Annotated in this window: 45 protein-coding genes (2 of these 45 cut by a window edge); 23 read left to right on the top strand and 22 right to left on the bottom strand. The window is 73.4% G+C overall.

The window, feature by feature from the left end; translation table 11 throughout:
* From ACLWS4_RS19310 to ACLWS4_RS19300, 3 genes are all read right to left on the bottom strand, one after another.
* Positions 1–159: the 5' portion of a carbohydrate ABC transporter permease gene (locus tag ACLWS4_RS19310; RefSeq protein WP_416874743.1), read on the bottom strand. The gene continues 783 nt to the left of window position 1, outside the view; 159 of the gene's 942 nt are visible here — the first part of the coding sequence; it begins with the start codon at positions 157–159; its stop codon lies beyond the left edge, outside the window.
* 6 nt (positions 160–165) lie between these two features.
* A complete protein-coding gene (locus ACLWS4_RS19305; RefSeq protein ID WP_074005259.1) occupies positions 166–1,038 on the bottom strand; it encodes a carbohydrate ABC transporter permease in 873 nt (290 codons plus the stop codon).
* 193 nt (positions 1,039–1,231) lie between these two features.
* Positions 1,232–2,521, bottom strand: a complete 1,290-nt coding sequence (locus ACLWS4_RS19300) for an ABC transporter substrate-binding protein (protein WP_416874742.1) — start codon at positions 2,519–2,521, stop codon at positions 1,232–1,234.
* A gap of 150 nt (positions 2,522–2,671) precedes the next feature.
* On the opposite strand from ACLWS4_RS19300, the gene ACLWS4_RS19295 reads away from it, so the two are divergent.
* From ACLWS4_RS19295 to ACLWS4_RS19280, 4 genes are all read left to right on the top strand, one after another.
* Positions 2,672–3,754 carry a LacI family DNA-binding transcriptional regulator gene (locus ACLWS4_RS19295; RefSeq protein ID WP_079272693.1) on the top strand — a complete coding sequence of 361 codons (1,083 nt, stop codon included), beginning with the start codon at positions 2,672–2,674 and terminating at the stop codon, positions 3,752–3,754.
* Positions 3,755–4,006: 252 nt separating this feature from the next.
* Complete coding sequence (locus ACLWS4_RS19290) at positions 4,007–6,475, top strand: endo-beta-N-acetylglucosaminidase (RefSeq protein ID WP_416874741.1); 2,469 nt, start codon at positions 4,007–4,009, stop codon at positions 6,473–6,475.
* A gap of 74 nt (positions 6,476–6,549) precedes the next feature.
* On the top strand, positions 6,550–10,755 hold the full coding sequence (locus ACLWS4_RS19285) for an NEW3 domain-containing protein (RefSeq protein WP_416874740.1): 4,206 nt from the start codon (positions 6,550–6,552) through the stop codon (positions 10,753–10,755).
* Positions 10,752–11,447, top strand: coding sequence for a hypothetical protein (locus ACLWS4_RS19280; RefSeq protein WP_416874739.1), 696 nt, complete (start codon positions 10,752–10,754; stop codon positions 11,445–11,447). The genes ACLWS4_RS19285 and ACLWS4_RS19280 overlap by 4 nt, the downstream gene beginning before the upstream one ends.
* Positions 11,448–11,645: 198 nt before the next feature.
* On the opposite strand, the gene ACLWS4_RS19275 is transcribed toward ACLWS4_RS19280, so the two are convergent.
* Entirely contained in the window at positions 11,646–11,966 is a 321-nt protein-coding gene (locus tag ACLWS4_RS19275; protein WP_416874738.1) for a putative quinol monooxygenase, read from the bottom strand.
* Between the two features lie 526 nt (positions 11,967–12,492).
* Between ACLWS4_RS19275 and ACLWS4_RS19270 the strand changes: the two genes are divergently transcribed.
* Entirely contained in the window at positions 12,493–12,783 is a 291-nt protein-coding gene (locus ACLWS4_RS19270) for a winged helix-turn-helix transcriptional regulator (RefSeq protein WP_082345916.1), read from the top strand.
* A gap of 37 nt (positions 12,784–12,820) precedes the next feature.
* Here the strand turns inward: ACLWS4_RS19270 and ACLWS4_RS19265 are convergent, their stop codons facing one another.
* Positions 12,821–14,293 (bottom strand): purine-cytosine permease family protein, encoded by a 1,473-nt coding sequence (locus tag ACLWS4_RS19265; RefSeq protein WP_074005266.1) that lies wholly within the window; start codon positions 14,291–14,293, stop codon positions 12,821–12,823.
* Between the two features lie 249 nt (positions 14,294–14,542).
* Between ACLWS4_RS19265 and ACLWS4_RS19260 the strand changes: the two genes are divergently transcribed.
* Positions 14,543–18,052 carry a hypothetical protein gene (locus ACLWS4_RS19260; RefSeq protein ID WP_416874737.1) on the top strand — a complete coding sequence of 1,170 codons (3,510 nt, stop codon included), beginning with the start codon at positions 14,543–14,545 and terminating at the stop codon, positions 18,050–18,052.
* Between the two features lie 36 nt (positions 18,053–18,088).
* Here ACLWS4_RS19260 and ACLWS4_RS19255 read toward each other — a convergent pair whose 3' ends face one another.
* Positions 18,089–18,703 carry an ArsR/SmtB family transcription factor gene (locus ACLWS4_RS19255; RefSeq protein ID WP_416874736.1) on the bottom strand — a complete coding sequence of 205 codons (615 nt, stop codon included), beginning with the start codon at positions 18,701–18,703 and terminating at the stop codon, positions 18,089–18,091.
* Positions 18,704–18,793: 90 nt separating this feature from the next.
* On the opposite strand from ACLWS4_RS19255, the gene ACLWS4_RS19250 reads away from it, so the two are divergent.
* Positions 18,794–19,795 (top strand): S41 family peptidase, encoded by a 1,002-nt coding sequence (locus tag ACLWS4_RS19250; RefSeq protein WP_416874735.1) that lies wholly within the window; start codon positions 18,794–18,796, stop codon positions 19,793–19,795.
* Positions 19,796–19,846: 51 nt separating this feature from the next.
* On the opposite strand, the gene ACLWS4_RS19245 is transcribed toward ACLWS4_RS19250, so the two are convergent.
* The gene (locus ACLWS4_RS19245; RefSeq protein ID WP_416874734.1) at positions 19,847–21,085 is read right to left on the bottom strand and encodes a serine hydrolase domain-containing protein; all 1,239 of its coding nucleotides are present in this window, start codon (positions 21,083–21,085) and stop codon (positions 19,847–19,849) included.
* A 196-nt stretch (positions 21,086–21,281) separates the two neighbouring features.
* Between ACLWS4_RS19245 and ACLWS4_RS19240 the strand changes: the two genes are divergently transcribed.
* On the top strand, positions 21,282–21,818 hold the full coding sequence (locus ACLWS4_RS19240; RefSeq protein WP_416874733.1) for a DUF1707 SHOCT-like domain-containing protein: 537 nt from the start codon (positions 21,282–21,284) through the stop codon (positions 21,816–21,818).
* On the opposite strand, the gene ACLWS4_RS19235 is transcribed toward ACLWS4_RS19240, so the two are convergent.
* Positions 21,766–23,385 carry an FAD-dependent monooxygenase gene (locus ACLWS4_RS19235; protein ID WP_416874732.1) on the bottom strand — a complete coding sequence of 540 codons (1,620 nt, stop codon included), beginning with the start codon at positions 23,383–23,385 and terminating at the stop codon, positions 21,766–21,768. The genes ACLWS4_RS19240 and ACLWS4_RS19235 overlap by 53 nt on opposite strands.
* An 88-nt stretch (positions 23,386–23,473) precedes the next feature.
* Between ACLWS4_RS19235 and ACLWS4_RS19230 the strand changes: the two genes are divergently transcribed.
* The 3 genes from ACLWS4_RS19230 to ACLWS4_RS19220 all read left to right on the top strand — a co-directional run bounded on the left by ACLWS4_RS19230 (position 23,474) and on the right by ACLWS4_RS19220 (position 25,090).
* The gene (locus tag ACLWS4_RS19230; protein WP_416874731.1) at positions 23,474–24,052 is read left to right on the top strand and encodes a CGNR zinc finger domain-containing protein; all 579 of its coding nucleotides are present in this window, start codon (positions 23,474–23,476) and stop codon (positions 24,050–24,052) included.
* An 85-nt stretch (positions 24,053–24,137) separates the two neighbouring features.
* A complete protein-coding gene (locus ACLWS4_RS19225) occupies positions 24,138–24,347 on the top strand; it encodes a hypothetical protein (RefSeq protein ID WP_117486873.1) in 210 nt (69 codons plus the stop codon).
* A 377-nt stretch (positions 24,348–24,724) separates the two neighbouring features.
* Entirely contained in the window at positions 24,725–25,090 is a 366-nt protein-coding gene (locus tag ACLWS4_RS19220) for a hypothetical protein (RefSeq protein WP_416874730.1), read from the top strand.
* A 366-nt stretch (positions 25,091–25,456) separates the two neighbouring features.
* On the opposite strand, the gene ACLWS4_RS19215 is transcribed toward ACLWS4_RS19220, so the two are convergent.
* Positions 25,457–29,392: a polymorphic toxin-type HINT domain-containing protein gene (locus ACLWS4_RS19215; RefSeq protein WP_416874729.1), complete on the bottom strand. Its 3,936-nt coding sequence runs from the start codon at positions 29,390–29,392 to the stop codon at positions 25,457–25,459.
* 617 nt (positions 29,393–30,009) lie between these two features.
* Here ACLWS4_RS19215 and ACLWS4_RS19210 point away from each other — a divergent pair.
* From ACLWS4_RS19210 to ACLWS4_RS19185, 6 genes are all read left to right on the top strand, one after another.
* Positions 30,010–30,501, top strand: a complete 492-nt coding sequence (locus ACLWS4_RS19210) for a hypothetical protein (protein WP_375877572.1) — start codon at positions 30,010–30,012, stop codon at positions 30,499–30,501.
* 50 nt (positions 30,502–30,551) lie between these two features.
* Positions 30,552–31,070, top strand: a complete 519-nt coding sequence (locus tag ACLWS4_RS19205; RefSeq protein WP_387966984.1) for a hypothetical protein — start codon at positions 30,552–30,554, stop codon at positions 31,068–31,070.
* A gap of 43 nt (positions 31,071–31,113) precedes the next feature.
* Entirely contained in the window at positions 31,114–32,727 is a 1,614-nt protein-coding gene (locus tag ACLWS4_RS19200) for a trypsin-like serine protease (protein WP_416874728.1), read from the top strand.
* Between the two features lie 101 nt (positions 32,728–32,828).
* Entirely contained in the window at positions 32,829–34,400 is a 1,572-nt protein-coding gene (locus ACLWS4_RS19195) for a trypsin-like serine protease (protein WP_416874727.1), read from the top strand.
* 92 nt (positions 34,401–34,492) lie between these two features.
* Positions 34,493–36,235, top strand: a complete 1,743-nt coding sequence (locus tag ACLWS4_RS19190; protein ID WP_416874726.1) for a trypsin-like serine protease — start codon at positions 34,493–34,495, stop codon at positions 36,233–36,235.
* A 139-nt stretch (positions 36,236–36,374) separates the two neighbouring features.
* A complete protein-coding gene (locus ACLWS4_RS19185; protein WP_416874725.1) occupies positions 36,375–38,222 on the top strand; it encodes a trypsin-like serine protease in 1,848 nt (615 codons plus the stop codon).
* Between the two features lie 90 nt (positions 38,223–38,312).
* Here ACLWS4_RS19185 and ACLWS4_RS19180 read toward each other — a convergent pair whose 3' ends face one another.
* The 7 genes from ACLWS4_RS19180 to ACLWS4_RS19150 form a co-directional block, all read right to left on the bottom strand.
* Entirely contained in the window at positions 38,313–39,656 is a 1,344-nt protein-coding gene (locus ACLWS4_RS19180; RefSeq protein WP_387830330.1) for an MFS transporter, read from the bottom strand.
* 98 nt (positions 39,657–39,754) lie between these two features.
* Positions 39,755–40,609 carry a glycerophosphodiester phosphodiesterase gene (locus tag ACLWS4_RS19175; protein ID WP_416874724.1) on the bottom strand — a complete coding sequence of 285 codons (855 nt, stop codon included), beginning with the start codon at positions 40,607–40,609 and terminating at the stop codon, positions 39,755–39,757.
* A 146-nt stretch (positions 40,610–40,755) separates the two neighbouring features.
* On the bottom strand, positions 40,756–41,151 hold the full coding sequence (locus tag ACLWS4_RS19170) for a hypothetical protein (protein ID WP_074005972.1): 396 nt from the start codon (positions 41,149–41,151) through the stop codon (positions 40,756–40,758).
* Positions 41,148–41,627 (bottom strand): protease inhibitor I42 family protein, encoded by a 480-nt coding sequence (locus ACLWS4_RS19165; protein ID WP_416874723.1) that lies wholly within the window; start codon positions 41,625–41,627, stop codon positions 41,148–41,150. The genes ACLWS4_RS19170 and ACLWS4_RS19165 overlap by 4 nt, the downstream gene beginning before the upstream one ends.
* Before the next feature lie 5 nt (positions 41,628–41,632).
* Entirely contained in the window at positions 41,633–43,210 is a 1,578-nt protein-coding gene (locus ACLWS4_RS19160; RefSeq protein WP_416874722.1) for a peptidoglycan-binding protein, read from the bottom strand.
* 168 nt (positions 43,211–43,378) lie between these two features.
* Positions 43,379–43,714 carry a hypothetical protein gene (locus ACLWS4_RS19155; RefSeq protein WP_074005969.1) on the bottom strand — a complete coding sequence of 112 codons (336 nt, stop codon included), beginning with the start codon at positions 43,712–43,714 and terminating at the stop codon, positions 43,379–43,381.
* Positions 43,715–43,940: 226 nt separating this feature from the next.
* A complete protein-coding gene (locus ACLWS4_RS19150) occupies positions 43,941–44,966 on the bottom strand; it encodes a hypothetical protein (protein WP_416874721.1) in 1,026 nt (341 codons plus the stop codon).
* Positions 44,967–45,134: 168 nt separating this feature from the next.
* Here ACLWS4_RS19150 and ACLWS4_RS19145 point away from each other — a divergent pair, with 168 nt between their 5' ends.
* Positions 45,135–46,364, top strand: a complete 1,230-nt coding sequence (locus ACLWS4_RS19145; protein ID WP_387972818.1) for an FAD-dependent monooxygenase — start codon at positions 45,135–45,137, stop codon at positions 46,362–46,364.
* 107 nt (positions 46,365–46,471) lie between these two features.
* Here ACLWS4_RS19145 and ACLWS4_RS19140 read toward each other — a convergent pair whose 3' ends face one another.
* The gene (locus ACLWS4_RS19140; RefSeq protein WP_049651410.1) at positions 46,472–47,374 is read right to left on the bottom strand and encodes a UTP--glucose-1-phosphate uridylyltransferase; all 903 of its coding nucleotides are present in this window, start codon (positions 47,372–47,374) and stop codon (positions 46,472–46,474) included.
* Between the two features lie 295 nt (positions 47,375–47,669).
* On the opposite strand from ACLWS4_RS19140, the gene ACLWS4_RS19135 reads away from it, so the two are divergent.
* Positions 47,670–48,041 carry a YciI family protein gene (locus ACLWS4_RS19135; protein WP_049651409.1) on the top strand — a complete coding sequence of 124 codons (372 nt, stop codon included), beginning with the start codon at positions 47,670–47,672 and terminating at the stop codon, positions 48,039–48,041.
* The gene (locus ACLWS4_RS19130; RefSeq protein ID WP_416874720.1) at positions 48,038–49,270 is read left to right on the top strand and encodes an RNA polymerase sigma factor; all 1,233 of its coding nucleotides are present in this window, start codon (positions 48,038–48,040) and stop codon (positions 49,268–49,270) included. Before ACLWS4_RS19135 ends, ACLWS4_RS19130 begins: the two co-directional genes overlap by 4 nt.
* Positions 49,271–49,377: 107 nt before the next feature.
* Here the strand turns inward: ACLWS4_RS19130 and ACLWS4_RS19125 are convergent, their stop codons facing one another.
* Positions 49,378–50,061, bottom strand: coding sequence for a TetR/AcrR family transcriptional regulator (locus ACLWS4_RS19125; RefSeq protein WP_074005965.1), 684 nt, complete (start codon positions 50,059–50,061; stop codon positions 49,378–49,380).
* A 146-nt stretch (positions 50,062–50,207) separates the two neighbouring features.
* On the opposite strand from ACLWS4_RS19125, the gene ACLWS4_RS19120 reads away from it, so the two are divergent.
* Together ACLWS4_RS19120 and ACLWS4_RS19115 are read left to right on the top strand one after the other, a co-directional pair.
* Positions 50,208–50,693 (top strand): nitroreductase family deazaflavin-dependent oxidoreductase, encoded by a 486-nt coding sequence (locus ACLWS4_RS19120; RefSeq protein ID WP_082345683.1) that lies wholly within the window; start codon positions 50,208–50,210, stop codon positions 50,691–50,693.
* Between the two features lie 127 nt (positions 50,694–50,820).
* Positions 50,821–51,168 carry a hypothetical protein gene (locus ACLWS4_RS19115; RefSeq protein ID WP_074005964.1) on the top strand — a complete coding sequence of 116 codons (348 nt, stop codon included), beginning with the start codon at positions 50,821–50,823 and terminating at the stop codon, positions 51,166–51,168.
* Between the two features lie 157 nt (positions 51,169–51,325).
* Here ACLWS4_RS19115 and ACLWS4_RS19110 read toward each other — a convergent pair whose 3' ends face one another.
* From ACLWS4_RS19110 to ACLWS4_RS19100, 3 genes are all read right to left on the bottom strand, one after another.
* A complete protein-coding gene (locus ACLWS4_RS19110) occupies positions 51,326–53,116 on the bottom strand; it encodes a penicillin-binding transpeptidase domain-containing protein (RefSeq protein ID WP_416874719.1) in 1,791 nt (596 codons plus the stop codon).
* A gap of 181 nt (positions 53,117–53,297) precedes the next feature.
* Positions 53,298–53,804, bottom strand: coding sequence for a carboxymuconolactone decarboxylase family protein (locus ACLWS4_RS19105; protein ID WP_380781399.1), 507 nt, complete (start codon positions 53,802–53,804; stop codon positions 53,298–53,300).
* Positions 53,805–53,887: 83 nt separating this feature from the next.
* Positions 53,888–55,129, bottom strand: coding sequence for a CynX/NimT family MFS transporter (locus tag ACLWS4_RS19100; protein WP_416874718.1), 1,242 nt, complete (start codon positions 55,127–55,129; stop codon positions 53,888–53,890).
* A 141-nt stretch (positions 55,130–55,270) separates the two neighbouring features.
* Here ACLWS4_RS19100 and ACLWS4_RS19095 point away from each other — a divergent pair, with 141 nt between their 5' ends.
* The gene (locus ACLWS4_RS19095; RefSeq protein ID WP_416874717.1) at positions 55,271–55,759 is read left to right on the top strand and encodes a MerR family transcriptional regulator; all 489 of its coding nucleotides are present in this window, start codon (positions 55,271–55,273) and stop codon (positions 55,757–55,759) included.
* A 7-nt stretch (positions 55,760–55,766) separates the two neighbouring features.
* Here the strand turns inward: ACLWS4_RS19095 and ACLWS4_RS19090 are convergent, their stop codons facing one another.
* Positions 55,767–56,573 carry the 3' portion of a cytochrome P450 gene (locus tag ACLWS4_RS19090; RefSeq protein ID WP_416874716.1) on the bottom strand. The gene runs 432 nt beyond the window's last position, so 807 of the gene's 1,239 nt are visible here — the last part of the coding sequence; the start codon falls outside the window, past its right edge; the stop codon is at positions 55,767–55,769.

Here is a 56,573-nt window from a genome sequence, read left to right as displayed (position 1 = left end):
CAGGAGCAGGTAGCGGGTGGCGGTCTGCGCGGTGGAGGGGGTGTTGAAGCTCCGGGAGCGCCCGACGGGGCCGGTGGGCCTGGCGGCCTTGGCGGCCTTGGCGGCCCTGATGGGCTCGGCGGGGGTGTCGGGGGACTGGGGCGTGCGGACGGTGGTCATGGGGGGTCAGGCCGCCTTCCGGTTCAGCCGCATCAGGAACAGCATCGGGCCGAGGGTGACGACGAACAGCAGCAGGCTGAGCGCCGAGGCGTAGCCCAGATGCCCGTTGAAGCCGCGGCTGTACATCTGGATCAGCATCACCACCGACATGTCCCGGCCGCCGGGGCCGCCGAGGCCGTTGGAGAGCACGTACAGCTCGGAGAAGACGCGCAGCGAGCTCACCGAGATCAGCGCCGAGATCAGGATCATGGTCGGGCGCACCCCGGGCAGGGTGACGTGCCAGAACCGGTGCAGCGGTCCGGCGCCGTCCACGGCCGCCGCCTCGTGCAGCTCGCGCGGGACGTTGGCGAGCGCGGACAGGTAGATGACCATGTAGTAGCCGAGGCCCTTCCAGACGGTCAGGGCGATCGCGCTGAACAGCAGCAGCCAGCGGTCGGTCAGGAAGGCGACCGGGGAGTCGGCCAGCCCGGTCTGCTGCAGCAGGCCGTTGGCCAGGCCCCGCTCGTCCAGCACCCAGCCCCAGATCAGCGCCACCACGACGGCGGAGGCGATCACCGGGGTGTAGAAGGCGGTGCGGAAGAAGGTGATGCCGGGGATCTTGCGCTGCACCAGCAGGGCGAGCAGCAGCGGCAGGACGGTCAGCAGCGGCAGGCAGACCAGCATGAACACGATGCTGTTGACCAGGGCGTCGGCGAGCTGGTCGTCGTCCAGCAGCCGGCCGTAGTTCTCCAGGCCGGTGAACTGCCCGCCGCCCAGGGGCTTGGCGTTGGTGAAGGAGAGGATCACCGTGTTGACGGCCGGCCAGAGGTTGAAGACGGCCAGCCAGACTATCGCGGGCCCGGCGAGCAGCCAGGGGGTGAACCAACGCCGGTGGGTCATGCCGTTGCCTTCCTGGGGCCTGGGGGTGGTGCGGGTGATTCCCGGGGAGCGGCGGGCGCGGGGGAGGCCCGCCGCTTCACCGGTACTTCGCCGGTACGTCTCCGGTGCCGCGCCGGTACGTCTCCGGTACGTCTCCGGTGCTTCGCCGGTGCGGGGTGGGGCACCGCGGGGCTGGTGCCGGGGCGGCGTCGGATCAGCCCTTGAGCAGCTTGTTGCACTGCTCGACGGCGGTGTCCAGCGCCTGCTTGGAGCTGGTGTCGCCGCTGATGGCCAGCGCGAACTGCTGCTTGATGATGGTGCCCATCGCGTCGTCGACCTCGACCGGCTGGATCAGCTTGGCCTTGGCGAGCGAGGCGAAGGCCGTCACCTTGGCGTCGCCCGCGTTGGTGCCGTCGCTCTTGCTGAAGAACGGGTCGTTCGCGGAGGCCTTGGTGGACGGGAACACGCTGGTCAGGTGGGCGAAGGCGGCCTGGTTCTCGGGGCTGGTCACCCAGCGGGCGAGGGCCACCGCGGCGGCCGGGTTCTTGGTGTTCTTCGGGATGGACAGGCCCTGGACGTACAGCGGCGGGGTGGCCATCGCGGGGGAGGAGACGACCTTCGGGGCGAGGGTCGGGTTGTCGGTGGCGAGGCTGGTGATGTAGTTGCCGCCGCCGGTGGTCCAGGCCACCGTGCCGGAGCTGAAGAGCTTGGAGTTGCCGGCGTAGGTGTCGGTGAGCACCCCGTTCGGCATCAGGCCCTCCTTGAAGGCGTCGCGGTACTTGTCGAGCAGCGCGGCGGCCTCGGGGGTGTTGAAGGTGAAGGACTTGCCGTCGTCGGACATGATCTTCACGCCGATGTTGTACAGGTCCCCGATGCCCGGCTTGCGGCTCATCAGGTAGGTCTGGCCGCCGGACTTCTCCTTCATCGTCCGGGCCTGGGCGATCAGCTCGTCCAGACTGGCCGGGGGCTTCTGCGGGTCCAGGCCGTTCTTCGCCAGGAGCTCGGAACTCCAGTAGTTCACATCGGTGTTGAGGTACCAGGGGTAGCCGAAGGTGCCCTGGTAGCCGTTGAACCGGTAGGCGTCCACGCCGCCGGGGACGTACTCCTCGGCGAGCTTGGGGTCGGCCTTGGCGATGTCCAGCAGGACGTCCTTCTTCGCCAGCGGGAAGGCGAAGTCCGGCGGGAGGTTGACCACGTCGGGCAGGCTGCCGGCGGCGGCCTGGCTGAGCACCTTGTCGGAGTAGCCCTCACCGGGCTGGTCGAGCCACTCGACGTCGACGCCGGGGTACTTCTTCTTGAAGCCGTCCAGCACGCCCTGCATGTAGTCGGTGAACTTCGGCTTGAGCGACCAGGTCTGGATCGAGACCTTGCCCTTGACCTCGCCGGTGGCGGCCGCACTCGCCACCGCGTCGCTGTCCTTGGTGTCGCCGGAGCCGAGTCCGCAGCCGGTGAGCGCGGCGGTGGCGAGCGCGGTCGTGGTCAGTGCCGCCCAGATTCTTCGCATGAGGGTCTCCCGGTCCTGGGGGTGGGTGGGGGATCGTGCCGAGCTCGGGGGTTGTGTCGGATTCCGCAACCTGACTAACTAAACCGGTCTAGCTATGCCAGGGACTATGCTCCCGCCTAAACTTGGATGTCAAGAGAGGAGTCGGGTTCTGTGGGCAGACCGACGATCGCCGACATCGCCCGCCAGGCCGGTGTCTCCAAGGGCGCGGTGTCCTTCGCGCTCAACGGCCGGCCGGGCGTCAGCGAGGCGACCAGGGCCCGGATCCTGCGGGTCGCCGAGGAGATGAACTGGCGCCCGCACAGCGCCGCGCGGGCCCTCGGCGGAGCCAGGTCCGACGCCGTCGGCCTGGTGATCGCCCGGCCGGCCCGGACCATCGGCGTCGAGCCGTTCTTCAGCCAACTGCTGTCCGGGCTCCAGGCGGTGCTCTCGGCCAGCTCGATCGCGCTGCACCTGATGGTGGTCGAGGACACCGCCGCCGAGATCGAGGTCTACCGGGGCTGGGCCTCCGAGCACCGGGTCGACGGCTTCATCGTGGTCGACCTCCAGGTCAGGGACCCGAGGCTGCCGGTGCTGGACGAACTCGGGCTGCCCGCCGTGGTGCTGGGCGGGCCCGGCAAGGGCGGCAACCAGCTGCGGATCTGGGCCGACGACCGGGAGGCGATGCTCTCGATCGTCGACTACCTGGCCGCCATCGGCCACCGGCGGATCGCCCACCTCGCCGGGCTGCCGCACTTCCAGCACACCCAGCGGCGGATCCGCGCGCTGCGCGACGCCTCGCGCCGGCTCGGGCTGGAGGAGGCGGTGTCGGTGCCCACCGACTTCAGCGACGCCGAGGGCGCGGCCGCCACCCGGACGCTGCTGTCCCGGGCCGGGCGGCCCACCGCGATCGTCTACGACAGCGACGTGATGGCCGTCGCCGGGCTCGGCGTGGCCGGGGAGATGGGGGTCGCGGTGCCCGGCGAGCTGTCCATCGTCTCCTTCGACGACTCGGTGCTCGCCCGGATCGTGCACCCGCCGCTGACCGCGCTCAGCCGGGACACCTTCGCGCTCGGCGAGCAGGTCGCGCGCAGCCTGCTGGAGGCGCTGGAGGGGGCCGGTGCGGGGCGGGACCTCCAGATGCCCACGCCGCGGCTGACCGTACGGGAGTCCACCTCGCCGCCCGGCGCGCCCGGGACTTCCCCCTCCGGAGTGGTTGTCGCGCGCATCGTTGACAGCGGTTCTGAACCGGTTTAGCCTCGCAGCGCCGAGCGGCAGCCGCTCGGTCCGCTCCGCCGCACCCCGTCCGGCCCCCGCTGCCCGTCCCGCCGACCGTCCCGCTCCCCGCGCCGCCGCTCCGGTGCGCCCGGGGCCCGGCGGCGGCGCGACCCCCACCCGATCCACCACCGGCACCACACGCTCCAGCACTGGCACGCCCGCATGCAGCCGGGCCCCCGTCCGCGACGGCGGGCCCGCCCCCACCCTCCTCCGCTCGATCGGAGCCACCGCATGTCACGACGCCTCCCCCTGCTGCTCAGCGCCGTCCTCGCGACGGCCGCCCTGACCGCCACCCCCGCCGCCTGGGCCGACCCGGTACCGGCCGCGCTGCCGGGCGCCGGGCCGGCCGCGGCACCCGCCGCCACCGCCGGCCAGGGCAGCCAGCCCTTCGCCTCGTACTGGTACCCCAACAGCATCCTGAACTGGGACCCGGCCACCGACCCGGACGCCCGCTTCAACCGCTCCCGCGTCCCGCTCCAGCCGCGCACCAGCGACCCGGCGCTGCGGGCCAACCCCAACGCCCGGACCGGCGAAGGGAAGATCGCTTCCCTGGTCTCCTTCGGCCCCACCTCCAACAACCCCTCGCAGGGCTCCGCCGACCCCAACTACTACGCCTTCGGCTACTGGCAGTACGTCGACAAGCTGGTGTTCTGGGGCGGCTCGGCCGGTGAGGGCCTGATCCTCGCCCCCAACCCGACCGTGATCGACGCCGCCCACCGCAACGGCGTCAAGGTGTACGGCACGGTCTTCTTCCCGCCCGGCGCGTACGGCGGACAGCTCCAGTGGGTGCGCGACTTCGTCCAGAAGTCCGGCAGCCGCTACCCCGTCGCCGACAAGCTCGTCCAGGCCGCGCAGTACTACGGCTTCGACGGCTGGTTCATCAACCAGGAGACCGGCGGCGGCGATTCGGCCCTGGCGGGCGAGCTGCGCAACCTGATGCAGTACACCAAGGCGCAGAGCGGCACCGAGTTCATGTGGTACGACGCGATGACCACCTCCGGCGGGGTGAACTGGCAGAACGCTCTCACCTCCGCCAACTCGCCCTTCCTGCAGGATGGTTCGAAGCGCACCTCGGACTCGATGTTCCTGAACTTCGACTGGTCGGCGAGCGGCCTCAACTCCTCCCGGGCGCTGGCCCGGCAGCTCGGCCGCAGCGAGTACGACCTCTACTCCGGCATCGACACCGAGGCCAACGGCTACAACACCGGCGTGAACTGGTCCGCCCTCTTCCCGTCCGGGCAGCCGCACACCACCTCGCTCGGCCTCTACCGCCCCGAGTGGACCTGGAAGTCCGCCACCGACCGCGCCGACTTCTACGCCAAGGACGCCCGCTACTGGGTCGGCGCCAACAACGACCCGTCCCGGACCGACCTCTCGGCGAGCTGGCCCGGCCTGGCCGGCTACGTCGCCGAATCCTCGCCGATCACCGCCAAGCCGTTCGTCACCACCTTCGACACCGGGCAGGGCGACTTCTACAACGCGGCCGGCACCCGGGTCGCCACCGGCGGCTGGAACAACCTCTCGCTCCAGGACGTCCCGCCCACCTACCGCTGGATGGTCGACTCGACCGGCAGCAGGCTCACCCCGTCCGTCGACTTCGGCGACGCCTACCAGGGCGGTTCCTCCCTGCGGTTGAGCGGAAAGCTCGACGCCGCCAACACCGTACGGCTGTACCAGACCAAGCTGCCGGTCGCCGCGAACACCAGGCTGGACCTGGTGGTCAAGACCCCGGCCGCCGGGCCCACGAAGCTCAAGGCCGCGGTGTCGTTCACGGACTCCCCGAGCAGCTTCACCACGGTCGACGTCGGCGCCAACACCGGCACCGGCTGGGAGCGGCACACCCTCGACCTCTCCCCGTACGCGGGCCGCACCATCGCCCAGATCGCCCTGCGGGTCGAGGGGTCCGACCCCTCGTACGACCTCCGGGTCGGCCAACTCGCCGTCTACGACGGTTCGGTGGAGACCCCGGCGGCACCGGCCGGACTCACCGTGCTCGGCGCGAGCGACGTGACCGCCGGCTCCAGCCAGTCGCTGCGGCTGTCCTGGACGGCGGCGCCCGGCGGCAACGTGCACCACTACGAGGTGTACCGCCGCAACGCGGACGGCAGCCGCAGCTTCCTCGGCGCCACGCCCAACGACGCGTACTTCGTCGGGCGGCTCGACCGGGCGGGCGGCGAGAACGCCACCACGCTGGACGTCGAGGCGGTGTCCACCACCTACGGGCGCTCCACCGCCGCGTCCACGACCGTCGGTTGGAACGGCACCCCGCCGACCTCCACCAACCTGGCGCTCAACCGCCCGGCCACCGCCTCCGGCCAGTGCAACGCCAACGAGGGCCCGGCCAAGGCCGTCAACGGCAGCGTCAGCGGCGGGACCGGCGACAAGTGGTGCGCGCTGACCTCCGCCAAGTGGCTGGAGGTGGACCTCGGTTCGGCGAAGCAGCTGTCGAAGTTCGTGGTCAAGCACGCGGCGGCGGGCGGTGAGAGCGCCTCGTACAACACCCGCGACTTCGCCATCCAGGTCCGCTCGGGAGCCAACGACCCCTGGACGACCGTCGCCGACGTCACCGGCAACACGGCCGGCACCACCACCCACCCGGTGGACACCGCCGCCCGCTACGTCCGGCTGGTGGTCAACACGCCGACCCAGAACGGTGATCCGGCCGCCCGCGTCTACGAGTTCGAGGCCTGGGGCGCGTAGCCCGCGCTGCCCTCCCGCTGTCCCGCTGTCCCGTGCGCCCCGCGCCGCCCTGTTCGAGGAAAGGAAGCACCCCCGTGCCGGTCACCATCACCGCCGTCGAGAGCACCGATCTGTTCGTCGGCCCCGAGGACGCCCCGCGCCAAGTGCTGCGGGTCACGCTGGAGGGCCCGGCCGCCCGGATCACCGTCAGCGGCCCGGGCGTCCGCGGCGAGGCGACCGGCACGGGCCTGGTCGAGGTCCCGCTGGAGATCAGCGGGGCCTCGCCCGGCGACCGACTCCCGGTCACCGTCCGGGCCTCGGACGCCACCGCCGAATCCGTGTCGGACGCCACCGCCGAATCCGTGGTCGAGGTCGCCGAGCCCGGCTGGACGATGTTCCTGGTCTCGCACTTCCACTACGACCCGGTCTGGTGGAACACCCAGGCCGCCTACACCTCCCCGTGGGAACTGCTCTCCGCCGACGCCACCACCCGGCCGCTGTGGGAGCGCAACGGCTTCGCCCTCGTCGACGCCCACCTGGACCTCGCCCTGCGGGACCCGGTGTACAAGTTCGTGCTCGCCGAAGTCGACTACCTGAAGCCGTACTTCGACCAGCACCCGGAGCGCCGCGAGACCCTTCGGCAGCTGCTGGAACGCGGCCAGGTCGAACTTGTCGGCGGCACCTACAACGAGCCGAACACCAACCTCACCGGCGCCGAGACCACCATCCGCAACATCGTCTACGGCATCGGCTACCAGCGCGACATCCTCGGCGGCGACCCCCGGACCGCCTGGCAGCTCGACGTGTTCGGGCACGACCCGCAGTTCCCCGGCCACCTCGCCGCGGCCGGCCTCACCGGCAGCGCCTGGGCGCGCGGCCCCTTCCACCAGTGGGGCCCGATCCAGAAGAACTTCCGCGAGGCCAAGGACGACGCCCGGGTGATGCAGTTCCCGAGCGAGTTCGAGTGGATCGCGCCCGGCGGGGACGGCGTGCTCACCCACTACATGCCGCACCACTACTCGGCCGGCTGGTGGATGGACTCCTCCCCGGACCTCGCCACCGCCGAACAGGCCGTCTACGAGCTGTACCGCAAGCTCAAGCCCGTGGGGGCGACGAAGAACCTGCTGCTGCCGGTGGGCACGGACTACACCCCGCCGAACAAGTGGGTCACCGAGATCCACCGCTCCTGGGCCGCCAGGTACCTCTGGCCCCGGTTCGTCTGCGCCACCCCCCGCGACTTCCTCGACGCCGTCCGCGCCGAGCTGGCGGCCACCGGCCGGCGGCCCAGCCCGCAGACCCGCGACATGAACCCGGTGTACACCGGCAAGGACGTCTCGTACATCGACACCAAGCAGGCCCAACGGGCCGGCGAGGTCGCGGCCGTGGACGCCGAGAAGCTCGCCACGCTCGCCTCCGTGCACGGCCTCGGCCGCTACCCGGCCGCGGCGCTCGACAAGGTCTGGCGCCAACTCGCCTACGGCGCCCACCACGACGCGATCACCGGCTCCGAGTCCGACCAGGTGTACCTGGACCTGCTCGGCGGCTGGCGGGAGGCGTACGACCTGGCCTCCGGCGTCCGGGACACGGCGCTGGACGCGCTGACCGCGCGGATCTCCACGGCGGGCGCGGGGCAGGCCGTCGTGGTCGCCAACACGCTCTCCTTCGACCGGACCGACCTCGTCACCGTCGAACTCCCCTCCGACGCAACTTCGGTGAGGGTGCTGGACGACGCCGGCTCGCCCGTGCCCAGCGCCGTCGACCGGGGCACCCTGCGCTTCCTCGCCGCCGACGTGCCCGCGCTCGGCTGGCGCACCTGGCGACTGGTGGAGGGGGAGGCGGAGCAGCCGTGGACGCCGGCCCCGGGCCTGACGATCGGCAACGGCCGGTACCGGGTGACCGCCGACCCGGCGCGCGGCGGCGGCCTCTGCTCGGTTCAGGACCTCCTGCACGACCGGGAGTTGATCCAGGACGGCCGGATCGGCAACGAGCTGCGCGTGTACGAGGAATACCCGCAGCACCCCGACTTCGGCGAGGGCCCCTGGCACCTGGTGCCCAGCGGACCGGTGACCGGCTCCGGGGGAGCCGACGCCGCCGTCCGCCGGGAGACCGGGCCGCTCGGCGAGCGCCTGCTGATCGACGGCACCGTCGACGGCGTCCGGTACGAGCAGACCGTCACCCTGTGGCGCGGCCTCGACCGGGTGGACTGCCGCACCCGGGTGGTGGACTACTCCGGCGCCGACCGGCTGCTGCGGCTGCGCTTCCCGGTGGACGTCCCCGGCGGCCTGCCGGTCAGCGAGGTCGCGGGCGCGGTCGTCGGACGCGGCTTCGCGATGCCCGACGTGGACTCGGCGGAGGCGCCGTGGACCCTGGACAACCCGGCCAACACCTGGTTCGGCCTCGGCGCCACCGCGCGGGCCGAACTGACCGACAGCGCGGGGACGGTGACCGGCTCGCGCGCCCTCGGCGTGGCCGAGGTCGTCGTCCCCACCCTGGACGACGCCGCCGACGCCCGCCCCCTGGTGGTCGCACTGGCGCGGGTCGGGGTCACCGCCACCACCTCGGGCGCCGACTGGGCGCGGTACGGCTGGCTGGACGTGGACTCCAACCTGCCGGACTTCCGCATCGTGGTCGGCTCGCCGGACCTCAACCCGGTGGCACGGGAGTTGATCGACCTGGCGGGCGAGGAGTACGCGGCCGCCCTGAAGACGCACGGCGCGGTCTGGGTACCGGCGGCGACCCCGCTCACCGAGGTCTGGCACCCGGATGCCGACCTGCGCGACCTGCGCGCACTGCCGGCACTGATCGTCTCCGACTTCTCCGCCCTGGTCGACGACCTGGCCGACGCCCGGATCACCGCCGTCTGCCCGTCCGCCGTCCAGGAGCAACTCGCCGACCACACCGTGGCCTTGCTGAGCTTCGGCCTGCCTGGCTTCGCCGTCGACACCACCGGCGCGCTGCACCTGTCGCTGATGCGCTCCTGCACCGGCTGGCCGTCCGGCGTCTGGATCGACCCGCCCCGGCGCACCCTGCCCGACGGCGCATCCTTCCAACTCCAGCACTGGACACACGAGTTCAGCTACGCACTGGTCGGAGGCGAAGGCGACTGGCGGGACCAGACACTGCCCGCCCAGGGCCAGGAGTTCAACCACCCGCTGTACGCCCGGATCGCCCCCGCCCAGGAAGGACCGCTGCCGGCCACCCTCTCCTGGCTGCGGGTCGAACCCCAGCGCGAGGTGCTGCTCGGCACCCTCAAGCCGACCGGCAACCCGATCGCGCACGGCTCGGCCGCGCCGCTCGGCAGCGAACTCACCGTCCGGCTGGTCGAGTCGACCGGCCTCGGCCGGACGGCGAAGCTCAGCGGCGCACTCGGCCTGGACGACGTGCGCGCCGCCGACCTGCTGGAGCGCCCGCGCCCCGCCGACGGCCCCGCCCTCGACCTCGCCGGCTCGCAGATCGCCACCCTGCTCGCCTCCCCGGCCGTCACGGCCCCGGAGGGTGAGACGGACCTCGGTCCGGTGGCGGAGACGGCCCAGCCCGTCCATGCCCGCTACTGGCTGCACAACCGGGGCCCGGCACCACTCGGTTACCTGCCGGTGTCCGTCGGCGCCTCGCCCGGACTGCTGCGGACGGCGGGGGAGCCGGTGACGCTCTCGGTCGCCCTCTCCTCCCAGCTGCGGGACGCGGCCGTCGAGGGCACAGCCGTCGTACTCCCGCCCGAGGGCTGGACCACGAGCCTCGGCAGCCGCCCGTACCGGCTCGCACCCGACGGCCACCTGCGCTTCCCGGTGACCCTCACCCCGCCGGCCGACGCCGAGCCCGGGCTGCACTTCGCCGCCGTCCGGATCGAGCACGACGGCCAGCAGATCGAGGACGTGGTCACGATCGCCGTCGGCGACCTGCCCGACCTGCTGCCCGTCCCCGGCGACACCCCCGAGGACTGGACGATCGCCCAGGGCACCAAGGCCGCCAGCGGCCGCGACACCGGACTGGACGTCGAGGTCTCCACCGAGACCCTGCACGTCGTCCCCGGCAGCCGTACCGCTCTCTCCCTCACCCTCACCAACCGCACCCGCGGCGAGCTTCGGGGCGAGCTGCAACTGGTCTCCCCCTGGGGCACCTGGGACGTCATCGCCGACCCCGTCCGCGGCTTCACCGTCCCGGCCGGCAGCTCGTCGGTGGTCGAATTCGCCGTCTCCGTCGCCGAATCCACCGACCCGGGCTCGTACTGGGCCCTGGCGAAGGTCATGTGGTTCGGCCGCTGCCAGTACGCCCCGACCGTCGCCCTGGTGGTGGAAGCATGACCCTCGGCCTCCTCGACGGTCGCCCCCTCCCAGGTGCGGCCCTAGACCACCGCCTCGCCGCCCTCCGGAACGGCCCGCGCGCCACCGCCCTGCCACAACCGGGCAGTTCGGAGGACCGCCAGCTGACCCGCTGGGTCGCGCAGGTCTTGTTGACCGAAGCCCTCTGCGAGGCAGTCGCCGCCGAACGCGACCTGCCCGTGGTTCCTGACAGCCCGGCCCGCCTCGACCAGCAGGCCGCCGTCGAACTCGGCTCCATCACGGCGGCCGCCTACGAGGGCAGCGCCGCCGTCCGCGCCGTCTACGACGCCGTGACGGCCGACATCGACCCCTCACCCGAGGACATCGCCCACTACCGCACCCTGACCGCCCGCCCGGCGGCCGAGAGTTGGCACCTCGCTCTCCCCGACGGCGAGTTGGAAGCCGACCCCACCACCCTCCCCGCCGCCCTAGCCGAGGCCCTCCGCGCAGCCCCACCCGGCGCGTGGGTCACCGCCGGCCCCTGGACGGCAGCCCTCCTCGCCACCCACACCACCCCGGAAGGCGACGACCCCACCCCCACCCTCCGCGCCGCCGCCCGCCGAGCAGCATTCGTCCGCTGGCTCGACCACGAACGCGCCCAACGCCTCACCCTGGTCGAAGGATTGGAACACCCAGGCGACCCCGCCCAACCCGACAACCACCACCGCCACTGAGGTGCACGGACGCGCCCGCCGCGCTCGTCCACCGAGCGCGGCGGGCTGGATCCAATCGAGCCGATGAGTCGATCCGCCAGACGTCGCTGATACGGCGACGTCCGGCGGCCTGAACTTCGCCATCACCCCGTGGCGTTCGCGCGCTTGGCGAGCTTCACCAGCTCCGACGGGGCGATTCGGCCTGCGATGACGACGAGTTCATGAACGGCCTCCCGGGCTGCCCTTACCTGAGATCTCCTCCAGGAACGTGACGTCGAAGGAGGCGAGGTACTGGGCGCGTTCGTCCAGAAAGGCCTGGACATGCGGCTGTCGTTCGTGCTCCTCGAAAGCCTCGCGGTCCGCATACAGCTCGTAGAAGACGCGGACGGTGGGCTCCTCAGGTACGGCGTGGTTGACGTACACGAGAGTGCCGGGCTCCTTGGCGCGGATGCCCTCAAGTGCCTTCTCTGCCAACCGGTCGAAGGCGCGAGCGGCTTCCGCGCTGTGGGTGACGAAGCGCACGACAAGACCGAATCCCATGGTGACGACTCCACTTCCGATGCTGGTCGAGGCTCGCATGACTGGGCGAGGTTCTACGGGTAACAGATTCCCTTGCCTTGGGGCTGACATTCGGTAGCGGGTGTGGGCAAGGTCGGATGGTTCGACGTCCTGGACGTCGTACGACGGCTTCCTCTGCGGCGGCAGCGGCCCGGCCCGGGATGACCGGGCCGGGCCGTGGGTCAGCTGTCCGCCTCAGCGCCGGGGAACGGTACGGCCCTTGGTTCCGCGTCCAGTTCGACGCCGTTGGCGAGGTAGGCGATGGTGCGGTACCAGCCCGTGAGGACGAGGAGTTCCAGGAGCTGGGCGTCGTCGTAGTGCGGGCGTAGGGCCTCCCAGGCGGCTGGCGAGAGGTGGGCGGTGTCGTGTAGCTCGTCGACGGCGGCGAGCAGGGCCGACTGCCGGGGGGACCAGGCGGCGCTGGCCGCCTCCGGATCGTCGGCGGCGGTCGCCCGGAGCTGTTCGGGGGTGAGTCCGGCCTGCGGGGCGAGGGTGGGGCCGCCCGGTGATGGCCGCGCTCGACCTGCTGGGCCGGCGCTGGACGCTGCGCATCCTGTGGGAGCTGAGCCAGGCCCCGGCGGGCTTCCGTGAGCTCCAGCGCCGGTGCGAGCGGATGTCCTCGAGCGTGCTCAGCACCCGTATCGCCGAGCTGACCGAGGCCGGGCTGCTCGCCCCGCACGACGACGCCTACCGGCTCACGCCGCTCGGCGCCGACCTCGTCACCGCCCTCGGCCCGCTCACTGCCTGGAGCCACCGTTGGGCCGCCGAAACGGAGCCGCCCGGCGGTCGGCTCGGGTGAGCCGACCGCCGGGCGGTCCGGGGGCGTGGTCGTGCGGTCAGACGGTGGCGGCCTGCTCAGCGGCCTGCTCGGCAGGCTGCTCGTCGGTGCCGGAGGTGTTCTCCCGGGGGGTCGGGAGCACGGCCATGATCACGCCGGAGATCACGATGGTCGCCGCCCAGGCGAGCCCGTACTTGCCGACGAAGGTTCCGGAGAGCGGGCCGGCGAACCAGTCGCACTTGGTGAAGGCGAGCCCGGCCAGCAGCGCGAGCACCCAGGAGACCATCGCCTGCCAGCAGAAGCCGCCCGTGTACCAGTAGCGGCTCTTCCTGCTGGTGTCCATGAGCGCGGCGGCGTCGTAGCGCACCGCGCGCGAGCGGCGCCGGTACATGTCCACCGCGTAGACGCCGATCCAGGCCGAGAAGGAGACGGCGAGCAGGATCAGGAAGGTGATGAACGAGCCCAGGAAGCTCTTGGCGACCAGCATCAGCAGCAGGCCGCCGACCAGCGAGATCACGGCGTTGATGCTGACGGCCATGGCGCGCGGCAGCTTCACGCCCATGGTCTGCGCGGTGAAGCCGGCCGAGTACATGGAGAGGCTGTTGATCAGCAGCATGCCCACGATCGCGGTCAGCAGGTAGGGCACGGCCAGCCAGGTCGGCAGCAGGTCGCCGAGGAAGGAGACCGGGTCCGCGGCCTCGGCCAGGCCGGGCGAGGCCACCGCCATCACGGCGCCCATCAGCACCATCGGCACCATGACCAGGCCGGCGCCGGAGACCGTGACGCCGACGATCTTCCGGCCGGAGGCGGCGTGCGGCAGGTAGCGGGCGAAGTCCGGGCCGGTGGGGACCCAGCTGATGCCGCCGGCCGCGATGGTCCCGATGCCGGCGATCATCATCGCGGTGGTGCCCGCGGGCTTGGAGAAGACCTCGCTCCAGTTCATGGTCGCGACCAGGTAGCCCAGCACGAGCACGCTGAAGACCCCGAAGAGGTACGTCGACCAGGTGTTGCAGACGTTCAGCGCCTTCCGGCCCATGCCGGAGACCAGGAAGGTGCAGGCGACGAAGGCGAAGAGCGTGATCACGATCAGCGCGGTGTTGCTCTTGACGCCGAAGACCAGGTCGAGGACGGTCAGCACGGCGTAGGCGCCGGTGACGGCGTTGATCGTCTCCCAGCCGAACCGGGCGATCCAGAGGATCGCGCCGGGGAAGAGGTTGCCGCGTACCCCGAAGGTGGCCCGGGAGAGGGTCGCGCCCGGGGCTCCGCCCCACTTTCCGGAGACCGACAGCACGCCGACCATGCCGAACGAGATGAGGGCGGCGCACGCGGCGACGACCAGGACCTGCCAGAAGTTCAAGTGGTTGAACACCACCAGGGCCGCACCCATGGTGAGGAGCAGGACGCTGATGTTCGCCGCGACCCAGGTCGGGAAGAGCTCGCGGACTCTGCCCCGGCGCTCGTGGTCGGGGACAGGCTCAATGCCGCGGGTCTCGATCGCGCCGTCGTTGGCGTCGGTGGACGGATTGTCCATGAGGGTGGCTCCGTGCGTGTGAAGCGGGAGGTAAATCGGTCAAATAAGATATTTGTGGAACTCTTCGCGCGTAGCGGGAGTCGAATCATCCTACTTTGTTCTGGACGCAGAGCGGTTGGCGCCGATGGTCCGGGACGTGGCGGCCGGCGCACCCGCCTCCCGCTCCCGGACCGCCGGGCACGTTCGTACAACCGGTCCACCCGGAAAACCCTGCGACCGCGGGGGCGGCCGGCCTGTTGAATGGCCCGCATGTCCAGTGCACCGCACAGCCCGGCCGAAGCCGTCGACCACCTCCTCGCCGAGCTCGCCCCGCTCGCCCACCCCGCCCGGATGCGGCGCCTCGCCGCCTGGACGAAGGAACGGGCAGCGGAGGGACCGAACGAGGGCGACGGACCGGAGCGGTTCGGCCCGCTGCTGGCGGAACTCGACAAGCGCGGCGCCTACGGCCGAGGGCTGGCCGGAGTCGCCGCCACGATCGCCGGGGACGGCGCCTTCGTCGCCGCGCGGCTCACCGATCCCGACCCGGCGGTCAGCCGCCAGGCCCTGAAGGCCGCACTCCACCTGCCGGTCGCGGACGAGCTGCTGGCCGCGGCGATGGCCGACGCGCCCGCCGTCCTGCGCCACCGGCTCACCACCTTGATCGTCGCCCGCGGGCGCACCGCGCTGGCGGAGCGGCTGCTGCTCCCCGTCCGGCAGGCGTGGGGGGACGCGGCGGCGGCCCGGCTGCTGCCGGGCTGCGGGCCCGAGACCGTCGCCCGGAACCTGCCCGGGCTGTTCCTCGCCGTGACGCACTGGAACACCCTGGCCCGCCGCCACCCCGACCTGCTGCTGGACGAGGTGGCCCGCCAGCTCGCCGAACTGCCCGAGCCGGCCCGCCCCGCCTGGTGGCAGCGCAACGCGGACGTCCTGGCCGCCGCCGCCGGGCACCGACCGGAGCGGGTGCTGGACCTGCTGGAACGCCACTGCCCCACGTGGTTGCCGCAGCCGGTGCAGGGGTGCCTGGGCCGGTTGCTGACCGCCGCGCCCGGCCGGACCATCCGGTTGATCACGCCGCCCGAACGCGCGGCCACCGCGTCGATCTCCCGCAGCGCGCTGACCCGGGTCGCCCGGTTCGACCCGCCCGAGCTGCCGGACCTCGGCCGGGCCTGGAGCACCGCCCCGATCTGGCTCGCCCGGCTGCTGCGCGCCCTGCCGCCGTCCCGGCGCGAGGCGTTCTACGACCTCGTCACCGCGGACCGGGACCTCAGCCGCAGCGAGCTGTCCGGGGCCGTGCTCGACGCGCTGCCCCGCCGACGGGCGCAGGCCGAGGCCCGGCGGATGGCCGCGCAGGCCGCCGAGCGCGGCGCCGCGTGGTCGGTCGTGCTGGCCCACGTCGCCCACCTGCCGGTGGCCGAGGCCCGGCCGCGGCTGCTCGCCGCCACCCGGCGGCCGGCCGCGGAGGACCGGGCGCTGGCCTACCCGCTGCTGGTCCGCAACGCGGCCCGGTCGGGCGAGCCGGCCGCCGTCGGCGAACTCCTCGACGACCTGCTGCGGCTGCGCAACGAGCAGGATCCGGTCCGCTCCCCGGCGCTGGTCGCGCTGGCCGAGGTCCCGCCCGCGCTCTTCCGGGGGGAGGCGGCGGCCGCCGCCCTCGGCCGGATCGTCACCGACGCCGTCGAGGCCCGGGACACCTCCTGGCAGACCCGCGGAGCGCTCTCGCACCTCGCCCTCGCCGTCCTGCGGGAGCACGCGGTGAGCGGTGAACAGCCGCTGCTGGGCTGGGCCCTGGCCGCCCTGCGGCAGCTCTCCGGGATGCTCGGCAGCGTTCCGCTGGGCCGGCTGGACACCGTGCTCCGGCGCGGACAGGAGGCACAGGTCTTCGAGGCGCTGCGCCCGTGGCTGGCGGCCGGTGCGGACCGGGTCGACCACACGCTGACCTTCGCCCTGGCCGGAGCCCTGGGCCGGCGTGCCCACCACCTGCCCGAACTGCAGGAACTCCTCTGGGAGGCCATCCAGTTCGGTGACAACGCTACCTTCATCCAGGCCGTCCGGTACTGGCTCGCGGACCCGGCCACCCGCGGCGAGCGGGTGGCCCGGGTGCTGGAACTGGAACCGTCGGCCGCCGTCCTGCCGCCGGTGCTCCGGGTACTGGCCCGCGGGCGCACCGACCTGCTGGACACCGTCCTCGCCGACACCCCGCCGTACGGGCGCTTCCTGGCGGCGGGGACGCACTGGCTGCCGCCGGTCGACGGCATCGAGGGCTGGACACCCGGACAACAGGCCGCCGCCGCACGCCTGTTGGCGGCAGCCGCGGCCGACGCCTCGCTGCCCCGGCAGGTACGGGCCGGACACCTGTGCACCGTGGTGGCGGTCCCCGAGCGCGGCTTCGCCACCGTCCGGCCGTACGTCCACTCCCCGGACACCGTGCTCGCCGAGGCCGCGCTCGGAGCCCTGATCTGGACCGACCGGCCCGCCGAGGCGCTGCCCTTGCTGCTCGCCCAGGCCGGGAACGACCGGGCACGGGTCGCGCTGTACGCGGCCGGGCGGGCCGCCGGGTTCGTCGCGCCGTCGCGACTGGCGGGCATGCTGCGGGCGGTGCTGCTGCCGGCGGCGGATGGGGCCGCGGAAGCCGGCGGCGGGGCGGCCGGCGGCGGTGGGGCGAAGGTCACCAGCCGGAAGGAGCTGGTGCGGCTGGCCGCCCGGCTGCTGCCGGTGGACACCGCAGGCGCACTCCTCGCCGAGGCCCACGACCTGCCCGGCCAGCACCGCGACGTCCGGGCTGCGGTCGTGGCCGTCACCGTCGACCTGCTCCCCGCACCCGCGGCCTGGCGGCTGCTCGAAGACGCCGCGACGGGCGCCCCCGTGGCCCGGTCCGCCGTCCTGCGCACCCGGCCGCTGGACCTGCCGACCACCGACCGCCCCCGCTACGCCGCGCTGGTGGCCCGGGTGGCGAGCGGCGACGACCCGCACACCGCCCAGGTCGCGCTCGACCTGCTGGCCGCCTGGTCGCCCTGGTACCCCGAAGCGGAGGAGCTGCTGCTGGCGGGCACCGTCGACCTCGCCAACCGCTCCTCCTGGCGGGCCGCCGCAGCCGGCCTGGCCGCGCTCGCCGTCGGCGGCACGGGCCGCCGGCTGACCGAGACGCTGGCGCAGCTGCTGGCGAGCGAGGCGTCGGCCGCGGGAGCCCCGGAGCGGGAGGACGGGGACGTGGACGTGGACGGGGATGGGGACGGTGGCGGTGGCGGCGGACTGGACGCCGCCGCCGACCGGGACCGGCCGGCCCGGCAGCGGATCGACCACCTGGTCGCCCGGCTCGCCGCCGGCGTGGCCGACCACCCGTCGGCGGAGGGCCTGAAGGCGGTCGGCGAGGCAGCCGAACTCCTCTCCACCGAACCTGACTTCATACCCAAGGCCGTCCAGCTCCTGACCGCCGCCCTGGAGTTCGAAACCGCCCAGGACCATCTCCTCGCCGAGCTGGACCGGTTGGCTGCCCTGCACAGTGACCGCCCGGTGCTGGCCGCCCGCACGGCCGAGGCCCTGCGGAGCCGGCTCAACACCCCGCGCCGCCCGGGCGACCCGGCGGTCCTGCACACCGTGACCGAACGGCTCGCAGTCCACGGCGGCCACACCCAAGGCCTGTTCGCGGTCGGTCTCGCCCACGCCCTGGGCCCGCGCACCGGCTGGCGCTCGCAGTGGCGAGCACTGCTCCGCACCCTGCGCCGCCACCCGCAGCCGGACGTCCGGGAGGCGGCCCTGGCGGTACGGACGGCGATGGAGTAGGAGAGCGGGGGAGCGGGGCCGGTAGGGGCGCGGCGGTCAGTCGTCGCGTCCGGCGGCCTGTTCGTAGAGCGCCACCAGGACGCCGTGCACCGGCTCGCCGGGCGGGGCCTCGGCGGCCTCGGCGACCAGGGCCTGGAGGGTGGCGCCCAGGCGCGCGGCCTGGTCGGCGGTCAGCCGCAGGTGCCGCAGGACCAGTACCGGCTCCTGCGGGGCGTCGGCGCACTCCTCGGCCACCGCCTTCAGCAGGGCGGTGGTCGGCCCGGCGTCGCGTCCGGCGTCGCGTCCGGCGCCACGCTCCGTGACGGCGATCCGGCGCGTGGTGCGCTGGTAGAGGTGTTCGCTGCCGCCGCGCACCTTCCGGGTCTCCACGATGCGGACGACGCCGGCCTCCTGCAGCACCTTGAGGTGGTGCGCCACCGTGCCCTTGCGGCTGTCCAGCAGCGCCGCCAGTCGGCCGACCGTGGCGGGCTGCCCGCCGAGTGCCAGCAGCAGCCGTTGGCGCAGCGGGTGGGAGAGCGCCTTGTACTGCTGCGGGCTCTCGATGGTCAGCTGGTGGTCCTCGGGCTGGTGGTCCTCGGGTTGGTGGCCCTCCGGCTGGGGGTCGTGGGGCTCGTGCTCCTGGGGCCGGTCTTCCCGCTGCTGGTCGTCCATGCGTAAAGCGTCCAATTTTCTTGACGCTTTCGCAAGCCGCGTGCTCTACTCGTCGCGACCTGACCGAGCATCACCAGCGGGGGACAGCAGATGGCGCAGCTCCAGTCGGCCGAGATCACCGGGATCGTCACCGAGGTGAGCCGGCTCACGGCCGGGCTCTACGTCTTCCCCGAGATCGGCGAGCGGATCGCCCGGGGCCTCGACGACGCGTTGTCCAAGGGCCGCTACCACCAGTCCGGCGACCCCGAGACGCTCGGCCGGCTGGTCACCGAGGACCTTCAGTCCGTCAACGGCGACGGCCACCTGCGGCTGAAGTTCCACCCGCACGCGATCCCGACGGAGCAGGAGGACGGTGCCGTCCTCGCCGAACTGGCGCGGGCCGCCGACCTCTCGCTCGGCGGCGTACCCCGGATCGAGCGGCTGGAGGGCGGCGTCGCCCTGCTGAAGCTCGCGCCGATCCTCTTCCCGCTCGACATGACCGGCGACTCGCTGAACGCCGCGCTCGGCCTGGTCGCGCGGGCCGAGGCCCTGGTCCTGGACCTGCGCGAGTGCGTCGGCGGCGACCCGTACACGGTCGCCCACATCTGCGGCCACCTCTTCGACGGCCCGACCCACCTCAGCACGATCTACGACCGCGAGGAGGACGCCGAACGGCAGTTCTGGAGCCCCGCGCCGGCACCCGGCCCGCGCTTCGGCGGCAGCAAGCCGCTCTATGTGCTGATCAGCAGGGCCACCTTCTCGGGCGGCGAGGCACTCGCGTACGACCTCCAGCAGCGCGGCCGCGCCGTGGTGGTCGGCGAGGCCTCCGGCGGCGGCGCCAACCCCCGCCGGGGCTTCACGCTCCACCCCCACCTGGAGGCCACCATCCCGACCGCCCGCTCGATCAACCCGGTGTCCGGCGGCAACTGGGAGGGCACCGGCGTCATCCCGGACACCGCCACCGACCCGGCCCGGGCCCACGAGACGGCCCACCGCGCCGCACTGGCCGACATCGCCCGGCTCGGCGGCGACACCCCGTCGGCCGAGGAGGCCCGACAGGCCCTCCACGGCCGGGCGGACGACCACCCCACGCCGCCGGACGCCCGGCTCTGACCTCCGGCCCAGGCATCGGGCGCTGCGTCGGTTCTGCGTCCCGGGAGTGGTTCAGTGTCCGGGGGTGGCCCCGCACGCGGCCGTGGTGAGGAAGGCCGTCACCGCGGACTTGGCGGCGCGCGGGTCGGAGCGGTCGTACGGGTTGTGGGAGAGCACCAGTTGGCGTCGGCCGTCGGCGGTGCCGGCGACCATCGTCGAGTAGCCGGGGAGGTCTCCGCTGTGACCCCAGAACACGCCGCAGGGAGTGTCGAACCGGGCCAGCCCCAGCCCGTATCCGCGTCCTGGGCCGGCGTCCGTCGTCCTGGTCATCTCGGCGAGTTCGACGGGCCGCAGCAGCCGGCCGTCCAGCAGGGCGGCGATGAAGCGGTTGAGGTCGGCGGCGCTGGAGATGCCCTGCCCGGCGGCGCCCATGACGGACGGGTTGAGTTCGGTGACATCCACCGGCCCGGTCGAGAGCTTCACATAGCCGTGCGCGTGGGGGCCGGGCAGCCGGACGGAGCGGCCGGGCATGCCGGTGTCGCGCAGTCCCAACGGCTGGATGATCCTCCGGTCGACCTCCTGTTGCCAGGGGTGGCCGGTGACCTTCTCGACGAGCAGGCCGGCGAGCAGGTAGTTGGTGTTGGAGTAGTGCCAGCCCTGTCCCGGCGGGAAGTACGGAGCGTTGCGGTTGGCCAGTGCGAGCAGGTCGGCCGGCTGGTAGGTCTGCCAGCGCGGTCCCGCCAGCCAGTCGAGGTACTGGGACTCGTCCTGGGGATCCAGGCCGGGCGCATCGGTGTAGTTGTACAACCCGCTGGTGTGGTCGAGGAGTTGGCGGATGGTGATGGCCGAGCCGTTCGGGACCGCGCCGGGCAGGTGGCGGTCGATCGGGTCGTCCAGGCCGATGCGCCGCTCGGCGGAGAGCTGGAGCAGGACGGTGGCGACGAAGGTCTTGGTGACGCTGCCGATCCTGAACCGGGCGTGCTCGGGTACCGGCGTGCCGGTGGCCAGGTCGGCCACGCCGGCCCGCCCGCGCCAGACGGTCCGCCCGTCCTGCCGGACCTCGCCGACGGCTGCCGAGGAACCGGTGTCGACGATGCCCTGGAGCGTGGTGCGCAGTGCGGTGGCCTCGGCGCTGCCAGTCGCCAACGTTCCCTGCTCGCCCGCCGGTTGGGCATCAACCGGTAGCCGGCCGGGGGATGCGGCGAAGCTCGGGGCGGCACCGGCGCCGAGCAGGGTGGCGGCGGCCAGGAGCGCGGCCGCCGAGCGGAGGCCGTGTCTCAGGGCGCGCGGAGGTGTCGTCACGTCGGACATGGGCTGCTTCCCTCCCGGGGCAGGCGCGCATCGCCGCCCCCGTACCGAGCGTGCCGGAGGGGTTCCCGCCCGGGCATCCACCGAAGGTGCCGCGCCGTGTCCTCCCTGGGACTGGTCGGGCCAGTTGGGCGTCGCCCTGCGGGCTGAGCCGGTCCTACACCGCGGCCCGCCCCCGGAGCGGGACTAGAGTAGGACGGTGACCGCTCTGCCGGACAACCTGCCGATCAACGACGTTGAACGCGACCATGCCGTGGAGCGCCTGCAAGAGGCGTTCACCGAAGGGCACATCTCACACGAGGAGATGGACGAACGTCTCCACCAGGTGCTCACCGCGAAGACGCGTTCCGACCTCGCGCCGCCCCTGGCCTCGCTCCCCGAGCCGGACCAGGGAGCGGTCCCGACCATCGCCGCCGTCAGCGGGCGCCTGGTGCGCCGCGGCCCCTGGCGGGTTCCGCGCAGCTTTCAGGTGGCGTCGGCCTTCGGGCGGGTGCACTTGGACCTGTCGGAGGCGGTCATCGAACATCCGGTGATCGACATCGAGTTGGGGCTCGGTACCGGCAGTGCGAAGATCACCGTCCCGCGCGACGCCGTCGTCGACATCGACGGCCTCCAGGGAGGCTGGAAGGACGTGCGCTACACGCCTCCCCGCCGCTCATCCGTGGGCAACCCGACGATACGGATCACCGGGACCACCGGCTTCGGCCGTCTGAAGATCCGGCACGCCCGGCGCTGAGCGTTGCGGACAGCAAGCGCCGCAGGATGGTGAGCAATTCGCCGTCATTGGAAGGCAGTTGCCGTGCCCGCCAGGTGATGTGGCCGTCCGGGCGGACGAGGACGGCGCCGCCGGTGGTGGCGGGAAGGCCGGTGGCGCGGGCCCAGTCGGGGGGCGCCAGGGTGTGTACGGTGACCGGCAGTCCCGCCGCTGTCGCGGTGTCCGCCTGGTGCTGCCAGCCGGCGTCCTCCGTGGCCGTGGTGAACAGGGTGAAGCCCGGCCCGACCAGGTCGAGGGTGGATGTGGCTGCGGCCCCGGGCGGGCCGGGGAGGCGGAGGTGGGGGAGGCGGGTGCCGGGCGTGCCGTCGGGGTGTTCGCGGTCCGGGTCCAGGGGTGGCCGCTCCGGGGTTGTCGGGTCTGGGAGGACCGCCGTCGAGCGGTAGGCGGCGGTGAGCAGCAGCTCGTCGTCGATCCGGTACCCGGCGCGGGCACGGGAGTTGGCGAGCGAGATGTCGATGACCTGCCGGGCCACCGGGCGCCGCTCGGCCTCGTAGGTGTCCAGCAGGGCCTCGCCGGCCGTCCCGGCGGTGACCGCCGCGAGCTTCCAGGCGAGGTTGTCCGCGTCGCCGATGCCGGTGTTCATGCCGTGCCCGCCGGTCGGCGGCACCACGTGGGCGGCGTCGCCCGCGAGCAGTACCCGTGCGCGGCGGTAGGCCCCGGCGAGGCGGGCGTCCATCCGCCAGGTCATCGTGTCCTGGACGGTGACGGCCAGCCCGGGCAGTCCGGCGGCCTCCCGGACCAGCCGGGCGAGTGCCCGGTGGTCGCTCAACAGGGCGTCGATGCCCGGGAGTTCGTGGTCGTACGGGTACTGGTAGATCCACCGGCGGTCGTTGTCGACGGCGAGGAAGCCGCCGCGGCCCGGTTCGGTGAGGAAGTACGAGGCGCTGGCGCGGTCGGCCACCACCCCGCCGAGCGGTGCCTCGAAGCGGATGCTGAGGAAGTGGCCGAGGCCGGTCGGCCCCGCCATCTCGATGCCGGCCGCCGTGCGGACGGTGCTCGACGCGCCGTCGCAGCCGACCAGCCAGTCGGCGCGCACGGTGTGGCGCTCGCCGGTGGTGCGGTCCTCCAGCAGGGCCTGGACGTGTCCGTCCCGTGGGGTGAGGGAGAGCAGACGGGTGGCGAACCGGACGCCGTCCGGGGCGAGTTGGCGGGCCCGTCGGAGCAGGACGGCCTCAAGGGCGTCCTGCGAGCAGATCAGCCCGGGGGTAGGGGTGCGCCCGGCGTCCTCCGTCGTGCCGGCCGCCACGCCGGTGCGGACGAAGTCCGGGTCGACCAGGCTGCGGCCCCGGTAGAAGAACACCTGCGAGGCCGGGAGGCCGGCCCGCCGGACCTCCTCCTCTAGTCCGCACCGCCGGAAGACCTCCATCGAACGCGCCGACACCCCACGGGCCTTGGGGTGGCGCGAGGTGTCCGGGTGCGCCTCGACCAGCAGGTGCGGCACGCCGTGGCCGGACAGCAGGACGGACAGGGTCAGGCCGACCGGTCCGCCACCGACGATGAGTACGGGTGTGGTCCCGGGGTATCGCATGCCACCACTCCTCAGTAACGCCTACTGGGTCATTTTGACGTTACCATGGTCCGGACGGCACCCTCCCAGACCTCGCGAGGCGACCCCCATGGCGCAGTCCCAGTCCCAGCCTCAACCCCAACCCCAGTCCCGGCTCCAGGACGGCGACGACGGCAACCCCCGCGGCCTCCACTTCCTCACCGACCTCGCGAACACCGTCCGCGAAGACCCCGACACGGGCGCCGCCGAACTCCAGGCCCTCCTGGACCGCCACGGCGGCCCGCCCCTCCGGCTCACCGACGCCGACGCCCACGAACTGCGCCAGGCCACCGCCAAGGTGACCGCCGTCCTCGAAACCGACGACCCGGACCACGCCGCCGACCTGATCAACACCCTGCTCGACCGCCACCCGCCCCGCCCCCGCCTGGTCCGCCTCCCCGGCCGGCCCTGGTCCCTGCACACCCGCGCCCCCGCCGACGCCGGCCTCACCCACTGGCTGCTCTCCACCGCCGCCCTCGCCCTCGGCCTGTGGCTCAGCGAACGCGGCACCTGCGCCTGGGGCCGCTGCGCCGCCCCGGGCTGCGGACGCTTCTTCATCGACACCGGCCGCCGCACCCCACAGCGCTACTGCACCCCCCGCTGCGCCACCCGCGTCCGCGTCGCCGCCCACCGTGCCCAGAAGAGCTAGAGGACTGGTGGTGACCGCCGGGGTCTACGCTGCCGCCGGAGGGCCCCTGGAGGGTGGCCCGCACAGAGCGAAAGTGAGGGCCGCCATGGCCGGGCGACACCGCCGCCCCCCGCAGCCGGAGCTGCCGCCGGACTCGGACGGCCGGCTCCGGGCCATCGCCGAGCAGCGGGCGGTCGTCGAGGACGGCATCGCCGTGTTCGACGGCTCGGGTGTCCCGTACCTGTACCGCACCGTGTACGAGCCGGACGGCACCGTGCGGCAGACCCTCGTCAGGATCGATACCGGGCCCCTGTGACCGGCCCGCCCGGCCGGGAGGCGTCAGCGGAACGGCCCGCCCGGAGACCTGCTCACCGTCGGCCCCGGTGGCTGTCCGGCGCCCGACTGGCGAACCTCGGGTCGAGGTTCGCGCACGTGGACGACCGTCCCACCTCACCCCCATGGTGCGGGACGTACCCTTGGGGCGCCCGTACCACCCCGGTGCCGCAGGGGTGGACCGCCGCCGCTCGTGGCCGACTCCGGCGTTGACGACGGTCGTTCGAATACGTCACGCTCGGTGGAACGCCGAGGGCGGGTGCCGGTCGTGCCGCGCTCCGTGCGCCGCCGCCGATGTCCTGGTGCCCCGCCACCCCGGCCTCCGGATGCCCACCGTGAACCCCGTGTGGAGGTACCGCCATGTCCAAGCGCCGTCTCGCCGTCCACGGAGCCGCCGTCGCCGCTCTGACCCTCGCCGCCGTGCTGCTCCCGGCCGTCGGCGCCCACGCCGCGCTGCCCGCCGACTCGTGCACCCAGAACTGGAGCATCAGCTCCGGCGAGGGCTACGCCAACGGCAAGTGGTGCAACTACAACACCAAGGTCGTCGGCACGGTGCACGACACCAAGGCGGACGGCCGCTGTCCGTACGTGCGCGGCAGCATCTCCAACGGCGGCCACGTCGACAGCGACTGGGCCGGCGGCAAGGGCAAGTCCCGCGCCATCACCCTCTACGCGCCCTCGGGCACCCACATCACCGGCCTCAGTATGCGCTACATCGGCTGCTGATCCCGGCCGGGAGCGACTCCCCGGCCCCCTCCGATCTCGGAGGGGGCCGACGTGCCACCACCGGTGACGGGTCCAGCGGAGCACCTATACGGAGGCCGACTCCCGGAGGTCCTCAGTCGGGACCCGACCGTCCCGCACGGTGATTGCGCGATCCTCCCGACACGTCCGTCACTTGTGCCACCTGTCAGGACCAGCAGGAGCCCGCCAGAGCGGACTCTGGCGGGCTCCTGGGACCGATCGGAAATCGAGCGTGCGGCGATGGCGGCTTCGAGCACGTTCCCCGAGCCTAGGCGGACAATCCGTCGCACCCGTAGGTCGGGCGCATGGTCAGCAGCTCAACGACCGCGCGTTCGAAGGGGGTTCGTCTCAGTCGAAGGGGCTCGTCGTCTCGACCCCGTTCTCGTACCACTTCACGCGGTCCCGCACCTCCTTGGGCGATTCCCTGATCATTTTCAGCTCCCAGGCCGTCCAGTGCTCGTCGGGGGTCGCGAGGTCGCCGAACTTCTCGGCCCACTCCCGGGCGTTCGCCTTCCCGATCTCGTCGAGGTTGAAGAAGATCTCGGTCTTCTTCCCCGGAGTGAGCGCCTCGCGGACGGTCTCCATCCAGTTGGTGCCCCTGGGGAAGTGGTGGTAGGCCTTCGCATTGACAACCTTCTCGGCGAAGTCCTTCAGGATGAAGTCGCCCTTGTCGTTTATGGTGACACCGAGGGCGAGCCGCTTCGGGCAGTAGTTCTTCGCGTTGTGGACCAGGACCGGCAGGTCGCCGGCCTGGACGTAGTACGTGTGGAGGTCGTCGACGGTGAGGTTGTAGGCGGGCTGGAGGGCATTCCAGTGCCGGACGTCCTCGACGCGCTGGGGCCGGCCGGCCGGGTCGCGCAGTTCGTCGCCGGGATTGAGGGCGGCGGCGTCGGTCCACTGCTTCCGGTTCTCGGACCAGAAGGGGTGGTGGTCGGTGCTGGTCAGGGACTTCCCGGCACCCAGGGAGATGTCCGTGAAGTCGCGGTCGTCCGGGGTGTAGATGGTGTCCGTGACCCGGCGGGGGCCGGTCAGTCCGGTGGTGGGATCGGTGGCGAGGACCTCGTCGCCGATCCGGACCGTCTCGATGGCGCGGGTGGATCCGTCGGCCATCAGGACGCGGGTGCCGGCCGGGAAGCTGTTCAGCAGGCACTCGGTGGGGAGCCGGGTGACGAGCTTCTGGATGAACTCGACGGCCTTCTCGCCCCAGGATCCGAACTTCTTGGCCCACTGGGCGAGCTTGGCGACGGCGGCGCCGTCGCCGATGAAGGGGATCGCGCCGATGCAGGAGGTGACCGCCTCGGTGGTGCGGCCCTCGACGGCGTAGTAGGCGCAGTTGATGAGGTCGGCGATGTCGGCGAGGCCGGGGGCGATGACGCCGCCCGCGCCGCCGATGACGTCCAGGGTGAGGTGGACGCTCTCGGAGAAGAGGTGGTAGAGGTAGCTGACGTTGTCGCTGTCCTCCTTCGCCTTCTTGATCTCCTCCTCGATCCCGGCGATCGCGTCCTGCTTCTCCTTCTCGGCCTGGGCCTGCTTCTCGGCCTCCTTGCGCTCCGCCTCCAGCCTGGCGAGCCGGGCCTTCTCCTCGGCGTCCCGCTTCACCTCGTAGCTGGCGTGGGCCTCGTCGGCGGCGGTCTGGGCGGCCTGGGCGTCCTTGCCGGCCGCCTCGGCGGAGGCCCGGGCGGCGGACGCGAACGAGCTTGCTTCGGAAGCGGACCAGCGGGCCTGCCGGGCCGAACTCTCGGCCTGGTTGGCGGAGTAGACGGCCTTGGCGGCGTCGCGGTTGGCGGAGGCCTTGGCGGCGTTGGCGGTCTTCGCGGCCGCGGCGGCCTTGGTGGCGTCGGCCTGGGCGGCGTCGGCGGCGGCCTGGGCCTTGGCGACGTGCTCGGTGGCGGTGTTGGCCGATGCCTGCGCCGCGGCCTCGTAGCCCCTGGCCTCGTCGGCGACGCCGCGGGCGTAGGCGGCGGCGGCCTGGGCCGTGGCGGCGTTCTTCTGGGCGGTCGCGGAGACCGCGGTGGCCTCGGCGATCAGGCCCTTGACGTCGGCGACGTGGACGGCGGTGAGCCGGTCCTTCTGCTGAGCCGTGTACTGGCCCTTGGCGACGAAGGCGCGCAGGTCCTGCACGGGACCTTCGAGGGCGACCTTCGCCGCGGCCTTGAGCTCGGGCTCGGTGGCCGGGGCGTCCTCGAGCCGGGTGGCGGTCAGCCGGTCGTCGGCGGCCTGCGCGTCGGCCAGACCCTTGCCGAGGAAGGCCCGCAGCGCGGCGGGGGTGTTGACCCGCAGCGCGGCGTCGGCGGCCGCCTTGACGGCGGGACCGGCGTTGTCGCTGAGCCGGGTGATCGTCAGCCGGTTCTCCGGCGCCGCGGCCTCGTACTGGCCGCTGTTCAGGAACGCGCCGACCTGGGTCCGGTCGCCCTGGAGCACGGTGTAGGCGGCGTCGCGGACCGCATTGTTCCCCGAGTCGGTGTAGACCTCGACGGCACGGTCGTGTGCGTCGCGCTCCTCGGCCTCGCGGCGCCCGCTCTTCAGGTAGGAGAGGACGGCCGTGTCCGGGCCGGTGAGGGCTGCTTCGGCCGCTACCTCTCCCCAGTCTCCGGAGATCTTGCGGGAGATCAGGGCGAGCTTGCGGCCGTCGGTGGCGACCTGCGCCGGCGTGGCGCCGGGCTGGTTGGCCAGCTGGGCGAGGCGGTCGGCCTCGGCCTTCGCCTGCTGGACCTGCTGGGCGGCCTGGTCGGTCTGCGCCTGCTTGTCCGTCTCGTCGGCCTTGGCCTTGCGGGCCTTCTCCACGGCGGCCGCGGTCCGGTTCGCCAGGTCCTCGGCCTCGGTACGGCGGGCCAGGTCCTGGACCGCGTTGGCCTGGTCGACCGCGCGCTGCGCGTCCACGGCGGCGGCCGAGGCGGCGTTCGCGTGGTTGGTCGACTCCTGTGCGGCGTTCGCGCTCTGGCCGGCGTGCTCGGCGGCGTACCGGGCGGCCTGCGCCGCCGCGGCGGCGTGCTCGCCCGCGGACTTCAGGAGCGTCGCGGCGGCCGCGGCCTGCGTCGAGGCCTCCCCGGCCAGCTGCTGGGAGGCGGCCGCGGCGCGGCCGGCCTCGGCGGCCGAACGGCGGGTGGCCGCCGCGGCCTGCTTGGCCTTCGCCGACTGCCCGCCGGCACTGGCCGCGTAGGCACCGGCCTGCTCGGCGGAGCCCGCCGCGGAATCGGCGTTGCCCTTCGCGCTCAGCGCGGCACCCGCCGCGTCCTTGCTGCTCTTGGCGGCGTCGTTCGCGTGACCGAGCGTCGTGTTCGCGTCCGCCGCCAGCTTCGCCGCGGCGTCGGCGACATCCGCCGCCACCCGCGCCTCGTGCGCCTTCGCCTGGTCACCGGCGGCCGCGGCCGCGGCCGTCTCGGCATCGGCCGCGGCCCGCTGGGCACCCGCCGCGGCGGCGGCCGCGTTCGACGCCGCGTAGGCGGCGGCCCGCGCACCCGCGTTGGCCGCACGGGCTGCCGCCATCGCCGTCCGCGCCGCCGCACCCGCGCGCTCGGCCGCCGTCGCGGCCTTGTTCGCCGCCTCCGTCGCCTTGGCCGCGTCATTGCCGGCCTTCTGCGTCTCCGACGCGGCCAGCGCGGCGGCCTCCATGGCCTTCTGCGCCTCGTAGACCGCCTTGTCCTTGGCCTCGATCGCCGCGGCCGTCTCCTGCGCCGCCTGCGCGCCCGCGTCCTTCGCCTGCTGCACCAGCTGCGCGATGCTCGCACGCTCCTGGTCACGGCTCTGCGCGATGTACTGGCCGACCGCCAGGAAGTCGCGCACGTCCTCGATCGACCCGTTCAGCGCCGCACGCGCCGCCGCCTGGGTGTTCGTGCCGCCGTTGCTGAGGATCTGCACCAGCTTGAGCCGGTCGTCGGAATCCTTTGCCGGGAACTGTCCCTCGGTCAGGAACCGCTGCAGATCATCACTGTTGTTGCTGCGCAGCGCCGCGTCACCGGCAGCCTGCAGGTTGCTGCCCGCGCCCATCGCGGGGTCGGTGAGCCGGGTGATCATCAGCCGCCGGTCGGCGTCGAGCGCCGCCTGCCAACCGCCCTGCAGGAAGGCGCGCAACTCGTCGGGAGTTCCATCGATCGCCTTGTCCGCGGCCTCGCGGACCTTCGGCCCGCCCACACTGGAGATCTGTGTGGCGGCGAGCAGGTCGTCCAGGCGCTGGGTGCCGGCGAGGTCGTTGTCGACGAACTGCTTCACGTCCTGGTCGGAGCCCGCGAGCGCGGCCTCGGCGAGCTCGTGGACGCGAGGGCCGCCGTTGAGCCACGCGGTCAACGCGCGCTCACGGGGGGTCGGTTGGACCGGCCCGCCGGTCGGCTCGGCAGCGACGGCGCTCTGGATGCCGGATCCCACCAGACCGGCCGTCAGGGCGAGCGGCAGCAGGCTCAGGGAGAGCCTGCCCAGTAGCGGCGGCCTCCCCCTCCCTTGCCGTCGCGAGCGGGATATCGATTGGCGCACCGGAAAACCTCCACTGTCGACATCGGCCGAATCCCGGCCGCAGCGGAGCCTACGTCAAATGATGTCACGACAGAACGCTTACGAAGTCAAGGAGTTGAGAGTTAGGACACGTGCATTAAACCCCCTCAGTGGGCCCATATTTCGGCAAAGCGAGCGCATCGCCAGGAAGTGCCCAAGCTATTCGAAACTGTGACAGAGCGCCTGCTCGGGAGGGGTCTCCGGAAGAAAGACCTGGCGTGTCGTCAGTTTCATCTGGTTCGATGGGGCCGCATTCCGTCCTTGATCACGAAGGCGCCGAGTGGTTGATTCCGTGCATCCTCATCACCCATGACGCGCCATCACGACAGGTTGGTTCGCCTGCCATCAAGGGTGGTTCGCACCAATCCGTGGATCTGCCCGTCAGGGCAACACCAGATGAACGAAGAGGAATAGTCATGGCAAAGCGCATGTCCCGCTTGCTCGTTGGCGGTGCGGTCGCCGTGGCCGCCACGCTCGGCGCCACCGCACTGGCCTCCGCCGACGGCACTCCGGCGGACAACTCGGCCGCGCCGGTGGCGGTCGAGGACTTCAACTACCCCGGCCCGGCGCCGTACCCCAACGTCAAGCTGCTGCGCGGCGACGGCCACATCGTGCTGTCCGACTGCGCCGTCGACAGCCAGATCAGCGTGTTCAGCTTCGACCTGCCCAACGCCGGCGGCAACCAGATCTGCTTCCGCGCCACCAGCACCACCGGCTACCTCGCCCTGGAGGTGCCCAACGTGTTCCGCATCCGCACCGACGCCTACTCGCTCAACGCCAAGCTCACCAGCGTCGACGGCGCGCAGAGCGTCGACATCGCCAAGGGCACCGCCCTCCCCGTCGGGATCGGCAGCGGCTCCGGCAACGGCAAGCCGGCCGCCCTGCTCGAACTGCGCGTCACCGGCTGACCAGCACCGGCCCGCACCGCTCCCCGCTCACCTTCCCGATGGAGCCCCAGGTGACCCACACCCCCCTCCGCACGGCCAGAAGGACCGGCCGCGCCACCGCAGGCCGGTGGCTGGCCGCCGCCGCCGTGACCGCCACGGCCCTCGCCGGCGCCACCACACTCGCCGCAGCCGACACCACCCCCGCCGACAACTCCGCCGCACCGCCCGCGGTCGAGGACTTCGCCTACCCCGGCGCCGCCGCCATCACCAAGGTGAAGCTGCTGCGCGGCGACGGCCACATCCTGCTCGGCGAATGCTCCAAGCCCAACCAGATCCAGGTCTGGACCATGGCCCCGGGCAACCCGGACAACCAGATCTGCTTCACCGTCTCCGGCACCACCGGGTCGCTCACCCTCGAGCTGCCCCAGGTCTTCGCCATCCAGACCTCCGGCGGCCGCGCCGTCCGGGCCGGCCTCACCGACGGCACCACCCAGCAGACCCTCGAGGTCCCCAAGGACGGCTTCCAGCCGGTCGGCAAGGGCAGCAACGGCAACGCGACCAGCCTCCTCGAACTGACCGTCACCGGCTGACAGCCACCCGCGCATCCGTTCCTCACCGTCTGGGAATACACATATGCCTCGCAACTCCTCGCCCCGCTCCCTGCGGGCGGGTGTGCTGGTCGCGGCTGCGGCCGCCGGCACGCTGAGCACCTTCTCTCCGGCCGGGGCCGTCTCCGGCGACGCGGCTGCCGACAACACCTACACCGCCGCCACCCGCCTGGTGATCGGCGACAACCTGCGCGGCTGCACCGGCGCGCTGGTGGACCGCTACTGGGTGGTCACGGCCGCCTCCTGCTTCTCCGACGACCCGGCGCAGCCGCAGGCCCTGGTGGCCGGTGCGCCGAAGTGGAAGACGACCGTGACCGTGGGCGCCAAGTCGGCCGAGGTGGCCGAGCTGGTGCCGCGCGCCGACCGTGACCTCGTCATGGCGCGTCTCGCCACGCCCGTCGACGGCATAGCCCCGCTGCCGCTGGCGACCGCCGCCCCGACGGCCGGGCAGAGCCTGCGCGTTCCCGGTTTCGGCCGGACGAAGGACGAGTGGGTGCCCGCAAAGCTCCACACCGGCGTGTTCAGCCTCGACACGGTGAGCGCGACGGGCATCGCCACCACCGGCACCGGTGGCGCCGCGATCTGCAAGGGCGACACCGGCGCTCCGGCGATCCGCGAGGTCAACGGCAAGGCCGAACTGGTGGCCGTGGCCTCCCGTTCCTGGCAGGGCGGCTGCCTGGGCACCCCGGCCACCGAGACCCGTACCGGCGCGTTCAGCTCCCGCGTCGACGACCTCGGCGACTGGGTGAAGGGCCTGCGCAACCGCACGGCGGAGGTCAAGGCGGGCCTGAATCTGCAGATCATCGACATCAACAACAGGGTGTGGAACACCGCCAACGACTTCAAGGGCGGCGGCTGGCTCGGCTCCTGGTCGACCGCCAGCAGCCCTTCGCCGATCGCCGTGGACAGCGTCGCCATCGGTGACACCGTGCACGCCTACGCCGTCGGCTCCGACGGCAAGGTCTACACGCGTGACGGCAAGGTCGGTGGCGCGTGGACCGCGTGGAGCGAGGTGCCCGGCGGTGCCGGCGGTGCCCAGGGCGTCACCGCCGCGGTCCGCGGCGGCAGCACCGTCAGCCTCCAGATCATCGGCTCCGACGGCTCCCTCTACAGCACCCACGTCGACTACGCGGGCGGTGGCTGGCGCGGAAGCTGGGACCAGGTCGGCGTCAACAGGCTGAAGTCCATCACCAGCGCCACCACCGCGGACGGTGTCGTCCACGTCTTCGCCATCAACGAGGACCTTCGCGTCTACGGCCGTGACTACAGGCCCGACGGCAGCTGGACCCCGTGGGGCGAGATCCCCGGCGGCGCCGTCGGCGTCCAGGGCATCACCGCCGCCGCCCGCGGCAACACCGTCGACCTCCAGATCATCGGCGGCGCCGGCGACCTGTTCACCACCTACGCCTACTACGGCGGCTCCGGCTGGGACCCGCAGTGGCAGAAGGTCAGCGACAACCGCCTGAAGGCCATCTCCAGCAGCGCCGAGGGCAACGTCGTCCACTTCGTCGCTGTCAACGAGGACACCAAGGTCTACACCCGCGACGCCGACTACAACGCCGGCAAGTGGACGCCGTGGACCGAGGTCCCCGGGGGTGCCTTCGGCGTGAAGGCGATCACCGCCGCCACCACCGGCTGACCCCGACCCGCACCGCACCGCGTCCCGCCGGACCGGCCGCCGTCCGGTCGCCCGTCCGGCGGGACACCACCTTCTCGTCACTCCTCAGGGGGGAATTCCTGATGTCCCGTAAGTCCCAGTTCCGTTCCCGTCGGGCGGGTGTGCTGGTCGCGGCCGCCGCCGCCGGCACGCTGAGCGCCGTCTCTCCGGCGGGTGCCGTGGTCGGCCCCGAGGCTGCCGACAACACCTACACCTCTACCGCCCGTCTGACGATCGGTGACAACCTGCGCGCCTGCACCGGCGCGCTGGTCGACCGCAGCTGGGTGCTCACCGCCGCCTCCTGCTTCTCCGACGACCCGGCTCAGCCGCAGGCCCTGGCGGCCGGCAAGCCGAAGTGGAAGACCACCGTCACGCTCGGCGCCAAGTCGGCCGAGGTGGCCGAGCTGGTGCCGCGCGCCGACCGCGACCTCGTCATGGCCCGTCTCGCCACGCCCGTGGACGGCATCGCCCCGCTCGCGGTCGCCACCGCCGCCCCGACCGCCGGGCAGAGCCTGCGCGTCGCCGGTTTCGGCCGGACGAAGGACGAGTGGGTGCCGTCCAAGCTCCACACCGGCGCGTTCACCGTCGACACCGTGAGCGCGACCGCGATCGGCATCACCGGTACCGGTGGCGCGGCGGTCTGCAAGGGTGACACCGGTGCCCCGGCGATCCGTGAGGTCAACGGCAAGGCCGAGCTGGTGGCCGTGGCCTCCCGCTCCTGGCAGGGCGGCTGCCTGGGCACCCCGGCCACCGAGACCCGGACCGGCGCGTTCAGCTCCCGGGTCGACGACCTCGCCGGCTGGGTGAACCAGGTGCGGGTCTCCCGTCCGGCCAGCCGGCTGTTCGCGATCGGCGGCGACAGCCAGATCTGGGCCAACGAGGGCGCGTACACCACGAACGTGTGGGGCACCTTCGAGGCCGTACCGAACAGCGGCGGCGTCCGGCAGGTCAGCGCCGTCACGATGGGCGACAAGGTGCGCCTGTTCGGCATCGGCAGCGACCAGCGGATCCGGACCACCACCAGGGACGCCTCCGGCGCCTGGTCGCCGTTCGAGGTCGTGCCGGGCAACAGCGGCATCCGGCAGGTGACCGCCGTCGCCATGGGCGACAAGGTGCGCCTGTTCGCCATCGGCGGCGACGAGCGCATCTACGGTGCGGACGGCGACTACGCCGCGGGCACCTGGAGCGCGTTCTCGCCGCTGCCCAGCAGCGCCATCAAGCAGGTGACCGCCACCGTCGTCGGCAACACCGTGCGCCTGTTCGCGATCGGTGGCGACGGCCGGATCTGGACCAGCACCGGCGACTACACCGCCGGCACGTGGAGCACCTTCGAGGCGATCCCCAGCAGCGGCATCCAGCACATCGCCGCCACCACCATCGGCAACACCGTGCGGGTGTTCGCGGTCGGTGCCGACAGCCAGATCTGGACCACCGACAGCACCGGCAACGGCCCCTGGACCACCTTCGAGAAGGTGCCCGACGTCCTCGGTGTCAAGCAGGTCGCCGCCACCACCATCGGCGACACCATCCGCCTGTTCGCGATCGGCACCGACGCCAAGATCTGGACCGCCGACAAGAAGGCCGACGGCAGCTGGACCACCTTCTACGAGGTCGCCAGCAGCGCCATCCAGGGCATCGCCGCCACCACCGGCTGACCCGGGTCCCGGACCCGTGCCCCGCGGGGGCCGTCGGCGCGAGACCGACCGCCCCCGCGGGCTCCCACCCACCGACCCGAAGGGGAGTCCCCATGTCCCGCAAGTCCCAGCTCCGCCCGCGGCGGGCGGGTGTGCTGGCAGCCGTCGCGGCCGCTGCCGCCGGCGCGCTGACCACCTTCGCCCCGGCCGGCGCCGTCTCCGGCGGCGCCGCGGCCGACACCACCTCCGCCACCACCGCGCGGATCGTCATCGGCGACAGCCTGCGCGGCTGCACCGGCGCGCTGATCGACCAGTACTGGGTGCTCACCGCCGCCTCCTGCTTCGCCGACGACCCGGCGCAGCCGCAGGCGCTGGCGGCCGGCAAGCCGAAGTGGAACACCACCGCCACCGTCGGTGCCACGTCGGCCCAGGTGGTCGAGCTGGTGCCGCGCGCCGACCGCGACGTGGTGATGGCCCGTCTGGCCGTGCCGGTCGACGGTGTGACGCCGCTGGAGGTGGGCACGTCGGCGCCGACGGCCGGGCAGTCGCTGCGTGTTCCCGGTTTCGGTCGGACCAAGGACGAGTGGGTGCCGGCCAAGCCGCACACCGGCGCGTTCTCGCTCGACACGGTGAGCGCGACCGCTGTCGGCATCACGGGGACGGGCGGCGCGGCGGTCTGCAAGGGCGACACCGGTGCCCCGGCGATCCGCGAGGTCAACGGCAAGGCCGAGCTGGTGGCCGTGGCCTCCCGCTCCTGGCAGGGCGGCTGCCTGGGCACCCCGGCCGCCGAGACCCGCACCGGCGCGTACGCGACCCGGGTCGACGACCTCGGCGTGTGGATCACCAACGTCCGCCACTCGACCCCGTCGGGGACGAAGGTCACCGGCTCGCCGTTCACCGTCGTCGACCCGGCCACCGGGCACCCGCTGACCTTCGTCCAGGACAGCAAGAACCACCTGTGGTCGGTCGACCCGCAGAACGAGGGCTGGACCGACCTGGGCGGCTACGCGGCCGCCCGCCCGACCGCGATCGCCAACCCGGCCGACAACCACGTGATCGTGTACGTCAACGGGCCGGACAACAAGCTCTGGTCCTACGACCGCACCACCGGCAAGTGGACCGAGTTCGTCCCCACCCCCGCCGGGACGGTGCTGGCCCCCGACGCCGTGCCGCGCACGGTCGTCGACCCGGCCACCGGCCACCTGGTCACCTTCGTCCGCGACACCGCCCACCACCTGTGGTCCGTCGACCCGCAGGGCGAGGGCTGGTACGACTTCGGCGGGCTGGCCGCCACCGACCCGGTGCCGGTCGTCAACCCGAACGACGGCCACATCGTGGTGTACGTCAACGGGCCGAACAACCGGCTGAACTCCATCGACCGCCGGGGTGCCGGCCGGGTCGAGTTCATCCCGCCGGCCCTGGCCCCCGACGCGGTCCCCTCGACCGTGGTCGACCCGGCCACCGGGCACTTCACCACCTTCGTCCGCGACGCCGCCAACCACCTGTGGTCCGTCGACCCGTTCGGCCCGGGCTGGCGCGACTGGGGCGCGATGGCCGCCACCGACCCGGTCGCGATCGCCGACACGGCCGGCAACCGGACCGTGGTGTACGTCAACGGGCCGAACAACCGGCTGAACGCGCTGGACTTCGCCACCGGGAAGTGGACTGAGTTCGCGCTCACCCCGTCGGGCACCGCGCTGGCCGCCGACGCCGTCCCGCAGACCGTCGTCGACCCGGTCAGCAAGCACCTGGTCACCTACGTCAGGGACGTCAACAGCACGCTCTGGTCCGTCGACCCGCAGGGCCAGGGCGGCCCGCTCTGGGTCCGCTTCCACGGCGGCCCCTCCGCCCCCTGACCCGGCCCTGACCCGCAGCGGCCCCGCTGCGGCCGCCGGTCGAAGGCGCCACCGGCACCCCGCGCACCCGCGGGGTGCCGCCCTCCCCGAACGATCCGAACGACCTGAACGATCCGCGAACGCTCCCTGGAGATCCCTCATGCCCCGCAAGTCCCAGGTCCGCTCCCGGCGGGCCGGCGTACTCGCCGCTGCCGCTGCCGCTGCCGCCGGCACGCTGTGCAGCATCGTCCCGGCCGGCGCCGTGGTCGGCGACACACCTGCCGACGGCTCCTACGCCTACACCGTCCGCCTGGCGATCGGCGACAACGTGCGCGTCTGCACCGGCGCGCTGGTGGACCGCTACTGGGTGGCCACGGCCGCCTCGTGCTTCTCCGACGACCCGGCGCAGCCGCAGGCACTGGCCGCCGGTGCGCCGAAGTGGAAGACCACCGCCACCGTCGGGCGCACCGACCTGGCCACGGGCGCCGGTGTCGTGACGGACGTGGTGGAGCTGGCGCCGCGTCAGGACCGCGACCTGGTCCTGGCCCGCCTGGCCGTCCCCGTCACCGGCGTCGCCCCGCTCGCGGTCGCCACCACCGCCCCGACCGCCGGCCAGACCCTGCGGGTGCCCGGGTACGGGCGCACCAAGACCGAGTGGCTCCCGAACCGGCTCCACTCCGGCGCGTTCAGCCTCGACACGGTGAGCGCGACCGCTGTCGGCATCACGGGGACGGGCGGCGCGGCGGTCTGCAAGGGCGACACCGGTGCCCCGGCGATCCGCGAGGTCAACGGCAAGGCCGAGCTGGTCGCGGTCGCCTCCCGCTCGTGGCAGGGCGGCTGCCTGGGCGTGCCCGCCGGCGAGACCCGTACCGGCGCGTACAGCACCCGGGTCGACGACCTCGGCGCGTGGATCAACCAGGTCCGCGACGGCTGGTGGGACACCGTCACCGCCAACCCGGCCGCCCGCAGCTCGGTCTACGACCCGGTCCGGAAGACCACCACGGTCTTCGCCGTCGACAGCGAGCGCCACGTGGTGTCCTCCTCCAGCGCGGACGGCACGACCTGGAGCGACTGGACGCGGGTCGGCGGCGACTGGCGGTTCGCGAGCGTCCCCACCGCCGTCTTCAACCCCGCCACCGGTGCCATCGAGCTGTTCGCCATCGGCACCGACGGCGTGCTCTGCCAGACCTACTGGCTGCCGGACGGCAAGGGCTGGGTCGAGTGGTACTACCAGCCCACCGACAAGAGGTTCACCGGCAGCCCCACCGCCGTCTACAACCCGGCGACGAAGACCGCGGAGGTCTTCGCCACCCAGACCAACGGGGCCGTCGCGCACTCCTACTACACCGTGGGCACGGCGGGGTGGAGCGGCTGGTACGACATCAAGGCCAACAAGGAGTTCACGGGCAGCCCGAGCGCCCTGTACAACCCCTCCACCGGTGCCATCGAGCTGTTCGCGGTCAACACCGACGGCGTGCTGAAGCAGAGCTACTGGTTGCCGGGCCAGGACTGGAACCCCTGGTACGCCCAGGACGACAACGTGAGGTTCACCGGCAGCCCCACGTCCGCCTACAACCCGGTCACCAAGGTCGTGGAGGTCTTCGCCACCCGGACCAGCGGGGCCGTCGCGCACTCCTACTACACCCCGGGCATGACGAAGTGGAGCGGCTGGTACGAGGTCCCCGGCCGCGGGTTCGCGGGCTCGCCGACCGCCGTCTTCGACCCCGCCACCGGCGGCTTCGCGCTGTTCGCGGTCGACGGCAACGGCGTCCTCGCCCGCGCCGCGTGGCAGCCCGACGGCAAGCCGTGGAGCGACTGGACCAGCATCGGGGACTGGCGGTTCACCACCGGTCGCTTCCCGACCGCGACGTTCAACGCGGCGGCCGGCACCCTGGACCTCTTCGCCACCGGCCAGAACGGCGCCTTCAACCACGCCTCGTACCAGCCGGGGAAGAGCGGGTGGAGCAGCTGGAACACGCTCCCCGGCAAGACCATGGTCACCGGCTGACGAAGCGTCCACGGGCCGTTCAAGGACCGGGCCCGGCCGCTCCCCGCTCAGGCAGGGGGAGCGGCCGGGCCCGGTCCGTCGTGCGAGCGGTCAGAGGCGCTCGGGGACCGGGTTGCCGACGGCCTCGATGGCGCGGCGGACCGGGACCTTGAGCAGGACGGCGAAGCCGATGACGAAGAAGACCAGCAGCGAGATGATCGCCGAGCGGTAGCTGCCGGTGAGCTGGTAGGCGAGGCCGAAGACGAGCGGGCCCATCCAGCTGGTGCCGCGGTCGCTGACCTTGTAGAAGCTGAAGTACTCGGCCTCCCGGCCCGGCGGTATGAGGTGGGAGAAGAGGGAGCGGGAGAGCGCCTGGCTGCCGCCGAGCACCAGGCCGATCATGCAGGCCAGGGCGTAGAACCAGGCGGGCTGGTGGGCGGGCATGAAGTAGCCGAGGGCCAGGGTGACGACCCAGCCGACCAGGGAGCCGAGGATGGTCCGCTTGGCGCCGTACCGGTGGGCGATCCGGCCGAGCAGCAGGGCGCCGCCGATCGCCACGACCTGGACCAGCAGCACGGCGGTGACCAGCGAGGTCTGCTCCATGCCGAGTTCCTCGCTGCCGTAGAGCGAGGCCTGGGAGACGACGGTCTGGATGCCGTCGTTGTAGCAGAGGAAGGCCGCGAGGTAGAGCAGGGTGAGCGGGTGCTCGCGCATCCGGCGCAGGGTGCGGCCGAGTTCGCGCAGGCTGCCGGCGGCGGGCTTGCCGGGCTTGCCTGGCGCGGTGGCCGGGGTTTCCGCGGGGTCGGCGGGGGCGGTGGGGGCCACGCCGGCCCGGGAGGGCAGCCGCAGCATCGGGACGATGGTGAACAGCGCCCACCACAGGCCGGCCGAGGCGAGGCAGATCCGTACGGCGGTGCCGGAGTCCAGGCCGAACGCGTCGTGGCCCTGGAACAGCGCCAGGTTGGCGATCAGCAGCAGTCCGCCGCCCGCGTAGCCGTAGGCCCAGCCCTTGGAGGAGACCTTGTCGCGCTCGTCGGGGGAGGCGAGGCCGGGCAGGTAGGCGTAGGACAGCGCGACCGAGACCGCGTACGCGATGTTGGCGACCACCAGCAGCCCGCCGCCGAGCAGGTAGCGGTCGCCGCCGAGGAAGAACATCCCCATCGTGGCGAGCGAGCCGACGTACGCGAAGCCGCACATCAGCTCCTTGTGCCGCCCGGTGCGGTCGGCGACGGTGCCGGTCAGCAGCATCACCGCGACCGAGAGCAGCACGGAGAAGGAGACCGTGTACGGGAAGAACGATCCTGCGCGGATCGTCAGGCCGAGCGGGTGGACGTTGCCGGCCGCGTCGGCGGCGTCCTTGGCGACGGTGGTCAGGTACGGGCCGAGGAACACCGTCAGGACGGTGGCCGAGAAGGCGGCGTTGGCCCAGTCGTTGATGTACCAGCCGAACTGCATCCGGCGCAGGGAGCGTGCGTCGGTGTCGGCGGCGGCCGGGTCGGCGTCGGGGGCGGTCGGTGGGTCGTCCGGCAGGTGCGTCGCCGAGTTCGTGGTGCTCATGGGGTTCCCATCACCGTGCTGGAGCCGGTACTGCCGTCCGTCCAGCAGCCGCGCTCGCCGAGGACGTCCCGCAGGACGTCGATGCGATCGGCCATGATGCCATCCACACCCAGGTCCAGGAGAGCCCTGATCCGTGTGGGATCGTCCACAGTCCAGACGTGCACCTGGAGGCCGAGCCGGTGGGCGGTGCGGACGAAGGCCCGGTCGACCACCCGGACGCCCCGGTGACGCTCCGGCACCTGCGCGCACAGCCCGGCGAACGGCGCCCCGGACGGGGCCCCGGACGGGGCTTCGGACGGCGCTCCGGACCGTGTGGAGGCGCGCCCGGGCAGGAACGATTCGGCCAGCGAGCGCAGCCGCAGCCGGGACACCTCGCGCGGGCCGAGCGAGGTCGCCAGCCGGGGTCCGGCGGCGGCGCGGACGGCGGCCAGCCGGCTGTCGGAGAAGCCGCCGACGCAGACCCGGTCCCAGGCGTCGGTCCGGCGGATCGCCTCGACCAGCGGCCCGACGGCCGGCGCCGCCTTGACGTCGATGTTGAAGCGGGCCCCGGGGAACGCGCCGAGCAGGTCCTCCAGCAGCGGTACCGGCTCGGTCCCGCCGATCCGGGCCCGCCTGACGCTCTCCCAGGGCAGCTCCGCCACCGCCCCGGCGCGGTCGGTGACCCGGTCGAGGTGCGTGTCGTGGAAGGCGACCAGCACACCGTCGGCGGTCGCGTGCACGTCCGTCTCCAGGTAGCGGTACCCGAGCGCGACGGCGGCCTCGAAGGCGGCGAGCGAGTTCTCGGGGCGCCCGAGGTCACCGCCCCGGTGGGCGAAGGCGAGCGGCCCGGGGTGGTCGAGGAAGGGGTGCATGCGGTGCTCCGAGCTGCGGGGGGAGGGCCCGACGGGTCCGAAGGGGTCGGGATCCGCGGGCGTACCAGCGCGTTACAGTATGACGCACCCTGTCAAGCAGTAACGCGCCGCCGGGCCCCCGGCCGGATCCCCGGCCAGGCCCCCCGTCAGGCCCCCCGGACGTCCCGGCGCATGCCGAGGATCTCCGCGACGGCGTCCAGCCACCGGGCGAGCAGCTGGTCGCCGTCGACGCTGGTGACGGTGGTGGCCGCCGAGCCCAGCCAGTCGCGGGCGAGCCGGGCCGGCTCCGCCCCGGGCAGCGGCTCGGCGAGGTCCGCGGCGTAGCGGGCGCCGCCGCTGCGCACCACCTCGGCGAGGAAGGCGAGCGACCGGGGGAGCACCCCCAGCGCGTCGGCGGCCAGCGCCGCCGCGACGGCGCCCTCGCCGAACAGCGCGGCCCGGTGCGGACCGGCGAAGGCCAGGCCGTAGCGGAGCATGGCGGACACGTCGAGCTGCCGCAGCTCCTCGTCGGTCCTGGGGCGGAAGCGGTCGTCGGGGCTCATCGGACCGTCACCGGGTAGGTGTTGCGCACGACCATGTTCCTGTTCTCTTCGCTGGGTGCGGGGAGGTTGCAGTAGCTGCGGAAGCAGTTGAGGAGGGTGACGGCGGTGGTCCCGCGGCCCTTGGCCTCGAAGGTGTAGAAGCGGGTGCCGCCGACGCCGTCCGAGGTCTTCGACTCCGCGGGGAGGTCGAGCTTCTCCGCGACCAGGGCCGCGACCGCGGCGTCCGGCTGCGGGGCCGCGACGCTCCAGCGGTCGCCGACCGAGGAGTTGTCCCGGACGGCGATCGTGAAGCGCTCGCCGACGGCGAGGCTGACCGAGCGCTCCTCCGCGCCGAGCACCCGGCCGCGGTCCGGACCGGACGGCGCGTCCTGCCCGCAGGCCGTCAGCCCGGCCGCCAGGACGGCCGCCAGCGCCACCGCCCGCAGCGGCCCGCGGGCCGGCCTCCGCGCCGACGCCGCCGTGAACACCCTTGCCACGCCGGTCACTTCGGCAGGTGGACGGCGTAGGCGGTGGGCAGCCGGTCGTCCGAGGCCCCGGCCATCCGGCCGTTGACGAAGTCGTCCTCGCTGACCCAGGTGGTGGTGCCCCACGGGTTGTAGATCTGCAGCATGTTGCCCTCCTGGCCGACGATCATCATCGCGTGGCCCGACCGCTTGCCGTCCTTGTCGTAGCCCTCGACCCCGACCGGCACCGGCTTGCCGTCGGCGACCGCCTTCTCGATGTCCGGCAGCAGCTCCCGCCGGGCGTTGCTGTCCGGCATCGGCTTGTAGTCGAAGTCGGCGCCGGTGTGCGGGCTGACCTCCTTCTCCAGCACCTTCTCCTTGCCGTCCGCCCCCATGCCGTCCCAGTTCGCGCCGCCGTCGCCCTCCTGGTGCACCCGGTGCTGCTCGGCCAGCAGTCGCTGCTGGAAGGCCGCCGGGTCGTCCTCCTGGCCGGACGGGCCGCCGGTCAGGTCCAGCGCGTAGAGCGGGTCGACCATCGCCCGGGCCGTGACGGTGGAGGAGGCGACGCAGGTGCCCTCGGTGTCCGCCTGCTTCCAGTTGGCGCCGTCGAAGGTCACCTGGTCCGTGTTCCGGTTGGAGCCGTTGTCCTGCTGCCCGCCGCTGCTGGTGTCCCCGTCCTCGGTGTAGACGGGCGTCAGGTGCGTCCGGAGCCACTCCGGGTCCTTGCCGTGGATCTTGCCCTGGAAGGCGCGAATCTCGTCCATGGAGTGGCCGGCCGCCAGCGCCTTCATCAGATAGGCGCGCTCCTGCGGGGACTTGGAGTCGGCGAGCAGCTTCTCGAAGTCCGCCCGGTCCTTGTCGTTCATCTTGTCCAGGTACTCGCCGGACCGCTTCATGTCGTTGGCGGTCAGCAGCTCGTTCAGCTCGGTCGGGCCGTCCGGACCGGAGGTCTCGGCCAGCACCAGCTTGTCGGCGGCGGTGACGGCGTTGGTCTTCATCTTCCCCGCCCGGGCCTCGGAGGCCAGCTTGTTCAGGTCGCGGGCCGCCGCCCGGGCCGCCTCGTCGGCGTGCTTGGCGGCGCTCAGCATCGCGTCGACCTGGGGCACGGCGGCCTGCTGCGCCTTCTTGCGCGCCGCCTCGTCCTCGTCGTCCTCGAACCACTCGTCGAACCAGCCCTGCTCGCCGCCCAGTTCGCTCAGCACCTGCTGGAGCGCGGACCGCGCGGCGCGGTCCTGGCCCTGGGCGGAGCGCAGCGCGTCCGCGAGGCCGAGCAGGGCCGTCCCGCCGTTGTAGAGCGCGGTGGTCTGCTGGTCGACGGCGCGGGCGGCGGCGGCCACCACCTCGGCGGCCTTCGCACCCGTCGAACCGGTCCAGACGTCCGGCAGCCCGGAGGTGGCGACCGCCAGGACCTCCTGGTGGAGCTGGGTCGAGTCGGCGGCCGCGGTCTTGTAGCGGTTGCCGGTGGCCTCGATGGTGCCCGGGTCCCCGACCGGCGCGTGGATCGCCAGCGCGCCCTTGATCGCGGAGATCAGATCGTTCTTGTTGTCCGCCCCGCGGACGTCCTTCAGCCGGTCGGTCAGCGCCTTGCAGCGCTGCGTGGTGGATTCGCCTGCCATGACGGCCCGTTCGCCCCCTGTACCCGTTGCCCGTGGTGTCGTTCCCCGCCGCTGCCCGGCGGTCCTCCGTCGGCTGCCCATCGGCCGCTCGACGGCTGCTCATCGGCTTGCGGACGTCAGCTCGTCAGCCGCCGTCCGCTCCGGTGTCCGGCGCGCGCCGGCCCCGCCTCAGCCGAAGGGCCGGTAGTCGCCGCTGCGCGAGGCGGACGCGAGGTCCTTCACCACGCTGCCGTCGGCCGACTGGTAGCCGTTCGAGGAGCCCCGCACCTTGCCGGCCAGCTCGCTCAGCGCGCTCTTGATCGTCGCGGTCTCCGCCTGCCAGGCGCTGCTGAAGTTGCGGTACGCCGGGTCGACGTCCTCGCCCCCGAACACGTCCGCGCTGTAGCAGACCGGGTCGCTGATCGCCGTTCCGATCGTCCCCTCGTCCCCGGACGCCTTGTCCAGCGCCTTCGCCTGCCCCTCGGCCCCGCCGGCCTGGATCGCGTACCCCGACCCCTGCGCCATGGTTCACCCCTCGTGCGTCCCCCGAGCCGTCCACGCGACGGCGTTCGAGCACCCTACGGGCCCTCCGGTGCCCGGGCAATTCGTATCGCGCCTGGTGGGAGGGCTGTTGCGAATTCATGACACACCGTCCGGAACCCGGTGACGGCGGGCGACGGACGCTCCGTCCGCAGTCACCGGGCGCCGCGCCGCGGACGTCACCCTGCCGCGGGCGGGGCGGCGGCCCCGGCTACTGGATGCTCCAGCGGTGCGGGTGGCGGGGGTCGGCGGGGCAGGCGAAGACGTTGAGCAGGCCCCAGCGGCCGACGGTGACCTCGGTCGGCATGACGACGCCGTGGCCGTCCGCCGAGGCCTCGTCCTCCAGCGGCCGCCAACTGCCGCTGCCGCCGTCCCACTCCGAGCTGTCGACGGTCAGCAGCAGCCGCATCGGGGTCGCGCAGTCGTGGCAGTCCATCGGTGCCGGGTCGGTGCTGTGCCAGGAGGCGAAGCCGCCGACGCGCCAGCCGGGCGGGATGGACAGGTCGTACTGGTAGAGCGGCGGGTCGTCCTCCCCGTGCTCCTCGGCCGCAGCCTCCCGGGCCTTCTCCCAGGCGCGGACGCGGGCGCACAGGTCCTCCGGGAGGAGGCCGGCGAACGGGTAGGTGGGCACCTGCTCGGGATGCAGCACGCACGGCTCGGGCAGGTACCCGTCGAAGCCGACGACCTCCGGTCGAGGGGGCGTGGCCAGCACCTCGGCGACCTCCCACGAACGGCGCCAGCGCAGGTCGAGCAGCATCTCCCAGCGGCCCGGGCCGTGGGCGTCGAAGGGGCACCAGAACACCTGGAGCAGGTCGCAGCCGTTCGGCCCGGGCGGCAGGTCGGGGACGTCCCGCCGGTAGAACTGCGCGAGGCCGACCAGCGGCAACGGGCCGTCCGCGGCCGGGCTTTCGACGCGGTGGCGGCGGTCGAGCTCCTTGAGCAGCTGCCGTTCCGCGTCCGTCGGCCCGGGGTCCTGCTCGCGGCTCCAGGCCGCGGCCAGGACCTCCCGGGAACGGTGGACGTCCGCCGGGCGCCGGCCGCGGGCGTGCGGGTGGGGGTCGGTGCAGACCGGCCAGGGCTCGTCCGCGGGCCACAGCAGCGGGCCGCCGACGGAGCTCGCCGAGGCGTCCGGCCGTCCGGGGCGCGGATGGAGCCGGGTGGTGGTGCCCCGGTGGTGCGCCAGTTCGGGAAAGAGCGCCTCGACGTCGAGCGGGCGGGGGGGTGTGGTTCTCGGCATGGGGTCGACCCTAGAGAACGGCCGGTGGCGCCCGGAACCAGGGTCCCCGGCGCCGTGCTGTCAGCGCCGTGCCGGTGTCCCGCCGACGGTGACAGCGCGGTGTCCGCGTCCTGCAAGTGGCGGACCGCACAGTGGTGTTGAGGCAGAGCAATCCATGGGAGGAACACCATGTCGAACAGCACTTGGCCGGGCTCCGGCCCGCGCACCACCTCCGTCCTGGTCTCCGGCGCCGGGATCGCCGGCACCGCCCTCGCGTACTGGCTGAACCGGTACGGCTTCCGGGTCACCGTCGTGGAGCGGGCCCCCTCGCTGCGCGGCGGCGGGCAGGCCGTGGACGTCCGCGGCACCGCCCTGACCGTGGTCGAGCGGATGGGGCTGCTGGAGGAGATCCGGGCCCGTCGGACCGGCCTGCGCGGGATGTCCGTGGTCGACGCGGACGGCCGCGAGCTGCGCCGCACCACCGAGTGGACGGCCACCGGCGGGCCGGTCGACGGCCCGGACGTGGAGATCCTGCGCGACGAACTCGCCGGGCTGATCGCCGCGGCGGACGCGGGCGTCGGGGGCACCGGAACCGCCGGGCCCGGCGTCGAGTACCGCTTCGGCGACTCGATCGACACCCTGGTGCAGCACCGGGAGGGCGTCGAGGTCCGGTTCCGCGGCGGCACCGAGCAGGCCTTCGACCTGGTGGTCGGCGCCGACGGCTTGCACTCGAACACCCGCCGCCTCGTCTTCGGCCCCGAAGCGGACTACCTGCACCCCATCGGCACCTACCTCGCCGGCTGGAGCGTGCCCAACCACCTGGGCCTGGACCGCTGGGAGGTCGTCCACCGGCTCGGCGACGACCAGAACTGGTTCTGCATGGCGATGACCGTCCGCGACAACAGCGAACTGCGGGTCTTCGTCGGCCTCGACACCGAGGAGCCGCTCGACCGGATGCTCCCGCGCGACCCCGCCCGGCAGCGGCGGCTGGTGGCCGAGCGCTCCGCCCACGCGCGCTGGGAGGTGCCGCGCTTCCTCCGGGCGCTGGAGGAGACCGACGCCTTCCACTACGACGTCGTCGCCCAGATCCGGATGGAGCGCTGGTCCAAGGACCGGGTCGTGCTGCTCGGCGACGCGGGCTACTGCTGCTCCCCGTTCACCGGTCAGGGCACCAGCGTGGCCCTGACCGCCGCCTACGTCCTGGCGGGCGAGCTGCACGCGGCCGACGGCGACCACCGCGCGGCCTACCCCGCCTACGAGCGGCGGCTGCGCGACCACGTGGCCGCCAACCAGGCGATCCTCGAACTGACCGGCGACCGGCGGGCCCGGGTCGACAGCATCGCGAACCTCGAAGGGCCCGGTCCGGAGCTGGAGGCGGCCTTCCGGGCGGCCCTCGACTTCGACCTGCCCGCGTACTGACCGCCCCGACCGCCGGTTTCGCCGCCCCGACGATCTGCCCCGACGATCCGCCCCGACGACCGTCCCGCCACGGCCCGTCCCGCCACGGGCCGTCCGGGCGGGACGTCCTACAAGGCGGGGGAGAGCTCCGCGGCGAGCCGGCGCAGCTCGGGCCCGTACTCCGGGTTGGCGAGCGCGGCCGCGAACTGGGCGCGCAGGTAGGCGGCGGGGTTGCCGGTGTCGTACCAGGTGCCGGCGATGACCTGCCCGTAGACCGCGCGCCGGGCCGCGTAGGCGTTGATGGCGTCGGTCAGGTAGACCTCGTCCTCGGGCTTCTCGTGCCAGCGGAGGGTCAGTTCGCGCAGCTCGTCGACGATGCCCGGGGTGATGACGTAGCCGCCGATCGCCGCGTACGAGGAGGGCGCGTCGGCCGGCTTCGGCTTCTCGACCAGGCCGCTGATCCGCAGCGAGCCGCCGCCGAGGTCCTCCTTCACCACCGGCACGCCGTACCGGTAGGAGTCCTCGGGCGCCATCGGCATCAGCGCGAGCACCGGCGCGTTGGTCTGCTCGTACGCCCTGATCAGCTGCTGCGCGCGGGGGACCTCCGCCACGAAGACGTCGTCGGGCCAGAGCACCAGGCAGGGCTCGTCCCCGAAGTGGCGGGCGGCGTTGAGCACCGGGGTGCCGTTGCCGTACGGGCCGTGCTGGTAGAGGTAGCTGATGTGGCCCTTGCGGGACAGCTCGCCGACCTCCTCGACCGCCGCCGCGAAGGCCTCCTTGCCGTCCCGGCGCAGCTGCTCGACCAGGACGGGGTTGGGGCGGAAGTGCTCCTGGATCAGCCCCTTGTCGCCGTTCACGACGATGGTGATGTCGGTGATGCCGCTCTCGACCAGCTCGCGCACGGTGTGCTCAATCACCGGCTTGTCGCCGACCGGCAGCATCTCCTTCGGCGTGGCCTTGGTCAGCGGCAGGAGGCGGGAGCCGAGCCCGGCGGCGGGGATGACGGCTCGGCGGATCGTCCTGGGGGCCATGTGAGACGCTCTCTCGTTTCGTCGGTGGTGCGACGCCTTGGTGACGCGGCGTCACGGCCGACGCTATCAAGGACCGGCGGCACGTTGAGTGGACGGCTGCCGTACGGAAGTTGGCCCCCCGGCGGCCGTCCGGCTGCGCCCGCCGCCCGCGGGCGGCCCGTGACCGGTGGGGCGCGGGAGGTGCGAGGGGATTCGTGGGAGATTTGTCCGCCGGGGGACGTCAAGACGGCGTCGCCCGCTCCGACCACCGGTCGAGGGCGGCCCCGCCGGGGCCCGCGAACCCGAGGAGGACGAGATGAAGTTCCTGATCAGCCTGCACCTGAACCCGGCCGTGCTGGACGCGCTGACCGACGAGGAGAAGGGGGCGATCGGCGCCGGGCACGGCCGGTTCATCGAGGAGCTCAGGGAGTCCGGCGAGCTGGTCCTCACCCAGGCGCTGGTCGATCCGTCGCAGGCCGCCGTGGTGACCGTCCGCAACGGGCAGCCGGTGGTGACCGACGGACCGTTCCTGGAGGCCAAGGAGTTCCTGGGCGGCTTCTACCTGGTCGACTGCGAGGACAAGGAGCGCGCGGTCGAACTGGCCGGCCGCATCCCGGACGCCGCGATCGAGGGGCTGGGCGTCGAGGTGCGGCAGGTGATGTTCTCCGACGGACACTTGGAGGCATGACGGAACCGGACTTCGAGGACCTGCTGCGTGGGCTCACGCCGCAGGTCCTCGGCGCGTTGGTACGACGGTACGGCCGCTTCGAGGGGTGCGAGGACGCGGTGCAGGAGGCCGTCCTCGCCGCCACCGTGCAGTGGCCGTCCGAGGGGGTGCCGGACAACCCGCGCGGCTGGCTGGTGACGGTCGCCTCGCGGCGGCTGATCGACCAGCTGCGCGGCGACCGCGCGCGGCGCGAGCGGGAGTGGGCGACGGCGGCCGCCGAGGTGGTCCCGGAGGAGGTGCCGGACACCGACGACACGCTGCTCCTGCTGTTCCTGTGCTGCCACCCGGCGCTGACCGCGGCGTCCCGGACGGCCCTGACGCTGCGGGCGGTCGGCGGACTGACCACGGCCGAGATCGCCCGCGCGTTCCTGGTGCCGGAGGCGACGATGGCGGCCCGGATCAGCCGGGCCAAGCAGCGGATCAGGGCCGCCGGCGGCTCGTTCGAGCAGCCCGGGCGGGCGCTGTCGGCGGAGGAGCGCGAGGAGCGGCTGCGGGTGGTCCTGCACGTGCTCTACCTGATCTTCAACGAGGGCTACACCGCCACCTCCGGCGGCGAGTTGCACCGCCTCGACCTCGCCCGCGAGGCGATCCGGCTGACCCGGGCGGTGCGCGCGCAGCTGCCCGAGGACGGCGAGGTCGCCGGGCTGCTGGCGCTGATGCTGCTGACCCACGCCCGCCGCGCGACCCGGACGACGGCCACCGGCGACCTGGTCCCGCTGGCCGAACAGGACCGCACCCGGTGGGACCGCGACCTGATCGGGGAGGGAACGGCGCTGGTCAAGGCGGCGCTGGCCGGGCCGGAGCTCGGCCCGTACCGGCTCCAGGCCGCGATCGCCGCCACCCACGCCGACGCGGCCCGCGCCGAGGACACCGACTGGCGGCAGGTGCACGCCCTGTACCTGATCCTGGAGCGGATCGCACCCAACCCGATGGTCACCCTCAACCGGGCGATCGCCCTCGCCGAGACGGAGGGCCCGGAAGCCGGCCTGGCACTCCTCGCCGCGCTGGACGCGGACGCCCGGATGGCCGGCCACCACCGGCTGCTCTCCGTCCGGGCGCACCTGCTGGAGCGGACCGGCGACACGGCGGGGGCGTACGAGCACTACCGGCGCGCCGCCCGGGCCACCGCGAGCCTCGCGGAGCGCCGGTACCTGGAGACCTGCGCGGGCCGGGTGCGGCCGGCCGGTTGAGCCGGCCCGCTGATCGGGCCCGCTGATCGGGTCTGCTGATCGGGCCTGCTGAGCCGCGTCCGGTCGGGCCGCCCGGCCGCGCCGCTTCGTGGGGCCCGGGGCCCGGGTCAGAGCCCTATCGCGTCGGCGGTCTGCTCGGTGGTCCAGGCGAAGAAGTCGTCCGCCGGGTCCAACGAGCCGACCAGCTGGCCGTGGAGCTCGAAGCCGATCAGGCCGACCAGCTGCACCCAGGCGCCGATGGTCCGGGCGAGGACGTGCGGCGGCAGGTCGAGGCCGAACTCCGTGACGATCCGGGTCAGTTGCCCGGCCAGCGCGCCCCGCGGCGGCGGGACGGGCTGGGTGGGCCGCAGCCTGGCGTCGCGGACCACGCCGATCAGGGCGAACGGCAGCCGGGTGGCGGGTTGGACGGTGGTGCGGGGCGCCGCGTAGCCCGGCACCGGGGTGCCGTAGAGCAGCGAGAACTCGTGCGGGTTGGCCCGGGCCCAGTCGCGGGTGGCCGTCCACAGCGCCCGCCAGCGCTCGCGCGGCGCGGCCGCCCCGGCGGTGGCGAGGGCGCCCTCCGCGGCCGCGCCGAGTTCGTTGTAGGCGTCGATGATCAGCGCGGTCAGCAGCTCGTCGCGGCTGGCGAAGTAGCGGTACAGCGCGGAGGAGGCCATGCCCAGCTCGCGGGCGACGGCGCGCAGCGACAGCTGCTGGGCGCCCACCGAGGCGAGTTGGCGGCGGGCCTCCTGCTTGATCTCGCGGGTGAGTTCCTCGCGGGCCCGTTCGCGGGCGGTCCGGATCGCTGGCATGGGGACAGACTGCCACATTTCGGAGCGCCGCACACAAGCGAGAGCACTGCTCTTGTTTCTTTCATCCGCCGATGCCATGCTGAAGACGTCGAAGCGAGAGCAGTGCTCTCGAAGAGAAGCGGTATTCACGGAATCGAGGAGTCGCGATGTCCCGCGCCGAGCACCTGCCCAGCTCCACCACCCGCCTCCAGGCGCCCACCACCCGCCTGGGCATCGCCGCCGGCAAGCTGCTCAACGGCATGGTCGCCGCCTTCGCCAAGGCCGGGGTCAGCCTCTGGGGCTCCCGGGTGCTGGCCGTCCGCGGCCGCACGAGCGGCGAGTGGCGCACCACCCCCGTCAACATCCTCACCCACGAGGGCGAGCGCTACCTGGTCGCACCGCGCGGCCACACCCAGTGGGTCCGCAACCTCCGGGCGGCCGGCACCGGCGAACTCCGGGTCGGCCGCCGCACCGAGGCCTTCCGTGCCACCGAACTCCCGGACGCCGACAAGCCCGAGGTGCTCCGCGCCTACCTGCGCCGCTGGAACTGGCAGGTCGCCCCGTTCTTCGAGGGGATCGGCCCGGACGCCCCGGCCGAGGACCTGCTCCGGGTCGCCCCCGGCTACCCGGTCTTCCGCATCACGGGCAGCTGAACGCCCCTGCCGGACGGGGGCGTTCGTACCGGAAGGGAGGAACTACGGTGAGTCACCGGGCCCTTCTTGCTCCCGAATCGTTGTCCACGGCGGCAGACCAGCCGAGGACAACCACCGGAGGTTCCCCATGAGGGACGAGCCCGAAGCGACGGACGAACCCGAGAAGGCCGACGAACCCGAGAAGACCGACGAGGTCATGACGATCGACGGATACGAGATCGTCGACGGGATCGAGACGATCGACGGGATCGAGATCCCGCCGTACCGCAGCTACACCTGGGACGGCGAGGAGGGGGCCGTCCACATCGTCCTCTACCCGGGCGAAGAGGAGGCCGACGAGGAGCGCAAGGCCGAGTTCCGGGCGAGGGGCGTCCGGATGCTGGCCGACCTGAACGCCGAGCGGGAGGCGGAGCACACCCCGCCGTTCCCCGGTATGCCGAACCTCCGCCTGATCCACGGCGAGGGCCCCGCCTGAGGTCCCGCCCCCGCCTGGACACCCCGCTGCCCGCCCTGTGACACCCCGCCCGCGCACGCGCCGAGGCGCGTCCGCGGGCGGGACGGGACGGGGCGGGGCGGTGCGGTGCGCGGGCGGTGCGGTCGCGGCGCGCGGGCGGCGCGCGCCGGACCGGGCCTCAGCCCTTGCCGCCGCCCGCCTTCAGCACCTGGGCCGCGGCCACGCCCGCCGCGCTGAAGCCGTGCCCGCCGCCCTCGACCTCGGCGGCGACGGCGAGGTCGCCGCGGTAGGCGATGAACCAGCTGTTGGTGGCCTGGCTGCCGGCCTCGACGGTGCCGGTCTTGGCGCCGATCTGGCCGGACAGGCCGGCCATCGGGGTACGGGCGGTGCCCTGGGTGGCGGTCTTGGCCATCATGGCGCGCAGGTCCCGGGCGACGTCGGCGGGGAGCCTGCTCGGCGCCGTCACGCGCTTGGCGTCCTCGCGCAGCACGGGCTGGCGGAACGTCCCGTTCTGCACGGTGGCGGCGACCGAGGCCATCAGCAGCGAGTTGACCTGGATCCGGCCCTGGCCGATGTACGCGGCCGCGGCCTCGTCCTTGTTCCCGGGCGTCGGGATGGTGGCGTCCCGGCTCGGGACGCCGATGTGCCACTCCAGGCCGAGGCCGAACTGGTCGCGGGCCACCGTGCCGAGGGTGCCGGGCTGGAGCTTCTCCAGGCCCTTGTCGATGAAGCCGGTGTTGCAGGAGCGGGAGAAGTCGTCCGCGAGCGTGTAGGACGGGAAGTCGCCGCTCTCGTCGTTGTGCCAGGCGCGCGGGGAGTAGGTGGTCTCCTTGCACGGCACCACGGTGTCCGGGCGCACGCCCGCCTCCAGCAGCGCGGCCGAGGTGATCACCTTCATCGTCGAGCCGGGCGCCTGGCCGCCCGCGAGCGCGCGGTTGAAGCCGCCCTGCGGGGCGTTGGCGATCGCCAGGATGTGGCCGGTGCTCGGCTGGACGGCCACCAGCGAGGCCGGATTGCCGTTCGCCGCCTGCTGCTTGACGGCGTCCTCGGCCACCTGCTGGAGGTCGGCGTCCAGGGTCAGCTTGACCACCGGGGCGCTCGGCGGCGTCAGCACGAACAGCGGCTCCGACTCGCCGCCGCCCGAGAGCACCACGGCCCGTCCGGTGGTGGCGGCCGCGCCGTCCGGCGGGGCGATCTGGGGGAGGACGGCGCGCAGCGACGGGAAGGTGTCGAGCGGTCGGCCCTTGCGGTCGGTGGGCTTGGACACCGGGTTGGGCGTCTCCTGCACCCCGATGGTCCGGCCCGGGGTGAGCTGGGGGTGGATCACGGACGGCTTCCAGCGCACCACGGGCCGCCCGTCCTGGGACCGGACGACGCTCAGCACGCTGTCGTACTCCCAGGCGTCCGGGGTGCCCTCGAACTCCGCCTTCACCCGGAAGCCGAGGGCCGGCTCGCTCGGGCCGTCGGCCTTCGCGGGGCCCGTCCCGGTCAGGGCGAGCGAGCGGGCGCCCACCTGCTCGTGGAACGTGGCCAGTGCGGCGCGGGCGGTCTCCGGCCGGTCCGTCAGGCCGGCGGCGGCCGGGATGTCGCCGCGGCTCCAGGCGGCCAGGAACTCCTTGGCCGTCGACTCGGCCTGCTCGGCGGTCGGCGGCTCCTGCGGGGCCTTCGCCACGGTGCCGGCGCCCTGGTGGCCGCCGCCGGCCGGTCCGTTGTCCGTCACGGCGTTCAGCACGTTGTAGGCGCCGTAGCCGCCGACCGCCAGCAGGGCGGCGAACACCCCGCCGGCGGCGACCATCACGACCCGGCGCGTGGTCGAGCTGCGCGGGGCCCCGTCGTCGTGCCCGTCATGCCCGTCGAGGTCGTCCAGATCGTCGTACTGGTCGTACTCGATCTCGACGTCGGCGAGTCGGCCGTCCTGCTCGTGCCGGTCGTGCCCGTCGTGCCGGTTGTCCCTGTGCTCCTCGAACATGCTTCCGTCCCCCCTGCGATCCTCCGTGGTGGCGGGCACGCCCCCTCCGGCATGTCGGCCCGCCGGCCCGATGACCGGACGAAGGTCCGTTCGGGCGCGGACCAGCCTATGCCGGGACGGGTGATCGGTCGACAGCGGGACGGCCCGCCCGGCGATCGGCCGGGCGGGCCGTAGCGGCCGCTCAGGCCCAGGGGTCGGTGAAGGAGCGGCCGGGGACGGGCTTGGCGACCAGGGCGATGGCGGTGAAGAAGTTGACCTGGCCGATGGCGAGCATGAGCGTGGTCAGCGCCGTGTCGTCGTAGTGCCCGGCGACCTCGGCGTACAGCGCGTCCGACACCCGCTCGCCGTGCGGGTTGGGCTGGAGGACGGCCTCGACCAGGGCGAGCGCGGCGCGCTCCGGGGCGGTGAACCAGGGGGAGTCCGGCCAGCCGGCCACCGAGGAGATCCGCTCCTCCGACTCGCCGGCCCTGCGGAGGAAGCCGCTGTGCAGGACGGTCAGGTAGGTGCTGCCGGCGATCTGGCCGGCCCGCAGCTGGACCAGGCTGATGGTGCTGCGGGGGACGGACCGGTTGCCGGTGGCCTTGAACAGTGCGGCCGAGACCTCGGCGAGCTCGGGGACGAGCTGCACCGGGTCCTGGGCCATGCGCGGGCGCAGCGGGACCTCGGCGGTGATCGGACGGGCGTTCATCGTGGTGTTCCTCTTCTCGCGGATGAGCGGATGAGCGGATGAGCGGGTGACCGCTCGACCGGGTGGACCGTGCGGCCACCCGCTCACCGGTCCGACGGATCGCGGCGCGGCTTTGTGACAGCGCGGCCCGCCCGCAGCCCGAGGACGCAGCCGACGGCCACCAGACCGGCCATCGCGAGCAGCGGCGCCGCCCAGGACCCGCTCACGGTGTGGAGCGCGGAGGCGAGCGCGGGGCCGGTGGCGGCGAGCAGGTAGCCCCAGGTCTGGGCCATGGTGGAGAGCGCGGCGACGTGGTCCGGGTCGGTGCCCCGACGGGCGAACAGGACGGCGGCGAGCGCCTGTCCGCCGCCCATGCCGATGCCGAGGACGGCGGCCCAGAGCGGCGCCCCGCCGGCCGGGGTGAGCACCAGGCCGAGCAGGCCGAGGACGCAGACGGCCGCCACGCCCAGGATGTGCGGCCGCTGGTCGCTCCGGGCGGCGGCCAGGGTCGGGGCGAGGAAGCCGCCGACGGCGAGGCCGAGGATCAGCACGGCCTGGTCGGTGCCGGCGGTGGTCCGGCTCAGGCCCGCGTCGACCAGGACGGTGGGCAGCCAGGCCAGCGTCGCGTAGAAGACCAGGGTCTGGACGCCGAAGAAGGCCGTCAGGCTCCAGGCGAGCGCCGTCCGCCCGATCCGGCGGCGCCCCGCGGGTGCGACGGGCCCGGCCGGCGTCCGCGCGACCCGCAGCTGCGGCGCCAGGCCGGCCGCCGCCAGGGCCGCCGGGACGACGGCGATCGCGATCGCGGCCTGCCAGGACCAGGTGCCCGCGACCGGCGCGACCAGCGCGGCGACGACCGCCGAACCGGCGCCCATGGACAGCGCGTAGACGCCCGTCATGGTGCCGATCCGCCGGGGCGCGAAGCGGGCCCGGACGAACACCGGGATCAGCACGTTCACCACCGCCACCGCGACGCCCACCAGCACCGTGCCCGCGTACAGCCCGGGCAGGCCCGCCGTCCGCAGCACCGCCCCGGCCAGCAGCAGCACGCTCGCCCAGAACAGCCCGCGCTCCTCGCCGAGCCGCCGCCGGGCCAGGGCGCCGAGCGGGGCGAACAGGCCCATGCACAGCGGCGGCAGGAGGGCGAGCAGGGTCACGGTGCCCGGGCCCCAGCCGGCGACCGGCGCGAGCGGCCCGATCTGTCCGAACGCGACCCGGGTGTTGAGGCTGAGCAGGACGAAACCGAGGACGAGCAGGGCCCCGGCGGTCCGTGGGGTGCGGGAGGGGGCGGGTGCGGTGGTGGTCGCAGTGGCCGACGCGGTGGTGGCCGTCGGGTCGGTGAGCGGCATGGGGAGCAAGCCCTTCGCTTCGATGAGAGGTTAGGCTTGCCTAAGCGTTCTCGCTCAAGCGTGCTTGAGCGCAACCCGGTCCCGGCGCACCCGGTCGAGCCCAACTCGGCCTGGGCGCAACCCCGAAGGAGGCGGCGGCGGATGGCGGAGCTCCACTCGATCACCGAGGTCTCGGCGGCCTTCGGCCTCTCGGTGCCCGCCCTGCGCTACTACGAGGAGTGCGGCCTGATCGCCCCCGCCGCCCGCCGCGGCCGGGTCCGCTACTACGACCGGGAGTCGCTGGAGCGCCTCGCCCTGGTCCAGCTCTGGCACGTGGACGGGATGATCCCGGTCAGCGGGACCGCCGCCGTCCTGGCCAGCGAGCGGGCGGCCGACCGCACTGCGCTGCTGCACGCCCAGCGGGACGGGATGCTCGAGCGCGCCCGCCGGCTGGAGCACGCCGCGGCCGTCCTCACCCACATGCTGCTGTGCAGTCGGGACCGCCCGCTCGACTGCCCGACCACCCGGGCCCACATCAGTGCCCGGGTCGACGCCGCCCTGGCCGGCGAGGAGCTCTCCGACGGCTTCCTGCCCGCCCGGCCGGACGGCCCGCGGTCGGAGCACCCGCGGTCGGGCAGCGCCACACCGTAGGAAGGCCTCAGCCCAGCACCGCCGGCGTCGGCCCGTCCGGCCGTACGGTGATGCTGTACGCCGCCCCCGTCGGCCGCGAGCGGAACGTCAACGGCCCCATCGGCAGCAGGAGTTCCAGCAGTGCCGTGGTCTCGCGCAGCGCGAACCGGGTGCCCAGGCAGGCGCGGGCACCGAGGCCGAACGGGAAGTAGGCGCCGAGCTGCCCGGGGCGGTCCGCGCCGTGGGCGAAGCGGGCGGGGTCGAAGCGTTCCGGGTCCGGCCAGAGTGCCGGGTCGCGGTGGGTGAGGTACGGGCAGACCAGCACGTCCGTCCCGGCGGCGATGCGGTGCCCGGCGATGACGTCGTCCTCGACGGCGTGCCGGGGGAGCAGCCAGGCGGAGGGGTAGAGCCGCAGCGTCTCGCTCACCAGCGCCTGCGGATCGGCCGTCCGGGCCTCGGGGTGGCGGTCGAGCAGCAGGAAGAGCCAGGTGAGCGTGGTGGCCGTGGTCTCGTGGCCGGCGACGAGCAGGGTGACCAGCTCGTCGCGGATCAACCGGTCGGTGTACCCGGGGTCCTGCTCGCCCGCGTCGAGCAGCACCCGGAGCACGCCGGGCTCCTCGGTCGGGCCGGCCGAGCGCGCCGCGTCGATCGCCGCGTGCGCCACCGCGTCGATCCGGGCGAGGTCCTCGGCGACCGCGTCCCGGGCGTCCGCCGCGTTGGTGGGCAGAGTCGGCATCGCGGCCACCACCCGTTCCACCGACCGGAGTTCGCGGTCCGTCCGGTCGTCCAGCGGCAGCCCGGTGAGCGCCCGCCAGACGGTGTCCAGGGCGAAGCC

Origin of the sequence: Kitasatospora sp. SC0581 (genome assembly GCF_048159585.1) — a bacterium.
Taxonomy (GTDB): Bacteria; Actinomycetota; Actinomycetes; order Streptomycetales; family Streptomycetaceae; genus Kitasatospora.
Note: the sequence above shows the minus strand (reverse complement) of the source record. Positions and strands in the feature narration are given on the sequence as shown.

Excerpts from the sequence above, each read along its gene's own strand:
- ACLWS4_RS19100 (WP_416874718.1), bottom strand. The coding sequence starts at position 55,129 with ATGCCGCTCACCGACCCGACGGCCACCACCGCGTCGGCCACTGCGACC.
- ACLWS4_RS19270 (WP_082345916.1), top strand. The coding sequence starts at position 12,493 with ATGGCCGCGCTCGACCTGCTGGGCCGGCGCTGGACGCTGCGCATCCTG.
- ACLWS4_RS19180 (WP_387830330.1), bottom strand. The coding sequence starts at position 39,656 with ATGCAGTTCGGCTGGTACATCAACGACTGGGCCAACGCCGCCTTCTCG.
- ACLWS4_RS19095 (WP_416874717.1), top strand. The coding sequence starts at position 55,271 with ATGGCGGAGCTCCACTCGATCACCGAGGTCTCGGCGGCCTTCGGCCTC.
- ACLWS4_RS19195 (WP_416874727.1), top strand. The coding sequence starts at position 32,829 with ATGTCCCGTAAGTCCCAGTTCCGTTCCCGTCGGGCGGGTGTGCTGGTC.
- ACLWS4_RS19140 (WP_049651410.1), bottom strand. The coding sequence starts at position 47,374 with ATGGCCCCCAGGACGATCCGCCGAGCCGTCATCCCCGCCGCCGGGCTC.
- ACLWS4_RS19305 (WP_074005259.1), bottom strand. The coding sequence starts at position 1,038 with ATGACCCACCGGCGTTGGTTCACCCCCTGGCTGCTCGCCGGGCCCGCG.
- ACLWS4_RS19225 (WP_117486873.1), top strand. The coding sequence starts at position 24,138 with ATGGCCGGGCGACACCGCCGCCCCCCGCAGCCGGAGCTGCCGCCGGAC.
- ACLWS4_RS19200 (WP_416874728.1), top strand. The coding sequence starts at position 31,114 with ATGCCTCGCAACTCCTCGCCCCGCTCCCTGCGGGCGGGTGTGCTGGTC.
- ACLWS4_RS19230 (WP_416874731.1), top strand. The coding sequence starts at position 23,474 with ATGGCGCAGTCCCAGTCCCAGCCTCAACCCCAACCCCAGTCCCGGCTC.
- ACLWS4_RS19105 (WP_380781399.1), bottom strand. The coding sequence starts at position 53,804 with ATGAACGCCCGTCCGATCACCGCCGAGGTCCCGCTGCGCCCGCGCATG.
- ACLWS4_RS19210 (WP_375877572.1), top strand. The coding sequence starts at position 30,010 with ATGGCAAAGCGCATGTCCCGCTTGCTCGTTGGCGGTGCGGTCGCCGTG.
- ACLWS4_RS19160 (WP_416874722.1), bottom strand. The coding sequence starts at position 43,210 with ATGGCAGGCGAATCCACCACGCAGCGCTGCAAGGCGCTGACCGACCGG.
- ACLWS4_RS19275 (WP_416874738.1), bottom strand. The coding sequence starts at position 11,966 with ATGGGATTCGGTCTTGTCGTGCGCTTCGTCACCCACAGCGCGGAAGCC.
- ACLWS4_RS19190 (WP_416874726.1), top strand. The coding sequence starts at position 34,493 with ATGTCCCGCAAGTCCCAGCTCCGCCCGCGGCGGGCGGGTGTGCTGGCA.
- ACLWS4_RS19120 (WP_082345683.1), top strand. The coding sequence starts at position 50,208 with ATGTCCCGCGCCGAGCACCTGCCCAGCTCCACCACCCGCCTCCAGGCG.
- ACLWS4_RS19125 (WP_074005965.1), bottom strand. The coding sequence starts at position 50,061 with ATGCCAGCGATCCGGACCGCCCGCGAACGGGCCCGCGAGGAACTCACC.
- ACLWS4_RS19255 (WP_416874736.1), bottom strand. The coding sequence starts at position 18,703 with ATGGACGACCAGCAGCGGGAAGACCGGCCCCAGGAGCACGAGCCCCAC.
- ACLWS4_RS19130 (WP_416874720.1), top strand. The coding sequence starts at position 48,038 with ATGACGGAACCGGACTTCGAGGACCTGCTGCGTGGGCTCACGCCGCAG.
- ACLWS4_RS19280 (WP_416874739.1), top strand. The coding sequence starts at position 10,752 with ATGACCCTCGGCCTCCTCGACGGTCGCCCCCTCCCAGGTGCGGCCCTA.
- ACLWS4_RS19290 (WP_416874741.1), top strand. The coding sequence starts at position 4,007 with ATGTCACGACGCCTCCCCCTGCTGCTCAGCGCCGTCCTCGCGACGGCC.
- ACLWS4_RS19155 (WP_074005969.1), bottom strand. The coding sequence starts at position 43,714 with ATGGCGCAGGGGTCGGGGTACGCGATCCAGGCCGGCGGGGCCGAGGGG.
- ACLWS4_RS19265 (WP_074005266.1), bottom strand. The coding sequence starts at position 14,293 with ATGGACAATCCGTCCACCGACGCCAACGACGGCGCGATCGAGACCCGC.
- ACLWS4_RS19185 (WP_416874725.1), top strand. The coding sequence starts at position 36,375 with ATGCCCCGCAAGTCCCAGGTCCGCTCCCGGCGGGCCGGCGTACTCGCC.
- ACLWS4_RS19250 (WP_416874735.1), top strand. The coding sequence starts at position 18,794 with ATGGCGCAGCTCCAGTCGGCCGAGATCACCGGGATCGTCACCGAGGTG.
- ACLWS4_RS19150 (WP_416874721.1), bottom strand. The coding sequence starts at position 44,966 with ATGCCGAGAACCACACCCCCCCGCCCGCTCGACGTCGAGGCGCTCTTT.
- ACLWS4_RS19235 (WP_416874732.1), bottom strand. The coding sequence starts at position 23,385 with ATGCGATACCCCGGGACCACACCCGTACTCATCGTCGGTGGCGGACCG.
- ACLWS4_RS19110 (WP_416874719.1), bottom strand. The coding sequence starts at position 53,116 with ATGTTCGAGGAGCACAGGGACAACCGGCACGACGGGCACGACCGGCAC.
- ACLWS4_RS19115 (WP_074005964.1), top strand. The coding sequence starts at position 50,821 with ATGAGGGACGAGCCCGAAGCGACGGACGAACCCGAGAAGGCCGACGAA.
- ACLWS4_RS19260 (WP_416874737.1), top strand. The coding sequence starts at position 14,543 with ATGTCCAGTGCACCGCACAGCCCGGCCGAAGCCGTCGACCACCTCCTC.
- ACLWS4_RS19170 (WP_074005972.1), bottom strand. The coding sequence starts at position 41,151 with ATGAGCCCCGACGACCGCTTCCGCCCCAGGACCGACGAGGAGCTGCGG.
- ACLWS4_RS19135 (WP_049651409.1), top strand. The coding sequence starts at position 47,670 with ATGAAGTTCCTGATCAGCCTGCACCTGAACCCGGCCGTGCTGGACGCG.
- ACLWS4_RS19300 (WP_416874742.1), bottom strand. The coding sequence starts at position 2,521 with ATGCGAAGAATCTGGGCGGCACTGACCACGACCGCGCTCGCCACCGCC.
- ACLWS4_RS19175 (WP_416874724.1), bottom strand. The coding sequence starts at position 40,609 with ATGCACCCCTTCCTCGACCACCCCGGGCCGCTCGCCTTCGCCCACCGG.
- ACLWS4_RS19145 (WP_387972818.1), top strand. The coding sequence starts at position 45,135 with ATGTCGAACAGCACTTGGCCGGGCTCCGGCCCGCGCACCACCTCCGTC.
- ACLWS4_RS19245 (WP_416874734.1), bottom strand. The coding sequence starts at position 21,085 with ATGTCCGACGTGACGACACCTCCGCGCGCCCTGAGACACGGCCTCCGC.
- ACLWS4_RS19220 (WP_416874730.1), top strand. The coding sequence starts at position 24,725 with ATGTCCAAGCGCCGTCTCGCCGTCCACGGAGCCGCCGTCGCCGCTCTG.